45 protein-coding genes (1 of these 45 only partly in view) are annotated in these 57671 nt (G+C 34.9%); 17 read left to right on the top strand and 28 right to left on the bottom strand.

Annotated elements, in window-relative coordinates; all coding sequences use genetic code 11:
• Nucleotides 1-569: 569 nt before the first annotated feature.
• Both ACTB0X_RS16945 and ACTB0X_RS16940 read right to left on the bottom strand, forming a co-directional pair.
• Nucleotides 570-2201 carry an amidohydrolase gene (locus tag ACTB0X_RS16945; protein ID WP_463026226.1) on the bottom strand — a complete coding sequence of 544 codons (1632 nt, stop codon included), beginning with the start codon at nt 2199-2201 and terminating at the stop codon, nt 570-572.
• Complete coding sequence (locus ACTB0X_RS16940) at nt 2198-3496, bottom strand: hypothetical protein (RefSeq protein WP_463026225.1); 1299 nt, start codon at nt 3494-3496, stop codon at nt 2198-2200. Before ACTB0X_RS16940 ends, ACTB0X_RS16945 begins: the two co-directional genes overlap by 4 nt.
• Nucleotides 3497-3610: 114 nt before the next feature.
• Between ACTB0X_RS16940 and purL the strand changes: the two genes are divergently transcribed.
• Nucleotides 3611-5848 (top strand): phosphoribosylformylglycinamidine synthase subunit PurL, encoded by a 2238-nt coding sequence (gene purL, locus ACTB0X_RS16935; protein WP_463026224.1) that lies wholly within the window; start codon nt 3611-3613, stop codon nt 5846-5848.
• 115 nt (nt 5849-5963) lie between these two features.
• Nucleotides 5964-8522, top strand: a complete 2559-nt coding sequence (locus tag ACTB0X_RS16930; protein ID WP_463026223.1) for an FG-GAP-like repeat-containing protein — start codon at nt 5964-5966, stop codon at nt 8520-8522.
• A gap of 82 nt (nt 8523-8604) precedes the next feature.
• Here the strand turns inward: ACTB0X_RS16930 and ACTB0X_RS16925 are convergent, their stop codons facing one another.
• On the bottom strand, nt 8605-9237 hold the full coding sequence (locus ACTB0X_RS16925) for a hypothetical protein (RefSeq protein WP_463026222.1): 633 nt from the start codon (nt 9235-9237) through the stop codon (nt 8605-8607).
• A 173-nt stretch (nt 9238-9410) separates the two neighbouring features.
• Between ACTB0X_RS16925 and radC the strand changes: the two genes are divergently transcribed.
• From radC to ACTB0X_RS16905, 4 genes are all read left to right on the top strand, one after another.
• On the top strand, nt 9411-10109 hold the full coding sequence (radC, locus tag ACTB0X_RS16920; protein ID WP_463026296.1) for a RadC family protein: 699 nt from the start codon (nt 9411-9413) through the stop codon (nt 10107-10109).
• Entirely contained in the window at nt 10110-11429 is a 1320-nt protein-coding gene (locus ACTB0X_RS16915) for a polysaccharide deacetylase family protein (RefSeq protein ID WP_463026220.1), read from the top strand.
• A gap of 64 nt (nt 11430-11493) precedes the next feature.
• Nucleotides 11494-12147, top strand: coding sequence for a uracil phosphoribosyltransferase (upp, locus tag ACTB0X_RS16910; protein ID WP_463026218.1), 654 nt, complete (start codon nt 11494-11496; stop codon nt 12145-12147).
• Nucleotides 12148-12150: 3 nt separating this feature from the next.
• Entirely contained in the window at nt 12151-12846 is a 696-nt protein-coding gene (locus ACTB0X_RS16905) for a YjjG family noncanonical pyrimidine nucleotidase (protein WP_463026217.1), read from the top strand.
• A gap of 148 nt (nt 12847-12994) precedes the next feature.
• Here ACTB0X_RS16905 and ACTB0X_RS16900 read toward each other — a convergent pair whose 3' ends face one another.
• Genes ACTB0X_RS16900 through rsfS form a run of 5 tightly spaced genes read right to left on the bottom strand, consistent with a single transcriptional unit; the run spans nt 12995 to nt 17207 of the window.
• Nucleotides 12995-13654, bottom strand: coding sequence for a phosphatidylserine decarboxylase family protein (locus tag ACTB0X_RS16900; RefSeq protein WP_463026216.1), 660 nt, complete (start codon nt 13652-13654; stop codon nt 12995-12997).
• A 32-nt stretch (nt 13655-13686) separates the two neighbouring features.
• Nucleotides 13687-14517, bottom strand: a complete 831-nt coding sequence (locus ACTB0X_RS16895; RefSeq protein ID WP_463026215.1) for a phosphatidate cytidylyltransferase — start codon at nt 14515-14517, stop codon at nt 13687-13689.
• Nucleotides 14510-14725 (bottom strand): putative signal transducing protein, encoded by a 216-nt coding sequence (locus ACTB0X_RS16890; RefSeq protein ID WP_463026214.1) that lies wholly within the window; start codon nt 14723-14725, stop codon nt 14510-14512. The genes ACTB0X_RS16895 and ACTB0X_RS16890 overlap by 8 nt, the downstream gene beginning before the upstream one ends.
• A gap of 1 nt (nt 14726) precedes the next feature.
• A complete protein-coding gene (gene ftsH / locus ACTB0X_RS16885) occupies nt 14727-16793 on the bottom strand; it encodes an ATP-dependent zinc metalloprotease FtsH (RefSeq protein WP_463026213.1) in 2067 nt (688 codons plus the stop codon).
• Nucleotides 16794-16829: 36 nt separating this feature from the next.
• Nucleotides 16830-17207 carry a ribosome silencing factor gene (gene rsfS / locus ACTB0X_RS16880; protein ID WP_463026212.1) on the bottom strand — a complete coding sequence of 126 codons (378 nt, stop codon included), beginning with the start codon at nt 17205-17207 and terminating at the stop codon, nt 16830-16832.
• Nucleotides 17208-17290: 83 nt separating this feature from the next.
• Between rsfS and ACTB0X_RS16875 the strand changes: the two genes are divergently transcribed.
• Nucleotides 17291-18046, top strand: coding sequence for a biotin--[acetyl-CoA-carboxylase] ligase (locus ACTB0X_RS16875; RefSeq protein WP_463026211.1), 756 nt, complete (start codon nt 17291-17293; stop codon nt 18044-18046).
• Here the strand turns inward: ACTB0X_RS16875 and ACTB0X_RS16870 are convergent.
• Both ACTB0X_RS16870 and pyrE read right to left on the bottom strand, forming a co-directional pair.
• Entirely contained in the window at nt 18036-18437 is a 402-nt protein-coding gene (locus ACTB0X_RS16870) for a hypothetical protein (RefSeq protein ID WP_463026210.1), read from the bottom strand. The two genes, ACTB0X_RS16875 and ACTB0X_RS16870, sit on opposite strands and share 11 nt — an antisense overlap.
• 6 nt (nt 18438-18443) lie before the next feature.
• The gene (gene pyrE / locus ACTB0X_RS16865) at nt 18444-19085 is read right to left on the bottom strand and encodes an orotate phosphoribosyltransferase (RefSeq protein ID WP_463026209.1); all 642 of its coding nucleotides are present in this window, start codon (nt 19083-19085) and stop codon (nt 18444-18446) included.
• An 8-nt stretch (nt 19086-19093) separates the two neighbouring features.
• Here pyrE and ACTB0X_RS16860 point away from each other — a divergent pair, with 8 nt between their 5' ends.
• Nucleotides 19094-19705 (top strand): NUDIX hydrolase, encoded by a 612-nt coding sequence (locus ACTB0X_RS16860; RefSeq protein ID WP_463026208.1) that lies wholly within the window; start codon nt 19094-19096, stop codon nt 19703-19705.
• On the opposite strand, the gene ACTB0X_RS16855 is transcribed toward ACTB0X_RS16860, so the two are convergent.
• From ACTB0X_RS16855 to ACTB0X_RS16835, 5 genes are read right to left on the bottom strand one after another with little or no spacing between them, the layout of a single operon-like run.
• A complete protein-coding gene (locus ACTB0X_RS16855) occupies nt 19695-21062 on the bottom strand; it encodes a redoxin domain-containing protein (RefSeq protein WP_463026207.1) in 1368 nt (455 codons plus the stop codon). The genes ACTB0X_RS16860 and ACTB0X_RS16855 overlap by 11 nt on opposite strands.
• A 9-nt stretch (nt 21063-21071) precedes the next feature.
• Nucleotides 21072-21524 (bottom strand): pantetheine-phosphate adenylyltransferase, encoded by a 453-nt coding sequence (coaD, locus tag ACTB0X_RS16850; protein ID WP_463026206.1) that lies wholly within the window; start codon nt 21522-21524, stop codon nt 21072-21074.
• 2 nt (nt 21525-21526) lie between these two features.
• Nucleotides 21527-22069, bottom strand: a complete 543-nt coding sequence (gene rsmD / locus ACTB0X_RS16845; protein WP_463026205.1) for a 16S rRNA (guanine(966)-N(2))-methyltransferase RsmD — start codon at nt 22067-22069, stop codon at nt 21527-21529.
• Entirely contained in the window at nt 22060-22914 is an 855-nt protein-coding gene (locus tag ACTB0X_RS16840; RefSeq protein ID WP_463026204.1) for a DUF3822 family protein, read from the bottom strand. The genes rsmD and ACTB0X_RS16840 overlap by 10 nt, the downstream gene beginning before the upstream one ends.
• Before the next feature lie 8 nt (nt 22915-22922).
• The gene (locus tag ACTB0X_RS16835) at nt 22923-23504 is read right to left on the bottom strand and encodes a hypothetical protein (protein WP_463026203.1); all 582 of its coding nucleotides are present in this window, start codon (nt 23502-23504) and stop codon (nt 22923-22925) included.
• A 167-nt stretch (nt 23505-23671) separates the two neighbouring features.
• Between ACTB0X_RS16835 and ACTB0X_RS16830 the strand changes: the two genes are divergently transcribed.
• On the top strand, nt 23672-25093 hold the full coding sequence (locus tag ACTB0X_RS16830) for an ATP-dependent DNA helicase (protein ID WP_463026202.1): 1422 nt from the start codon (nt 23672-23674) through the stop codon (nt 25091-25093).
• On the opposite strand, the gene ACTB0X_RS16825 is transcribed toward ACTB0X_RS16830, so the two are convergent.
• Both ACTB0X_RS16825 and ACTB0X_RS16820 read right to left on the bottom strand, forming a co-directional pair.
• On the bottom strand, nt 25086-27857 hold the full coding sequence (locus ACTB0X_RS16825) for a hypothetical protein (protein ID WP_463026201.1): 2772 nt from the start codon (nt 27855-27857) through the stop codon (nt 25086-25088). The two genes, ACTB0X_RS16830 and ACTB0X_RS16825, sit on opposite strands and share 8 nt — an antisense overlap.
• Nucleotides 27858-27983: 126 nt before the next feature.
• Complete coding sequence (locus tag ACTB0X_RS16820) at nt 27984-29162, bottom strand: bifunctional alpha/beta hydrolase/OsmC family protein (protein WP_463026200.1); 1179 nt, start codon at nt 29160-29162, stop codon at nt 27984-27986.
• 133 nt (nt 29163-29295) lie between these two features.
• Here ACTB0X_RS16820 and tpx point away from each other — a divergent pair, with 133 nt between their 5' ends.
• Nucleotides 29296-29805: a thiol peroxidase gene (gene tpx, locus ACTB0X_RS16815; RefSeq protein WP_463026199.1), complete on the top strand. Its 510-nt coding sequence runs from the start codon at nt 29296-29298 to the stop codon at nt 29803-29805.
• A 63-nt stretch (nt 29806-29868) separates the two neighbouring features.
• On the opposite strand, the gene ACTB0X_RS16810 is transcribed toward tpx, so the two are convergent.
• From ACTB0X_RS16810 to ACTB0X_RS16780, 7 genes are all read right to left on the bottom strand, one after another.
• Nucleotides 29869-30516 (bottom strand): hypothetical protein, encoded by a 648-nt coding sequence (locus tag ACTB0X_RS16810; RefSeq protein WP_463026198.1) that lies wholly within the window; start codon nt 30514-30516, stop codon nt 29869-29871.
• Nucleotides 30517-30653: 137 nt separating this feature from the next.
• Nucleotides 30654-33179, bottom strand: coding sequence for a T9SS type A sorting domain-containing protein (locus ACTB0X_RS16805; protein ID WP_463026197.1), 2526 nt, complete (start codon nt 33177-33179; stop codon nt 30654-30656).
• A gap of 226 nt (nt 33180-33405) precedes the next feature.
• A complete protein-coding gene (locus ACTB0X_RS16800; RefSeq protein WP_463026196.1) occupies nt 33406-33564 on the bottom strand; it encodes a lmo0937 family membrane protein in 159 nt (52 codons plus the stop codon).
• A gap of 254 nt (nt 33565-33818) precedes the next feature.
• Nucleotides 33819-36041, bottom strand: a complete 2223-nt coding sequence (locus tag ACTB0X_RS16795) for an NADP-dependent isocitrate dehydrogenase (RefSeq protein WP_463026195.1) — start codon at nt 36039-36041, stop codon at nt 33819-33821.
• Between the two features lie 123 nt (nt 36042-36164).
• Entirely contained in the window at nt 36165-38480 is a 2316-nt protein-coding gene (locus ACTB0X_RS16790) for a CAP domain-containing protein (RefSeq protein WP_463026194.1), read from the bottom strand.
• A 64-nt stretch (nt 38481-38544) separates the two neighbouring features.
• The gene (locus ACTB0X_RS16785; protein WP_463026193.1) at nt 38545-39729 is read right to left on the bottom strand and encodes an OmpA family protein; all 1185 of its coding nucleotides are present in this window, start codon (nt 39727-39729) and stop codon (nt 38545-38547) included.
• Nucleotides 39730-39866: 137 nt separating this feature from the next.
• Entirely contained in the window at nt 39867-42134 is a 2268-nt protein-coding gene (locus ACTB0X_RS16780) for an aconitate hydratase (RefSeq protein ID WP_463026192.1), read from the bottom strand.
• A gap of 144 nt (nt 42135-42278) precedes the next feature.
• On the opposite strand from ACTB0X_RS16780, the gene ACTB0X_RS16775 reads away from it, so the two are divergent.
• Nucleotides 42279-43520 (top strand): ABC transporter permease, encoded by a 1242-nt coding sequence (locus ACTB0X_RS16775; RefSeq protein WP_463026191.1) that lies wholly within the window; start codon nt 42279-42281, stop codon nt 43518-43520.
• Between the two features lie 233 nt (nt 43521-43753).
• Here ACTB0X_RS16775 and rplI read toward each other — a convergent pair whose 3' ends face one another.
• The 3 genes from rplI to rpsF are packed head-to-tail and all read right to left on the bottom strand — an operon-like array spanning nt 43754 to nt 44866.
• Nucleotides 43754-44203 (bottom strand): 50S ribosomal protein L9, encoded by a 450-nt coding sequence (rplI, locus tag ACTB0X_RS16770; RefSeq protein WP_463026190.1) that lies wholly within the window; start codon nt 44201-44203, stop codon nt 43754-43756.
• Between the two features lie 12 nt (nt 44204-44215).
• Nucleotides 44216-44482 carry a 30S ribosomal protein S18 gene (rpsR, locus tag ACTB0X_RS16765; protein WP_463026189.1) on the bottom strand — a complete coding sequence of 89 codons (267 nt, stop codon included), beginning with the start codon at nt 44480-44482 and terminating at the stop codon, nt 44216-44218.
• 30 nt (nt 44483-44512) lie between these two features.
• The gene (rpsF, locus tag ACTB0X_RS16760; protein WP_463026188.1) at nt 44513-44866 is read right to left on the bottom strand and encodes a 30S ribosomal protein S6; all 354 of its coding nucleotides are present in this window, start codon (nt 44864-44866) and stop codon (nt 44513-44515) included.
• A gap of 222 nt (nt 44867-45088) precedes the next feature.
• On the opposite strand from rpsF, the gene ACTB0X_RS16755 reads away from it, so the two are divergent.
• The gene (locus ACTB0X_RS16755; RefSeq protein ID WP_463026187.1) at nt 45089-45619 is read left to right on the top strand and encodes a toxin-antitoxin system YwqK family antitoxin; all 531 of its coding nucleotides are present in this window, start codon (nt 45089-45091) and stop codon (nt 45617-45619) included.
• A 57-nt stretch (nt 45620-45676) separates the two neighbouring features.
• On the opposite strand, the gene ACTB0X_RS16750 is transcribed toward ACTB0X_RS16755, so the two are convergent.
• Entirely contained in the window at nt 45677-48031 is a 2355-nt protein-coding gene (locus ACTB0X_RS16750) for a hypothetical protein (protein WP_463026186.1), read from the bottom strand.
• Between the two features lie 132 nt (nt 48032-48163).
• On the opposite strand from ACTB0X_RS16750, the gene ACTB0X_RS16745 reads away from it, so the two are divergent.
• The 5 genes in view from ACTB0X_RS16745 to ACTB0X_RS16725 are tightly spaced (at most 5 nt apart) and all read left to right on the top strand, a layout consistent with a single transcriptional unit that may run on beyond the window.
• Nucleotides 48164-49252 (top strand): hypothetical protein, encoded by a 1089-nt coding sequence (locus tag ACTB0X_RS16745; protein WP_463026185.1) that lies wholly within the window; start codon nt 48164-48166, stop codon nt 49250-49252.
• A 5-nt stretch (nt 49253-49257) separates the two neighbouring features.
• Nucleotides 49258-49827 (top strand): hypothetical protein, encoded by a 570-nt coding sequence (locus ACTB0X_RS16740; protein WP_463026184.1) that lies wholly within the window; start codon nt 49258-49260, stop codon nt 49825-49827.
• Between the two features lie 2 nt (nt 49828-49829).
• Nucleotides 49830-56582, top strand: a complete 6753-nt coding sequence (locus ACTB0X_RS16735) for a hypothetical protein (protein WP_463026183.1) — start codon at nt 49830-49832, stop codon at nt 56580-56582.
• A 1-nt stretch (nt 56583) separates the two neighbouring features.
• Complete coding sequence (locus ACTB0X_RS16730) at nt 56584-57264, top strand: hypothetical protein (protein ID WP_463026182.1); 681 nt, start codon at nt 56584-56586, stop codon at nt 57262-57264.
• A 3-nt stretch (nt 57265-57267) separates the two neighbouring features.
• A protein-coding gene (locus ACTB0X_RS16725; protein ID WP_463026181.1) for an RHS repeat domain-containing protein crosses the window boundary here: on the top strand, nt 57268-57671 show its 5' end (the start). It continues 9208 nt past the right edge of the window; only the first 404 of its 9612 coding nucleotides appear in the window; its start codon is at nt 57268-57270; the stop codon falls past the right edge of the window.

Raw genomic sequence — 57671 nt, 5'->3', positions numbered from 1 at the left:
AAATCTAAAAGTTGGAATGTAAAATGATTAGAAGAGGAATGTGGTTTAGGTTTAAGGAGTTCGAATCAAATGAATGTCGCTATTAAAAACGAAGGGTTCAGGAATCCAACTATCAATAATGTGAATAAAAATAGAAGTATCATGTTGTACAATTTATTTTGGTTGGGTTTAAATAGAGTAAATAGAAATAGATAGAGTTGTGAAAGAAACAAATAAATGTACCATTGATGCTGTTTTATTTCAATAGGAGGAAGGTTTATACGCATTAAGGCGAAGTAGAAAAATAGGCTCATTAGGGAAATAAAAATAGCAAAACCTATATTTGATTCTCTATTCAACCTTAAATTAATGAGTAGGTTGATTGTTATAAGTGGGAATAGAACCAGAGAAAGTAGCAATTCTCCAGCACCCGAGAGAAGTTCATTATTACTATTTGGGATTAGCGCTAAGCTAGCAAATAGATAGCTCAAAATTGAGATGAACAAAATAGAAGCTTTAGCCTCTTTGTTTAAATTTGGACTAAATTTGAATTTCAAGTGATATTAATTTTAGATAACAAAATACACTTATTACTCTCCCCAAACCACTTCACCACCAACCACCGTATACACTACTTTAATTGATAATATTTCACTTTCTTTGACGGTCATTAAGTCTTTGTCGAGCAGAATAAAATCGGCGTACTTTCCAACTTCCAAGCTTCCTTTCTCGTTTTCCTCAAAGCTCGCAATCGCCGGCCAAATCGTCATTCCTTTTAGAGTTTCTAAGCGACTTAAACCTTCATCAAGCAAAAAGCCTTGTTCAGGTTTTCCTTCTGCATTTTTTCGCGTCACAGCGGTATAAAAGGTCAATAAAGGATCTATTTTTTCAATTGGAAAATCTGTTCCCAACGGCAATAATCCATTTTGCGAAAGCAAGGTTTTAAAAGCATAGGCACCTTTCAATCGTTCTCCTCCCAATCGATCTTCTGCCCAGCCCATATCCGAAATGGCGTGTGTTGGCTGCACCGAAGGAATAATGGTGAATTTTCGGAACAACTCCATGTCGTCAGGATGAACGATTTGGGCATGCTCGATTCTCCATCGTCGATCGTTTACTTCTTTTAAGGCATTGCCATAAATGTTTAACATCAATCGGTTGGCAGCATCTCCAATGCAATGGGTATTCATCTGTAATCCTGATTGATATATTTGGTGTGCCATGTCTTGTAAGTAGGCCGAATCGTTCATGAATAAACCAGAATTGGTAGAATCATCTGTATACGGCTCGATGAGTTTGGCTCCACGAGAACCCAAAGCGCCATCAGCAAAGAACTTAATCGCGCCAATGTGCAAACGATCTGTTTTGTAGGCAGAATCCAATAAATATTCAGCTAAGTTTTCTTTGGAAGGTGTCGCCATTCCGTAAATGCGCATTTTTAGTTTTCCTTCTTTCTGCAAGTTGTCGATGAGGTGAATCATCTTGTTTTCTAACATGGCATCGGCCACCGTTGTCAATCCTTTTTCGAAACACTTTTCTTGAGCGGTCAATAATGACTTTTGATCTTCCTCATCGGAGTAGCGAGGTAGTTTTTGCTCCACATAGGTAATTGCCATATCCACTAAAAGACCTGTTAATTTACCATTTTCTTTTTTGAAAATTCCACCTTCTGTAATGGTAGTTTCATTGACTTCCGCCATGTCCAAAGCTGCTTGATTGGCAACCGCCGCATGAGAGTCTATACGCTTTAATAGAATCGGTGCGTTCGGGAAAAGACTGTCTAATTTATGTTTGCTTGGGAAAGCTTGTCCTGCCCATAAATTTTGGTCCCATCCGTTTCCCCCGATAAATTTTAGTTCTTTTCCTTTGGCGAAGTCTACAACTCTTTGAACGGCTTCGTCCCAACTTTTAGCACCTGATAGATCGACTTCCTGAAACGAACGCCCGTACCAAAAAAAGTGGCAATGAGCATCGTTGAATCCAGGGTAAACTGGTCGAGTGCCCGCATCAATAGTCTTTTCACCAAAGTATTTATTCATAATCTGGTTCTCTGGTCCGATGGCGATGATTTTTCCATCTTTAATGGCCATTGCTTCCGCCATAGTATTGGACTCATCCATGGTGTATATGGTGGCGTTATGAATAATTAAGTCGACTGTTTCTGATTTATAGCAAGATGTCATAAAAAGCGAAGAGATTAAAATGAGTATCAGATTTTTCATCGGATAGATAAGTTGAATTTTTGATTGATTTTATTGAAATCAATACATGAAATAATAAGTGCAAATAGAAAAGGCAAAAATGGGACTTTATAACGAACCACAGCTCCTAAAATAGGGGTTGTCCATCCGATCAATGTTCCCAATATCAAAGTAAAAAACAATGAAAAAAACAAGAAGTTAAGTTGATTGGCAGTTGGTTTCTTAAAAAAGAAAATCATTGTAACGATCAATATAAGTAACATAAGATTTTCAGCTGCAGCAAGTAGATAGAAAATAGAATTCACTTCAGTGATAAACGGACGAAACAACACATTGACCAATACTTCTGGAATGGCAAAAAGAGCTTCCAGAGGCGTTTGAATGGATGAAACGGAGATAGCACTTCCAGATTCACTCATCATGGCCACATTGTAAAAAGCTGTTTGTTTTTGCTGCAACAAATCGAATAAATCGAAAAGGTGAAAATGCTTCAATAATACAACTCCCAAAAAGCCAATTGAAATGACGCCTAAATAAGCAATGAGGGGTTTTACTTTAAGAAATCGAATTACTACAGCCGCTGCCACAACCGGAATCAATGACAACAATACATAAGGTTTGATGATGGCCAATAATGCAGTTCCAATTAGCAGATAACCGCTATTTCTCAGATTTGTTTGGGCCAAGCAATTGAAGAAGGTGAGCGTGAAAATTCCTAAGGAAAATAGTAGGAATCCTTCTTTTAAAATACCTGAACCCCACAATAGAGTGGAAGGAATCAGAAAAACGGCGAAGAACAATGCAAATGCAGGTAGAGTCAATTGTCTGTTAATGGTTTTGTATAATGCCACTAATCCGGTAAACGATAGAAAATTAATGAACAATGTATGCAGATGAATAAAGCCGTGTGAAAAATAACTCGCTAAAAAGTTGAATCGAATCATGGTTCGATTGTCATTCAATACGCCAAAATTGTATTCTCGATCCCAATGCATGGTATCTTTCAACAAAGCTGAAATTTGTACATCTTGAATACCGAAAAAGAACTTAAAGGCTAAAATAGGATGATCGCGCAGTTGGAGAAAAAGTAAATAGCCGTCGTCGTAATATTTATAGATATCGGCATTCGCTCGCTCGGAATAGACAAAAGTATAAAGTGCCCATAACCCGATGCCAACGAATACTTTTAGAAAAAAAGCAGCTACAACTATTCGTGACGAAATACCTTTGAGTTGAAAAAAATCATGCATTTTAATCAAAACCCCCAAGCCGATGGAGAAAGCGATAAATACAATAATTTGAATTACTAAAGTCATGATTCAAAAGTAATTTAAAAATAGTAAGTCATTGGTGAAAAATATGCATAAAATGGGTTGGTAGATGGGAATCAAAATTTTACTTTTGCAGCTTACTAACCAGCCCTTCACAAAATGGAAGACAATACATTGAACGAAGCAACCGTAGAAACGGCAATAGAATTAGGTTTAAGACCTGAGGAATTTGATAAAATCAAGGAAATCTTGGGACGTACGCCCAACTTTACAGAAGTAAGTATTTACTCTGTGATGTGGTCGGAGCACTGTTCTTACAAAAACTCCATTACTTGGTTGAAGAAATTGCCAAAAGAAGGCCCACATATGTTGGCTGAAGCTGGTGAAGAAAACGCTGGATTAGTGGACATCGGTGACGGATTGGCTTGTGCATTCAAAATTGAATCACACAATCACCCGTCGGCATTGGAGCCATTCCAAGGAGCGGCAACTGGTGTAGGTGGTATCAACCGTGATATATTTACAATGGGTGCTCGTCCGATAGCACAATTAAACTCCTTGCGTTTTGGTTCTATTGATTCAGACAGAACGAAATGGTTATTAAAAGGAGTAGTAAAAGGAATCGGCAGCTACGGAAATGCATTTGGTATCCCTGTAGTTGGAGGAGAGGTTTTCTTTGACGAATGCTACAACACCAATCCATTAGTAAACGCGATGTCTGCAGGAATTATGAAAGCAGACAAAATGATTTCTGCTACTTCATACGGAGTTGGAAATCCAGTTTATATTGTTGGTTCTGCAACAGGTAAAGATGGAATTCACGGAGCAGCATTTGCTTCGAAAGACATCACAGAAGAATCTGCAAATGATTTGCCAGCTGTTCAAGTTGGAGATCCTTTTCAAGAGAAATTATTGCTAGAAGCTTCTTTAGAGTTGGCTGAAACCGATGCAATCATTGGAATGCAAGATATGGGTGCTGCCGGAATTACTTGTTCTACTTCAGAAATGAGTGGCAAAGAAGGATTCGGGATGACCATCGATTTAGATAAAGTGCCTACTCGTCAGGAAGGCATGAAGCCATTTGAGATTTTGTTATCAGAGTCTCAGGAGCGTATGTTGGTCGTGGTGAAGAAAGGACGAGAAGCTGAGGTAGAAGCTATTTTTGACAAATGGGATTTGAATTGCGAGCAAATCGGTGAAGTTACTGAAGGCGGACAATTGGAATATTATATGGGGGGTAAATTAGTAGCTCATGTTCCTGCTGAATCATTGGTTTTAGGTGGTGGAGCTCCAGTTTACGAAAGAGAGTTTAAAGAGCCGGCATACTTTGCAGAAAATCAGAAGTTCATAATTGACTCTGTTGAAGAACCGAAGGATTTAAAAGAAGTGGCTTACTTTTTAATTAATCACCCGAACATCGCTTCTAAGAAGTGGGTGATTGAGCAGTATGACACAATGGTAGGTACCATTAACATGAGTACTAACAAACCAACTGATGCGGGTATTGTAAACATTAAAGGCTTGAACAAAGCTTTGGCATTTACAGTAGATTGTAACGCACGTTACGTAAATGCAAATCCTGAAGAAGGTTGTGCCATTGCGGTTGCAGAAGCAGCTAGAAACATTGTCTGTTCTGGTGGTGAGCCATCTGCAATTACCAACTGTTTGAACTTTGGAAATCCATACAACCCAGAAGTATACTGGCAGTTTGTAGGAGCTATCAAAGGGATGAAAAAGTCGTGTGAGAAATTTAAAACTCCTGTAACTGGTGGAAATGTTAGTTTCTACAACCAGAGTATGCAGAATGGAGTAGATGTTCCAGTTTTTCCAACTCCTACTATCGGTATGATGGGGATTGTAACTGATAAGAAGTTTATCACCACTTTGGCTTTCCAAAACGAAGGAGATTTAATTTATATGATTGGTGGCGCTCAAAACGACATCAATTCATCGGAGTATTTATATTCTTACCATAAAGTGAAACAATCACCTTCTCCTTACTTTAATTTGGATGAAGAGCATGCATTGCAAAATCAAGTGAAGACATTGATTCAAGCAGGAATGTTGAACTCGGCGCATGATGTTGCTGATGGAGGATTATTCATCACTTTGTTAGAAGCAGGTATGCCAAACGGATTTGGTTTCTCAGTAGAAACGGATACCGACTATAGAAAAGATGCATACTTGTTCGGAGAAGCTCAAAGTAGAATAGTGGTATCCATCAATCCTGACAACCAAGATGAGTTTGTAGAGCATATGGTCGCTTCTGGATTAGAATATACTTTCCTAGGAACTGTAGAAGGAAAAGAAATGTTAATCGATGGTGAATCATTTGGAACAGTAGCTGATGCGAAACACCAATTTGAAACCGCTTTAGAGAACAGATTGAATAGCTAATTCAGTCCAATTAATAGAATTTTAAGAAAGCATTTTTCCGAAAGGAGGGATGCTTTTATTTGTTATTGTTTTGTTTTTAGTATCTTAGGCGAACTAAATCTAAATAGCAATTCCTATGAAAAAGTATCTATTGTATTTTTTACCCGTTTTTTTATCCTCGAATCAACTTTCGTCGCAGCAATTAAGTTTTGAAAGATTATACTCGGACTCATTTAAGTCTGAGTTTTATTTGACGCTGGATGCACAATATGTAAAAGGAGATTTAGATAGCGATGGCGATATTGATTTAATACTAAATGGCTCAGTAGGAGGAAATCCTAGAACAACTGTATATTTTAATGATGGATTAGGTAATTTTAATATAGCAGGTAATCTTAATGGTGTTTCTCAAGGTTCACTTGAGTTAGGAGACGTTGATGGAGATGGAGATTTAGACTGTATTTTATCGGGGCGCACTGCATTTAATTACTATGAAACTGACTTAATGCTGAATGATGGGAACGGAAATTTTTCAAATAGTCAAGTTTCTCTACCTCCCATGAGGTTTTCAGCTACCATTTTGGGAGATGTGGATGGAGATAACGATTTGGATCTTTTTATTACTGGAGAAGGGTGGAATGGGAAAATCCATTCGGAATTATACCTCAATGATGGATTAGGAGCTTTTTCAATAGATAGCAATAATGCTTTTATTCAGCTAAAGAGAAGCGATGCCGTATTTTTTGATATTGATAATGACTCTGATTTAGATCTAATATATGCTGGTGAGAACTCATCAGGGCAAAAGAACACAAATGTTTATTTGAATAATGGACTTGGAGATTTTACTATTGATTTTACAAATACATTAATTGGGACTTCATTTTGCAAACTAGAACTTGCAGATATCGATAATGATGGTGATAAGGATTTGTGGATGCTAGGTTATGTAGGGCAAAGCTCGGCTTCTCAGATAATACTATATATTAATAATGGTAATGGACTCCTGAAATTAGACCGTGTAAATAATTTCCCAAATATTGATCTTGCAAATATTACTTTATTTGATTTAAATAATGATAATCAATTAGATATTGTTTTCACTGGAAGCTTAAATAATGTATCAATGACACAGATATATACTAATAATGGAAATGGTCAATTTGCTCTGGATACGATAAATAATTTGAGAAATGTTCATCGAGGGCGTGTAGTTCCTCTAGATCTAAATAATGATTCATTTGAAGATTTAGTGCTTTTTGGCAATCAAACAGGATTTGGTTCTTCTATTTCATCCATTTATTTAAATGATCAAAATGGACGTTTCAATATTAGAGCACCATATAATAATATAATTCCATTATTATATGGTGTTACGATTCATGCTGATATAGATGGTGATCAGGATGAAGATTTATTTATGACTGGAGAAGATATCGATGGTAATCCGCGCTCATTTCTTTATAAAAATGATGGAAGTGGTAATTTTCAGTTGAGCCCTAGTTCAATTATCGGCATTTATGATGGAGAGTCTGTTTTTGTTGACATTGATCAAGATTCTGATATTGACTTAATGGTGTCTGGGAAAGACAATAATGATATTCTTAAAACTATAATATATCTAAACGATGGCCTTGGGAATTACATCGAAGATACTATTAACAAACTTCAAGGAGTTTACCAAAGTTCAATAGCGGTCTCTGATTTTAATAATGATGGTCAGCTAGATTTAATAGTTGCAGGAAGTCTTTCTTCACGAGTGAGTGCTACTAATTTGTATTTTGGTGCTAATGGAATATTTGTTTTGGATTCAACTTCTCAAATCAAAAATCTAGGATTTGGCTCAATTTCGGTAGCAGACATTGATAACGATAATGATCTAGACCTGTTTATTTCAGGTGAAGGGATAGATCCATCTTCAATGTGGAATTGGGGATCCTTTTCTTTTATTTATGAAAATGATGGATCAGGAGGCTTTACAAAATCAACGAAAAGGCCATTGTTTGAACAAGTTTCTAAAGGCAATTCAGAATTTGTAGATATAGATAATGATGGGGATTCTGATCTGATTTACTCTGGATCCGGAACAAATGTTGCAACTGGGACAAATGTTTATTTGAATGATGGCTTAGGTGATTTTCGCCGTTCAATTGATTTTAACACTTTATATAGCAATTACAGTCAAATTCTAACTGATTTAGACAATGACAATGATTTAGATATAATTACCTATGGGAATTCTATTTCTACTATTCATTTAAATGATAGTTTGGGTAATTTTTCTATTTTCCAAAATCAATACTTAACATCTATTCAAGGTGGGTCAAGTACTTATTTTGATATAGATGGTGATAATGATATAGACTTATTGTTTAGTGGAGTAAGCCTTTTCGGCTCACATAGTATTTTCGTTTATCGCAATAATCTATTCTCAAAGGTGGGAATTGAAGAACGTAAAGTAGCCAAAGAATATAAACTAGTCCCCAACCCAACCAATGGAGTAGTTACTATCTCTGATGATTCTCAAGAAATAAAGAGAGTGGAAGTCTATTCTATAAACGGACAGTTAATCTTCTCAAATGAGTTAGCTCAAAGTCTCTCGCATCAAATCAATCTCCCAGATCAAAACGGGATTTATATTTTACTAATTCATACTAAAAATGGGCAGTCTGCTCAGCGAGTCGTGAAGTATTAATTTGAAAATATAATATTTTAAAAAGCATTCTTCCGAAAGGATGGATACTTTTTTTGTTACAACTGGATCAGAGTTTTCACCTTTAATAATAAGTGTCCGTACTATAGGAGAAATTTAACTCATCTATGCTTGTTTGCTGAATAGTGATTAAGCCGTAAATACTTGTTTTTGGTGGTATCGGCTTGTTGAATATATCGTTTTCAGCCAGGTATCTCACTTGCTTCTGATTTGAAGAGTAGGCATAAATTCCATTTCCTGCTCCAATTAACAATGGGAAAGGGGAGAATGTGATGGTAGAGCTTGTTCCCGCTGGAGAGCTTTCTTGATAATAGCCTACTCCTGCAAGTCCATAAAATATAAAAAATGTCTCTGCATACTGTCTAATTTCTTTAGTATATAATTCATAAGGAACCATCCGAACAACACTTCCTGAATTGGTTGTGATGATAAAATTTTCCTTTCTAAGTCGAATAGTTGTATCTCCAAGATTTTCTATTTTTACAGCAATTAATCTCAGGTTTTTTCTTCTTTCCTTTCTCGCATAGGGTTTGTTTTGGGCAAAATCTTGTACCCCGTTCCTGTAATAAACATTAATGTCATTACTCATAGACTTCTTATTTTCATAATTGAAAGCTGAAGGGGGAATGTCGCGATACCTCCGGGCACAACTTGCAAAAATTAGAACGATTGAGCTAAGGAGGAATAGTTTTTTCATCGAGAAATATTTTAGTTTACAATAGTATTTTTAGAGAGGAGCAAAGATGTAAATAAAATTCTTTTGTAGGAATAGTTACTATTTTTTTTTCGAAGATTAATTGAGTGATTAAACTCGTAGCATTTCAAATTATTTTTTTACTTAATCAACTAATTGATTTATCTTTAAACTCTATGGAAGACATCGGAAAGCATTTGGGTATTAAAGCTTGGGCGGAAGAAGATCGTCCAAGGGAGAAATTGCTCTTAAAAGGGAAGACGGCACTAAGTGATGCAGAGTTGATCGCTATTTTGATCGGTTCTGGAAGTCGCGATGAAACTGCCGTGGAGTTGTCCAAACGAATTTTATCTTCAGCTTCCAATAATCTCAATCAATTGGGTAAAATGAGTATTGTTGATCTTCAAAAATTTAAAGGGATTGGTGAAGCCAAAGCAATTTCAATTGCTGCAGCATTGGAGTTAGGGAGAAGGCGAAAAGAAACAGACGCTGTAAAACGAGTTAAAATTACGGCTAGTTCTGTCGTGTTTGAGAATATGAGAGAGGTAATGGAAGATTTACCCCACGAAGAATTTTGGGTGTTGTTGTTGAATCGAGGAAATCAAATATTGGAACGCGTTAATATCAGCAAAGGAGGAGTAAGTCAAACCATCGTCGACACTAAGATTGTATTTAAAATGGCGATTGATAAATTAGCATCTTCTATTATTTTATGCCACAATCACCCTTCGGGTAATCTAAAACCAAGTGATGCCGACATTCAGCTTACCAAGAAATTGAAAGAAGCTGGAAGAATCCTCGATCTTCCTATTTTAGACCATTTGATTTTCGCCGACAATACTTACTTTAGCTTCGCAGATGAAGGATTGCTATAAATGATATTAATATACACCCATAAAATCGCCAATAGAGTGCAGTATGCGCTCGAATTGGTGTTGGATACCATACTAGGATTGAAGGTGAAACTGACTTCTGACAAGGAAGAGTTCTCAAACTTTAAGGGTCCAAAAATGTCCTATTGTTATCGGTCGATAGGTGATGAATTGCATTTTACAGCGGTTGATTTCTTGTTTCAGAATGGAATTGAAGAACAAGAGTTGAAAGTAATTGATGTAGATGGATATCCAGCTTTTTTTAAAACAAACACAAACTCTGCATTGCCTTTTGATGTATTTGCTTTGTCATTCTACTTGGTTTCTAGATATGAAGAGTATCTGCCGCACATTCGAGACGTTTTCGATCGGTTTGACCCAAAAGGAAGCATTGCTTACAAAAATAGATTTATCAAACGCCCTTTGGTGAATTTGTGGGCTCTGCGATTAAAAGCAATTTTAATCGATCGATTTCCGGATTTAGTTTTTAAGTCAAGAAATTATAAATTTATCCCAACATTGGATGTCGATAATGCATTTGCATACCGCCAAAAGGGAGTCGTTCGAACCATAGGTGCCTCATTGAAGTATTTACTCAAATTTCAGTTTTCAAAACTTCTTCGTCAATTGAAAGTCGTTTTTGGTATCGCCCACGATCCTTATGATACATTTGATCATTTGACTGAAGTTCACTCAAAATATAAGCTGCATCCCATTTATTTCTTCTTGGTGGCAGATTATGGATTTAATGATAAAAATGTGCCGATTGAAAGTCGAAGTTTTCAATCGGTGATTAAATCTGCTGCAGATGAGGCGGATATTGGAATTCATCCTGGTTATGTGTCTAACGAGAATGTCGCAAAATTGGAGAAAGAGATCAAGCGATTGGCTTCTGTCATTAAAAGAGATGTGACTAAAAGTCGGCAGCACTTTTTGAAATTAACATTACCTGAAACCTATCGGAATTTAATCCACTTTGACATGAAAGAGGATTATACCATGGGCTATGCCGCTACAATTGGTTTTAGAGCAAGTACTTGTACTCCTTTTTATTTTTATGATTTAGACCTAGAAGTAAAAACGGACCTAAAGGTGTTTCCTTTTTGCATCATGGACTCAAGTCTTAAATTCTATTACAATTATAACTTGGAAGAAGCGCAAGAAGCAATAGATGAAATGGTAGAAGCGGTGCGAGAAGTAGACGGCACATTTATTAGTTTGTGGCACAACGAGAGTTTGAGTGATGAGGACATCTGGGTAGGTTGGCGGGCTATTTATACTTACTTACTTGAAAAGGCGACAGTCCAAGAGGGAAAACAATAAAAAATGAATGATAAATAGGATGCTCCACCAATAAATTAGGCATCTTTGTAAAAAATATAGAATCATGGCCAAGGTTAAAATACTAGATAGAGAACTTTCGATTGTTAGTCAGTTTATGGCAGAAATCAGAGATGTTAATATTCAGAAGGACAGCATGCGTTTTAGAAGAAATTTAGAACGTGTGGGAGAAATTTTTGCCTATGAAATCAGTAAAACAATGGCTTTTGATAAGAAAGAGGTGCAAACTTCTTTAGGATTGTCTAACGAATTTGTATTTAAACACCAGCCAGTTATTGCGACTATTTTGCGTGCCGGATTACCATTGCACCAAGGCTTGCTGAACTACTTTGATGCGGCCCAAAATGGGTTCATCTCAGCTTATAGAAAACACCACAAGGATGGAAGTTTTGACATTGAATTGGAATACTTAGCTTGTCCTTCTATTGAAAAGAAAACGTTGATTCTTTCTGATCCAATGATTGCTACAGGATCTTCTATTGTTTTGGCTTATAAAGCATTATTGTCAAAAGGTAAGCCTGCTCATGTCCACATAGTTTCTGTCATTGGAAGTTCTGAAGGCTTGGAATATGCGAAAAGAAACCTACCAAATTCGGTAACGATTTGGATGGCAGCAATGGATGAAGAATTAACAGCGCAGTCTTATATTGTTCCGGGTTTAGGAGATGCTGGTGATTTAGCATTTGGCGAAAAGGAGTAATTCATGTCTAAATATGAACACGTATTTTTCGATTTAGATCGCACACTTTGGGATTTTGAACGAAACTCCCAAGAAGCCATTCAAGATTTATATCATGAATTTGAATTAGCGCAAAAGAGTGTGCCTAGTTTTGATGATTTTTTTAGCGTTTACCGAATAAAGAATCACGACTTATGGGCGCTTTATCGCGTAGGAAAAGTAACAAAGGACGAACTTAGACAACTGCGATTCCACCATGCATTGCAACATTTTCGCATCGACGATGAGAAAATGGCGTTAGAATTCAATGATCGATATGTAGAAACTTGCAGCATAAAGCCTCACTTATTACCAAATGCTTTACCGGTCTTGGAATACTTAAATGAGAAGTATCATTTACACATCATCACAAATGGATTTAAGGAGGCACAATTTGTTAAGTTAAAAAACTCTGGGATTGATCAGTTTTTTAAAGAGGTAGTGATTTCTGAATTATTTGGAAAAGCAAAACCTCACAAAGATATTTTTACGCATGCATTCGATAGAAGTGGGGCCGAAGCTCATCAAAGTATTATGATTGGCGACGACTTTGAAGCCGATATAGTAGGTGCTCAACAAGCTGGAATGGACAGTGTTTACTTGGCTGACTTTCCTAAGAAATCAGCAGTAAAGCCAACGCACCATATAAAAGGTTTAATCGAGTTGAAAGGGATTTTGTAAAATTCTATATGCTATTTAATAGATTTCTCCAACCATAATTTAGAAAAAGAATTCTGCAAATCTTCATCTATCCATCGACTCCGCTCTGGATAACAAAGGATTAAAAATTGTGGTGATTTATTTTAGCTAGATTAAATTGAGTTGAGATTTACTGAAACTCACCGATTACATCAATTCCACCAGTTACTTTTTGTTCTAAAGCTACATTGATTTTTGTGCCTATTGGTAGAAATAAATCAACTCTTGAACCGAATTTAATAAAGCCACATTCGGAACCTTGCTCTACTTTATCACCTTCTTTACCGTAGAATACAATTCTTCTAGCCAGGGCACCAGCAATTTGTCGAAACAATACGCTTCTACCTTTTGAATCTTCTACTAAAGCGGTCGTTCTTTCGTTCTCTGTAGATGATTTTGGATGCCATGCTACCAAGAATTTACCAGGATGATATTTAAAATTCTTCAGTGTTCCCGCAATTGGATATCTGTTGTTGTGCACGTTTATTGGAGACATAAATATAGAAACCTGAATTCTCTTTTCATTGATAAATTCCGATTCTTGAACTTCTTCTATTACCACTACTTTCCCATCACAAGGAGAAATTATATGATTGTCATTAGGAGTTACAGTTCTTCTTGGGCTTCTAAAAAATTGGACAATCACAATGATTAAGAATGCTGATATCGCATATCCTAAGTAAATTACCCAAGGGAATTCACTAAAAAAATAATGGGTGATTGCAGTAATGATGGCTGATACGATCAGCACTAAAATAATACTTGGATATCCTTCTTTGTGAAATGTCATGGGTTATAAAATAGAATTAGGTGTGCAAGGTACTAAATTGCAAATATAAATCGCAAATAGGTATAAACGATGGGTGCAGCGATAAAAATACCATCAAAACGATCAAGTAGTCCTCCGTGGCCTGGAAGTAGTTTTCCGGAGTCTTTGATGTTCAGGCTTCTCTTAAATAATGACTCTACTAAATCACCCAAAGAGCCAAATACTACAACTAATATGGCAACAACGATCCAGTTGAATAAACTTAAATCAGGGAATATCTGAGCATTCAAATACCCGACTCCGATTCCTAAAGTCGCTCCACCTATAGAACCTTCCCACGTTTTCTTAGGGGAGATGCGTTCGAATAATTTAGTGCGACCCAATTTTCTTCCAACTAAATAAGCTCCTGTATCATTGGCCCAAAGTAAAAAGAAAAAGCCCAATACGATTTGATAATTATAATCTCCACCAAACTGATTGTTGTCGATAAATGAAAGCTCGTATAACAAGGTCATCGGAAAAGCAATGTAGACTATTCCGAGTAAGGTATAGGATATGTTGCTAATTGGATTGGGTTTGTTTCTGAAAAGTTCAATGATAAAAATGGCGAATACAATTGGAACCAATAAGAAAAGAGTGGTGTTGGCCCATTGAGATTGATTAATAAACACCGATATGGTAAAATAAATCAAAGAGCTGATGATACCTACATTTTTCTGTGGGAAATGCTCACCTTCTTTAAAAAAGTTGTAAAATTCTCTTGTTCCTAAAAGAATAATAAAGAAGAATAGAATGGCGGAGGCAAATTCACTCAAAACGATTGCTCCTAATAGCACCGCAACGAATATTATACCTGTAAGAGCACGTTGAGTAAAATTATTCAAAACTGGTTTTTTCGATTAGGTGTTTCGCCCGGATTACATCATTATTGCGAACATATAACTCCACATCTGCATTGGTTAAATGCAGATGCATGGAGTCTGTTTTGTTCATTAAAATAGATTTGATTGAGTTATCGTCGAGCAGTCCCTTGTACATTTCAACTATAAATAGTTGTGACGAACCTGCTATTTTAATCCAATCATTTTCCATTTTAGCTATTCTTCTCTTCAGATATTTCTTCTTCGGTAGGTTCAGTTAACTTTTTCTGGTCGCTGTTTTCAGCGCTCAAAGCGATTGCTTTTGCTTTCTCATTGTCAGATATAGTTTGCTCCAATAGCTGCTTTTCCTCACGTTCAGCATCAAAATCAGCTGGTCGTTTTCCAAAAATACGTTCTACATCTTCTTTGAAAATAACTTCTTTTTCCAACAATAGCTCGGCCAATTGAGTTAATTCTGCTTTATGTTTTACCAAAATCTCTTTGGTTCGAATATAAGCAGCTTCTATTAATTTGCTTACTTCCTCATCAATGGTTTGCCCTGTTTTTTCACTGTAAGGCTTGCCGAAGCTATATTCGCTCTGTCCAGTAGAATCATAGTATGAAATATTTCCAATTTTACTGTTCAACCCATAGATTGAAACCATTGCATAGGCTTGTTTGGTAATTTTTTCCAAATCACTTAAAGCACCGGTAGAAATTTTTCCGAAGATGATTTCTTCAGCAGCTCTACCACCCAAAGCAGCACACATTTCATCTATCAATTGTTCTGTATTGGTGATTTGTCTTTCTTCAGGCAAATACCAAGCAGCTCCCAATGAACGGCCTCTAGGCACAATTGTTACTTTCACTAGAGGGTTGGCATATTTTACCAACCAACTCACCGAAGCATGACCTGCTTCGTGAAAAGCAATTACCTTTTTCTCATCTCTAGTGATGATTTTATTTTTCTTCTCCAATCCACCTATTACTCGGTCGATGGCATCTAAAAAGTCTTGTTGATCAATTGATTTCTTATCTTTTCTTGCCGCAATTAATGCTGCTTCATTACAAATGTTTGCAATGTCAGCACCAGAGAAACCTGGTGTTTGTTTAGATAAAAATTCAATGTCTACTGTATTGTCAATCTTCAAAGGTTTTACGTGAACCTTGAAAATTTGCTTTCGCTCATTCAATTCAGGTAAGTCAACGCTAATCTGACGGTCAAAACGACCTGGACGAAGCAATGCTCTATCTAAGATCTCTGCACGGTTAGTTGCAGCTAAAATAATGATTCCTGAATTAGAACCAAAACCATCCATTTCAGTCAATAATTGATTTAGCGTATTTTCTCTTTCGTCGTTTGATCCTTGTGCAGCGCCTTTTCCTCTAGCTCGTCCAATGGCATCAATCTCATCTATAAAGATGATTGCTGGAGCTTTTTCTTTGGCTTGTTTAAATAAATCACGTACTCTAGATGCACCAACTCCAACAAACATTTCAACGAAGTCTGAACCTGAAAGACTAAAAAATGGAACTTGAGCTTCTCCTGCTACAGCTTTCGCCAGTAAGGTTTTACCAGTTCCTGGAGGGCCTATTAATAAAGCTCCTTTTGGGATTTTAGCTCCCAACTCAGTGTATTTTTTTGGATTCTTTAAAAATTCTACAATTTCTTGGATTTCTACTTTTGCTTCATCTAAACCGGCAACATCATTGAAAGAAATTTTTACATTCTTCTCTTTGTCAAATAAAGTCGCTTTTGATTTTCCAATGTTGAACAATTGTCCACCGGGGCCGCCACCTGCACCACCTGACATACGACGCATAATAAATACCCAAAGTCCAATCATAATAACAATAGGAAGCACCCAGCTGATGATTTCTCCTGTCCAGTTTTTACGTTGATCGTATTCTGGATTAACTTGAGCTGTTTCTGGCAATTCTTCTTGAACTCGATTTAAATCTCTACTGAATTGGTCTACCGAACCAATGGCCAGGTAATATTGTGGGCCATTACCATCTGAAAAAGTACCTTTCTTTAAATCTTTGTATTTATCATCTTTTAAAGCATCAGCAGTTAAAAAGATTTCTACTTTTAATTCGTTGTTTACAACTACTAAACGGCTAACTTCTTCTCCTTTTAGCATTTCGTTTACAAAACGATCCCAAGTTACTTTTTGAGCACCTGAACTGTAGTTGAATAAATTTAATGCGATTAGTAAAACACCTACGGTAACATAGATCCAATAAAAATTGAATTGCTTCTTTGGTGGTTTTCCTTTTTGTTTTTTCTTTTCTGTCATGTTCAATTGGGGGTAGTGATTCTTTAGAAAAAAATCTTAATTTAAACTAGGTATTCTCTGAATGTCTGCATCTGCCCACAAACCTTCAATATTGAAAAAGTCTCTGGTTTCTTTCTGGAAGATATGAACCACTACGTTTACATAGTCCATTAAAATCCATTCTGCATTATTCGTACCTTCTATATGCCAAGGCTTTTCGCCCATAGCTTCTCTTACTTCTTTTTCTATGGAATCTTTGATTGCTGATACTTGCGTGTTGGATGTTCCATCACATATTACAAAGTAATCAGTAACAGCAGCGTCTATATTTTTTAGATTAAGACAAGTAATGTTGTCTCCTTTTTTTTCTTGTATGGCTTTGATGATATTTTCTGTCAACAATTCTGATTCTCCTACAATTCTTTTTTTCGTCATTATGAGCTATAAAATTAATTCACAAAAGTAACAAATTTAAGTATAGAAACACTTAATATTGCCTACTTCAAATCCTTTGTATTATGATAGATAGGCAATTCTTTGGAGGCCAACTCATAGAAATTGACGAAGTTGATTCAACCAACTTGTATGCACAACGCATGTTAAAAAAACAAAAAGTTGTGGAAGGTACCGTCATTAATGCAAAACTTCAGACCGAAGGAAGGGGGCAGATGGGCACAAGATGGTATTCTGGTGATGGTGAGAATTTGACTTTTAGTCTAATTTTATATCCTAGATTTTTGACTTTGGAGAAGCAGTTTTACTTGAGTAAAGTAATTGCGATTGGTATTGTTGAAGCAATTGAAAAACTATCGATTTTTAACGTGAAAATTAAGTGGCCCAACGACATCTATCTAGGTAAAGAAAAGGTGTCCGGAATCTTAATAGAAAACTCTATCCGCGGCCAAGAAATTGAGCACTCTATTGTTGGTATTGGTGTCAATATCAATGAAGAGGATTTTGGTATGTACGGGTTGAGCGCTACTTCTTTAGCAATGGAGGCTGGTGAAACTGTGGATACGGGTTATTTGTTAAAGTCAATTTTGGGATGTATGGAGAAATGGTATTTGATGCTTCGTGCAGAAAAATACTTTGAAATTGACGACGCTTACCAGCAAAAATTATTGAATTATAATGAGTGGGCGTATTATGAAAAGGACGACCAAGTAATAAAGGCTAAAATAATTGGTGTAAAAAATTACGGCAATATTGTGCTAGAAAATGAATTAGGGGATGTTTTCGAATATGGCTTAAAAGAACTTAAATTTATAATTTAAGTTCTCCTGCTTTAGTAGTCAACATATTGAAAAAGTTGCTTAGTGGTTTTTCAATCATCATTTTCATAAACGGATTGACATCACCATCAAACACCATCTGCGCTTTTGAGCTCCCTGCTGATTCTTCTTCAACTAAAATATTTAGTTTGAATTTGAATGGAGCTTTCCCGAAAGATTCAATATTAATTTCATTAATTGGCTTTCTATCAATTACTCTTAATCCAATAGATGCCATGCCTTTAATGCCAAATTCGCAACTGTCTTTATCCGATTTCCAATTTTCGATTTTCCCTTCTGGCATCAATTGCTCTAGATTGTTTAAGTCTGAAAGAAAATCAAACAATGCTTTTTGGCTATTTTGAGAAGTAACTTTTGCTGTTTCTATTTTCATAATGTCTTATTGTTTCCAGATGGAAGGATTTTCTCTCCAATCTTTTAATGAAGAAATTTCGTGTTTTTTAATGTAAGAAGTTTCTACAGCAACTTCTAATAGCGCCTCATAGTTTGTCAATGTAGCTAATGAGCATTTGTATTCTTTGAAGTTATTTATCGCTACCTCGAAACCGTAAGTAAAAATAGCGACCATTCCTAAAACCTCTGCTCCAGATGCTCTCAAAGCTTCCACTGCGTTTAAGCTGCTCATTCCGGTCGAGATCAAATCTTCAATCACCACTACCTTTTGGCCTTTTTCGATTACTCCTTCAATTTGATTTTGTAATCCATGACCTTTGGATGAAGAACGAACATAAATCATTGGCAATTCCATTTCTTGGGCAATTAATGCTGCAAGTGCAATTCCTCCTGTTGCCACTCCGGCAATTACGTCAGGTGAACCATATTCCTCTCTAATCTTTTCGACAAAAATTTGACGAATATATGTCCGAATAGGAGGGTAAGAAAGTGTTTTTCTATTGTCGCAATAAATTGGCGACTTCCAGCCTGAAGCCCAAGTGAAGGGCTCTGCATTGTTCAATTTTATTGCTTTTATTTGTAGCAGAAATTCTGCAACTTTTAAAGCAGTGTCATTCGTAGCATTCATATTGGCAAATGTATCAAGTTTTTATTAATCAGTCCTCCATTACTTTTCAACAGTTTGAAAAGAATCAAAAAAAAGATGCTAATCTTATCTATATTAGGTTTAGTTCTTTAGAAGAATTAGAGCCATCAGTACTATTATTGAAAAGTATTGAGCATGCGATTCATTTGGTCTATTTAGTTGATGATATAGAGTTGGTTTGGAAATCGTTTCAGGACCAATTTGAAATAGTGGCTGCCGCTGGTGGCGTTGTTTATAATCCAAAAAATGAATTGCTTTTCATTTTAAGACTCGGGAAATGGGATTTGCCGAAAGGAAAAATTGAACGGGGTGAAAAAGTGGATGAGGCAGCAGTGAGAGAAGTAGAAGAGGAGTGTGGATTGACCAATATCATTCTGGAAGAACAGTTGATGACAACCTATCACATATATTGGTTGAAAGGTCGACAAATTTTAAAACCAACATTTTGGTTTAAAATGAGGGTTTCTCACGATCAAAACCTAACACCTCAAACGGAAGAAGGGATAGAAAAAGTAGAATGGATCTCTGCTGCAGAGATGGAAATGGTGTCGCAAAATACGTATGCCTCAATAGAAGCATTATTAAAAAGCCTTAACGCGTAATTTTAAATAAGTAGTCGCCAATTGTTTCAGGGTTTTCTGCCTGATTATTTTCAATCTTTCCCTCAGGATTTATAATGATATAGGTAGGGATGGTGTATACTTGATAATTTTCTTTTACAGTATATTGATTACCATAATGAAGAGATGTCCAGTTGTACTTGAATCGATTGTGCGTCGATTTAAAATCCTCAAAATTATCATCTAAATTGATGCTGATAAATTCAATTTTATCACCGAAAGTTTTATGTAAACTTTTAATGATTTGCATTTCCTTTACTGAAATCAATGACCAGCTGGCCCAGAAATTCAAGTAAATGTATTTGCCTTTGAATTGTTTCAGTTCGATTAATTCTTTGTTTGAGTTGTATAAACTAAATGCTGGAGCCACGTTATTCGTGCCATAATAACTAAGCTTTTTTAAGATGTTGCTCGCTATTTGTTGATTCTCTCTTGTTTTACCAGTTTTTGAGATTTGATTCAATATAGAAAAAGCACTTTTCTGATTGAAAACCTTATCAAAGTAGATGTCATAAATTCCGTATAATAAATACAATTCTGCAAAAGCCTCATTATTAACTTTTAATTGTTGCTGAATGTATTTGTTCGCCGATTTTAAATCATTTTCCAATGTCAATAGTTTCAACAATTCTGAACCTTTATTCCCCAATATTAATTTCTTAAAATGGTTGTCGTAAAACTGCGTAAAGAAGAGCATGTACTCTTTGTGTCCGTATTGGATCGGGACATTCTGAAAGTAAGTTTCCGTCAATTTCTGTTTGTTGTAAAACGATGCATCTTGCAAACTTGCGCAAACATATGTAGCATATGTTTTTATAAATTCATTTTGATTGTATGTTTCATTGGTGTTTATCTTTTTTACAAAGGCGTCTATCTGCTTGTTGGCTTGTCTATTGGCCATTAATACTGCATTTTTCTCAAAAAAAGAAGAGTATTCATTGTTGAATTTTTTAATCAGTTGATTGATGTCGTCTGGTTGTGGGAAACTAAAACTTAAACTCAATTCTTTGTCATAGATTTTTCCTCGATTCCACTCTTCATCATAGTTCAAGCTAATGTTGTATACTTTTCCTTTTGCGATATAAAAGGATGTGGATTTATCTTCAATGGTTAAATTGATTTGAATCACTTCATCCGTTTCCAATTCAAATTTAAATTGATTGTTCTTAATCACTGTAGTGCCTAATTTTTCTTCAGCGCTTGTAATGTAGTCTGTAATGGTAGTCAGTCGGATGGTTTTGCCATCAAAACCTTTTACTGAGCCTTGAATAACGGTTTCACTAGAATAGCCGAAAACTACCGAGAATAAGAGAAAAAATGAAGCAAAAAATTTAAGCATAGAAATCAATTATAATTCAAACGGTAAAAACTGATTGGCGTTTCCTCCATTTCGAATTATATCACGCACAATTGATGAATTTATTGCTGAATAAGAAGGAGCAGTGAATAAAAACAAGGTTTCAATTTCTGGCGAAAGGTCCTTATTCATCTGTGCAATTGATTTTTCAAACTCAAAATCAACTGTATTTCGTAACCCACGAATGATGGTTTTAGCACCCACCTTTTTACAAAAATCGATTGTTAATCCTTCATAAGTAGCAATTTCAATATTTGGATTCGATGAAAATGCCTTTTCAATAAATGACTGACGTTCTTTTAAGTCAAACATTCCACTCGATTTATTGCTATTAAATCCAATCGCTACAATGATTTTATCAAATAACGGAGCAATTCGTTCAATTAAATCAACGTGACCTAGAGTGATGGGATCGAATGAACCTGGAAAAACAGCTATTTTCATAATTAGTCGGTGTTATGCTCAAAAAAACTAAAGTTCACATTCCCAAATTTACGATTCAAAATTAGATTGGGATGATCATCAAATTTAAGTTCTTTGGGATGTTCAAAAATTAGCAGTCCATCTTGGTTTAACAGTTTGCCTTTTAATATTTCTGTGGGCAAGTTTTCAGAACCAGCTAATCCGTATGGAGGATCAGCAAAAATAACATCATACTGTCCAAAATTCTTCTTTACAAAATCAAAAACATCTCCTCGAATGGGGCGAATTTGTTTGATTTTTAAATCATCGGCTGTTTTACGAATAAAATTGATGCAACCTCTATCGGCATCAACAGCGGTAATCAATTCTGCTTCACGAGAAGCAAATTCAAAAGAAATGTTTCCTGTTCCTGCAAAAAGGTCTAGTACCGCTATTCCTTCAAAGTCAATTCGATTGTTTAGCATGTTGAACAACCCTTCTTTGGCAAAGTCGGTAGTCGGTCGAACTGGTAAATTCTTGGGTGCGATTAACTTTTTTCCACGATATATTCCGCTGATTATTCGCACAGGTATTGTTGAATTAATGGATAAAAACGATGAGTGTCGGCCAACTGAATTGGTTTTGCATAGTCAACAGAAGTAGGCAAATCAATAAAATCTATATTCAAGATGTATTTATATAACAATTTATAAATGGCTGAATCATTTACAATACTTCCAGATAAGTTAACCTTTACTGCATTGGGATCTAATCCTAATTGCTCCATGATATACAGTAAATAGTAGATCACATCTTCTGAAGTCTGGTAATTAAAGCTGTTGTGAAATAATAGGTTATGATTATTGGTAACTACACAATTAAATTGGCCACCCTGAAAATGTAAAAGGAGTTCAATCCCATTGGTTTTTCTTTGAATAGTGGCTTCAATAAGCGTAGTGCCGATATGCAGGATTTTAGCATTTGGGAAATACTCAATGATTAATTCTCTCCAACTTTTGGGTAAAGCAAAGCAATTGCGAATTGGCGTATGTATTAGTGCATTGGAATATAGCTCATCTTCGTGTACTAAATCCGCATGAAGTGAAAGGTAAGTTCTAATTTCTTGCTCATCAAAAAGAGGAGAAGGCATTAAGGTGCTTTTCTGACTATAAAATGCGCAGCTTACTGATTTGAAATTTCCTTTTAACCATGGTTCCGATTGCAATATGGTCTTGATCATGCTTGGTTCCATTGATTGATTGGAATAGGCCTGATATTCTCCAATACCAATATACCTTTTCTCATCAATGTGGAAAAGTGCAAAACAAAAACCATCTATACTTAGTTGAAGTGATAGATGGTAATTTGTTTTATTGTCGTCAATCTTTGACTGATCGAACTGATGAAATACAGGCTGATTTGATCCTGCCATAGGTTATTTTATTCCCAGTTTCCGCTTGTGGTTGGTTCTTCCATAGAACCTACTTTAAGGTCGTTTTCTAAATCGATGTTTTCGTTCTTCGTGCTTAGTCCTTTCAAAAATTGGCCATATTTAGCCGATACTTCGAAAACATTAACATTCACTTTGTTTTTTTCTATCTGACCCGCATCAATTTTGAAAATTTCTCCACTTGAGAAAGGGATATATTTTAATGAGTCAATATTCATTCCAACCAAAATTCTTTCAATCGCTGGGATCTTAGTAGTATCTCTAACCACGATTCCCATTTCTACTGCTTGTTGTTCAGTTAAAGTATCAGGTACATTCCCAACCGCTTTAATCATAGTAAGGGAGTCGTATTTAATGAATCCAAATAATTCATCAAACGTTTTAGCGTAGCGTTTTTTCTCTGTTTTAAATTCAGTTTGAGCAGTTCTAAGATGAATTAAATTTTCTACAACTACACCTTTTCTGTATTCTAACTTTTTCTCAAATTCAATTCGGCTATTTACACTATTGTAAACAAAGTATGCAAGCACAACGGCTGCTATAAGAAGTACTGCTTGAATTGCGATTTTCATTTTTCTATGATGTTTTAACTGTTAAATTTTAAATTTTGGACGAAAATATCCCAAAATGCTTTTTTCAAAGCCTTACAAAACTACTATTTTTTATGGTGTTGCAAAATTAAAAAATCATTAATAGTTGTCTTACCTTTATCGCTTATTCGTCCTGAAATATATCTCACATGCCCAACGCTTTTTCTTCCCTTTTTATTTCACAGATGGGACATACTCCTACCAATGACCAACTCGTGTTAATTGATCGGATGAGTCGATTTATTGATGAAAAGGAAAATAACTGGGCATTTATAATTCGTGGATACGCCGGAACAGGAAAAACGACCACAGTGGGTGCCATGGTAAAAGCATTGCCGAAGATTGGATTGCAATCCGTTTTACTCGCCCCTACAGGAAGGGCTGCAAAAGTGCTTTCTAACTTTGCGAATAAACGTGCGTCTACTATTCATAGAGCCATCTATCAATCGAAAACATCTGCTGATGGCATTTCAAAATTTGTTCTGGCGGCGAATAAGGCGCAAAATACAATCTTCATTGTAGATGAAGCCTCCATGATTTCAGATGGAGGGGGATTGTCTAATTCAGGATTTGGAACCAGTCGTAGCTTACTCGACGACTTGATGGAATTTGTTTTTAGTGGCCATCAATGTAAATTGATTTTTATTGGAGATACTGCACAGTTGCCTCCAGTTGGGATGGATATAAGTCCGGCTTTGGAGCCTAAGTTTTTAAAATCCGCTTATCCCATAGAGTTAAAAGGCGCCGAATTAAAAGAAGTGGTTCGGCAAAAAACAGACTCAGGTATCTTATATAATGCGACTAAATTGCGGTTGGCTTTATTGACTGACGATTTTAATATCAAATTTGAATTGGAAGGTTATTCCGATGTTTTTCAGCTGCAAGGAGATGAGTTGGAAGATGTCCTAAACGAATGCTATGGAAGTGATGGTGAAGATAATTCGATAGTTATCTGTCGATCGAATAAGCGCGCCAATTTATTTAATGGCCAAATCAGACAACGCATCCGATGGATGGAAGATGAAATAGCAACTGGCGAATACATCATGATTGTCAAAAACAATTACTTCTGGTTAGATGAAAAATCCAAAGCGGGTTTTATTGCCAATGGAGACATTGCTGAAGTGATGCGGTTAGGGAATACAGAGGAAATGTATGGGTTTCGATTTGTGGATGCCACTATTCGACTAGTAGATTATCCCGATGAACCTTTAGTGGAAACTAAACTACTTTTGAATTCTTTGGAATCTGAGAGTCCAGCTTTAGAGCCAGCTGATTTTAAATTACTATATGAGCGAGTATTAGAGGATTATGCAGACGAGCCAAACCGCAAAAAAAAATACGAACTCTTAAAAAAGAATCCGTATTATAATGGGTTGCAAATCAAGTTTGCTTATGCGATAACTTGCCATAAATCTCAAGGCGGGCAATGGAAAAATGTGATTATTGACCAAGGTTACCTCACCGAAGAGATGATAGATGTAGCATATGTAAGGTGGTTATATACTGCCATTACTCGTGCTACACACAAGCTTTATTTATTAAACTTTAATGAACGGTTTTTTAATTAAGCCCTAAAGCACTTTCATAATTCCCTTTTACTAGGTCTTGCATTAATAAACGCTTTCCTTTATAGAATGGTGTAATCCAAGCATCAGTAGTTCCTTCTGTAATTACTTTTTGTCTCAAACCTTCGGCATCATAGAATGTCTTAAATTCACCTTGAGTGAAACGAGTAATTTCGTCTTGGTAGTTTCTGATTTGTGGGTTACCGAATTTCAATAGTTTGTCATACTTGAAATTGTTTGGTTTTCTGTATGCCCCAATTTGAACTTCAAAATGTAAATCCGGGTGACAAATAGGTCCTACTAAGCTCAATAAACGCTTATAGTTTTCTTCTTTGTCAATGTCTTTTAGAATAAATGCAGTAAAAGCCTCCATAGTGTATTTGTCGCATGGGTCAGTCATTATTTTCATTTTCTCTTCAGCTTTCTTTTCATCAGCAGTCATTTGCTCATCAGGTATTACAATTGCTGTGCTGGATTTGATTGGTTGTTCTTTTTTAATTTCCTCTTTGGTTTCAACTTCTTCAGCTACTTCATCATCAGGCATTGTAATCTCTGTGCTAGATTTGATTGGTTGTGCTTTCTTAATTTCTACATTTGTTGCTGTTGTTGATAGGTCGGGTGCAACAAAAGTTTCAACTTCTTCAACTTCATTTCCTAAACCTTCTAATGTATACTCCTCTGTAAATTCATCAACAGTTTTACGTTTTCCGAATACAAAAACAGTAATGAAAGCATCCTTGGCTGTAGGCTCCTTTTCTACCATCATGTCTCTAAAGTTTTCAGCATGCTCTAATGTTTCAAAACGTCCAAAAGTGTATCTGTAGTAACCATCGTCATAAAGCTTTCTTGAAATTTTACCATATTTCTCTAAGTCTGCTAGCTTAAAGTCGTTGGTGTCTTTTACAGCTCCTACTTCAACTTTAAACGAAAGACCTGCAATTTCTTTATTTCCGGCTGGAACTACACCTCCGGTAGTGGTGTTTTCATCATTAATGTTATCTTCAGCTACTTCTTTGTTGTATCTTTCTAGTTTCTGTATTCTTTGGTTCAAGTCAATTTTTTCGTATTCAATGCTGTCGTTCGCAAATTCCTTAATTCGAGTGATCTGCTCCATTAATTTTTCTTGTAACGTAGGATTGATTTTGGATTCATTTTCAACCTTAGTCACTTCTGTATAGTCTTCACTGTATAGATCAATATTATGATTTACCTGTACAAATGTTTCTACAGACTGCACGTCGATGTATTCGTAGGTTGTTTTAGCTCCTTCGATTTCAATCGCAATTTTATATTTATTTCCTGGAATCAAAGAAATCATGAATTTTCCTGATTGATCGTCAGAAATTGTTTGATTTGCAAATTCTCCTGTTGCCGCATCAGTTGCAGTTATTTCAGCTGCAGTTGCTTTTCCGTTTAATTTTGTTACCCCAACGATTAATGCCAATATTGGTCGCTTTCCAAAATGACCAGGGCTAACAACATAAATGTCATTTCCTCCGTAAGAGTCGCTTTTTCCTGCTGAAGAGTAATACCCTCTTGTTCCATCAGCTGTTAGGACGTAGTATTTGTCATCCTCTATCGTATTCACAGGATAACCAATGTTCTCTGGTGAATCCCACACCCCATCATCATTATACGTATAAAATATGTCATATCCACCAATGCTGTTGTGACCTTTAGAGCTAAAATATAAGGTTTTGTTATCTGGGTGAATAAATGGAGCATCCTCATCATATCGAGTGTTAATAGATGGTCCTAGGTTGATAACATTGCCCCAGTCTCCATTGTCTAATAATTCTGCTTTGTAAATATCTCTACCACCATATCCACCTTCTCTTTCACTTGTAAAATAGAGCGTCCTCTCATCACTTGTCAAACTAGCACTTCCTTCCCATGCTTCTGAATTTATTTCAGAGTTTAATGGTCTAGGTGTAGTAAATGAGCCATCCTCTAATTCACTCAAGTAAATATCTCCCTCGTTTTTATTACTACTTCTGTAAGTAAACAACTTTCTACCATTGGCAGAAAGAGCAATACTTGCATCATGTTTTCGGGTGTTGATATTGTTTCCGATACTCATAGGCTCCGACCATTCATCGCCTCTTTTATAAGAAATCATAATGTCCTCATAATACTCCCCATTTGGATCGGAATTTCCCGCTCTGTCCATTCTTCCTCCAACACTTCTCTCTCCTCTATAAGTGAATATTAAAAGTCGTTCATCAGGAGTAATGATCGGAACATATTCTTCAAACTTAGTATTGATGGGTGGTCCAATGTTTTCAATTACTAGTTCTAAACTGTCAGGAACTATGGTTTTTGCATTTTTACAGTTTTCAATAAATAATCGTGCTTTTACTTTATCTTCAGGTAATACCTGACTTGATTGTATGTATTTATTGAAGTTTTTTACTGCTTTATCAAATTGGTGGTTAACGGCATAAGCTCTTCCAATAAAGAAATATACATCAACATACTCAGGGTTGTTTTTTTGAACATCCAACAAATAGTCTAATGATTGTTCTTTTTTATCATTGATAAAAGTATAACAGATTCCTACCATTAATTTATAATACAAATCTTCAGGATTGGTCTTATTTAGTCTTTCAAAAATGGTAGCTGCAGTTTGATAATACTCATCATTATAGTAAGCTTCTCCTTTTTGCATTAACAATTTCTCTTCTTTTTTGCCTATAACCTCTTGAGAAATAACACTTGAAGTAATAAATAAAAATAGTAGTAAGATGGTTGTAATTCTCTTGCTCATAGTATTGTGGATATAATTCTACCTGTGGATAAAAATAGAAAATATAGTTATCAACATTTGTTGAAAACCACATACTTATTAACAGTTCGTTCTTAACAAACCCTTGGCATTGCAGATGTTTTATGATTACAATAAACTAGTATCGACTTTTGAAATGCTATGCAATGTTTTATGGAGCGGACATTTATTTGCAATCTCTAATAATCTAGACCGTTGCTCTTGATTCAAATCACCTTTTAAGTCTAAAATTCGTTCAAAATGGTCGGTTTTCTTGCCTGTGTTTTCATCATCTTTCTTGCTGTGATTTACATGAACAGTTGCTACTTGTAGATCCCACTTTTTTTGTTTGGCATAAAGTTGTAATGTTAACGTGGTGCAACTTGCCAATGCTGCTGATAATAAGCCATAAGGATTGGGACCTAAATCATTGCCTCCTATATTTAATGGTTCATCTGCAATTAACGGGTGTCCATCTGCAATCACTTCAGTAGTTAAATTATTTGCATTGGTTTGTGCCGCTGCTTGATGTTGGGTGTCCAGAACCTTATCTTCTGAAATGACTAAATAGCGATTTACCCAACTCCCAATTATTTCACCTACATAAGTTGAGTCTTCCTTGTTTGATAGCAAGTGATCCGCCCCATCTAGTGAAATAAAACTCTTTGGATGTCTTGCCGTTTTGTAAATTTTTTCTGCATTTTCAATGCCTACAATTTTATCTTGGGGAGAATGAAGTACCAACAATGCTTGGTCTAATTCTTCAATGAATTGTTTACTATCATTCTCATTGAGAGATTTTAGTAATTCTGCATTTACCGTAAAAGGTCGACCACCAATAGAGACCTTTGCTTTTCCATTGGTTTTAATTTCTTCAACACTTTCTTTAAAAAGCTGAGTTGCGTGACTTGGTTGAAAGGGGGAACCAATAGTAACGATCCCTTTTGCCGACTTAATTTTTTTTGCAGAATGAAGAATTGCTGTTCCTCCTAGTGAGTGGCCAATTAATAATTTTGGAGCCTCTATCTTCTCGGCTAGAAAATTTGCTGCTAACTCTAAGTCGTCAATATTTGTCTCAAAATTTGTGGACTCACTTTCACCTAATCCGGTAAAGTCAAATCGCAATACTGCAAATCCAGCCGAGGTTAGGCCTTTACTAATATTTTTGACTGCAGTAAGATTTTTTGAACATGTAAAGCAATGCGCAAATAGTGCAGTAGCTTTTGGTCGCTTATGAATTGGCCAATCAATAATTGCAGCAATCTTTTGGTTGTTCTTATTTTCAAATGTTACTTTTTCAGATCTCATATTCAAATGTAATCATTACTGATTTTTCTCACTTTCAGCAAAGCGACATTTCTTACTAATTAGCAAAAGATAATTGATTAATTTCGTGAACTAGAAATAAAATAACTTGTTACAGCAATAAAAAATAGAAGATATGGATACTACAAATTTCAAAGGAAATAAAGTGAATTTGGCAGGTAGCTTGCCAAAAGTTGGAGACAATGCTCCGGATTTTACTTACGTTAAATCAGATCTTTCTGAAGGGAAATTATCCGATTTGAAGAATAAAGTAAAGGTTTTAATTGCTGTTCCTAGTTTAGATACTGGTGTTTGTCAAATGGAAACGAGACAATTTAACAGTCAGTTAAAAGAACGCGCAGGAATTGAAGGATTAATCATCTCAAAAGATTTGCCTTTTGCTATGAAACGTTTTTGTGAATCTGAGGGAATCGAAAATGTAACGAATGCATCTGATTTCAGATACCATGAGTTTTCAAAAGCTTACGGATTGGATATGATGGAAGGACCATTGAAAGGCTTACATGCAAGAGCGGTATTTGTGGTTGACCAAAACAATAAAATTACATTTAGTGAATTGGTAGATGATATTACTCATGAACCAAATTACGACAATGCAATGAAAGCGATAGATGCTTTAAAATAGGCATCAATTCATCAATAGTTTAAAGTCCTTTTGAGTGATGAAAGTCAGTTAAAAGGACTTTTTTTATTTTAGGTTTTCTAATTCCTTGTTGATTAGAACACTAATTTGATCGGCCTTATCGACCACCATAAAGTGAGACCCACTTTTTATTTCTGTATAATCTTTCACCCACTTTTTTGGAAAGACCAAATCCATCGACCCATGGATGTGGAAGTAGTTGGCCTCAATTTTCTCATTATCCCAATGAGAAACTGCGCGTACGCCCCAATTCATAAATTCATCTGGAGTTTTTGCAAGCATGGAATTGAATAGTTCTAATTCTTCTTTGGTAATCCGATTATAAATTGGCTTTAGCATACCCCCATAATTCTTAAACCAGCTAGCCGCTTTAGAAATGTCAAATGGTAAATGATCAACTAACGAAAAGTAGGGAGGGAGTTCCTTTTTTGTTTTAATAGTAGAGATTAAGAATAGTTTTTTAGCAGGAATTAATTTGCTGATTTCTACACTTAATATTCCACCTAGGGATACGCCCATTAAAATTGGATTTTCATCTTCTATTTGATCCAATAATCGAGTGGCATAAGATGAAGGAGTATCACTTGGAATAGCTTCTATCCATTTTACTGGGATCAATTCAGCATTCAAATTTAATCGGCTAAATAATCTATGGTCGGCACCCAATCCCGGGATGCAATATATTTTCTGCATTTCACTCGTTTTGAAGTTCAAAGTTATTGATATCCTATTTCAAAGAGAGAATAAAAAATGGTAAATAAATTAAAAAAACACCTCAATCCTTCTAAGAAGAATTGAGGTGAAACTAAAACCAATTATTATTAAAAAAACTACTTCGCTATAATTACTTTTTTGGTTTCCCAAGAATTATCTTGTCGTTGGATTCTTAAAAAGTAGAACCCGTCTTTAATTGAATTGGAGAATTGAATAGTTGGTACCAATCCTTTTGAGGTTAAATCGGTTTCCATTATTATTGATCCACTTACATCAACTACTTGAAGGCTTTTCATTACTTCGTCAGATGAAATGGTGAGTATACCATTTGAAGGAACAGGGTAAATAGTAATGTCAGAGTCAGCTAGCCCTTCTTCTTTAACACCAATTCGAATAATTGGACAATTGAAATTACTAGCTGTAATACCAGGCTGAACTTGCATATTGACATAAACCGTTTTGGCATGATTCAAGGAATTGATCATTGCAGGAACAGCATTTAAATAACTTTGACCAGTAGAAGTAGAATCAAATCCATATCCAATCGCTAAAGAGATTGTTTTCCGTTCATTAGGTTGTAGAGAAAAGTAGGGGATGGCAGCCAACCCTCTTCGGTCTCCTCGAGAATTTCCAATGTTTTTTTCTGACCAACCAGTGTTGGCAACAGGATCTCCTGTCAACATATAATTTGTTGGAATTGTAGTTGCTCCTGGCCCTCTAAAGCCATTACCACCATAAGTAATGTGTTGTCCATTTTTCCATCTTGCATTGAGGTAGTTGTGCACATCACTTGAGTTGCGCATGTCCCCGTTGTCTGCACTGCCAGTAGTATTAAAAACAAAATTGTCCATGGAGTCGCTTAAAAACTTAACTCCTAATGCAGGAGGGTTTAACCCAAACCCAATTTGACCACCGGCATTTTCATCATGTGAATCACCATTATACCCATACATGATGTTGTTTATGCTGTCACAACCCATATAATCATCAGATGCGTACCCTAAATCAATATCCATCCAGAAGCCAACTTTGATGGAGTCGTAAGCCACATTAGCTCTGTTCACAATAGTTCGCTCTAGAAATACAGTTTGATTAATTAAAGGATCGTTTGGGTCATTAAATCCATACAACATATTGTGATACTCTAAATCACTTAAAGCGGAAGTGTCATTGGGACGGTTGATCCAATAGATGGCCTCATCCCCCTTTATTACAGGGTAATCTCCATTGATTGGATCGTAACATCCATTGGAGTTGACATCCACAAATGGAGCCAAATCAAAAGGCTCATTCAAGGAAGAGTCCCCAATTGCAGGCCAATTTAAAATTCCATCTGGCATTTGGTATCCGGAATTATTAGACTGTGAAATGTGAGTCAAAATTTCAGTTTTAGAAACTTTAGCCATAAAACTTCTGGTCACTTCAGTATTATTACTCTTTGGACCTATATAGAAATCTTCTTCAAAAGGTATAATGGGGTGTGCATCAAAAGTTGAGGAAGTGGCTTTTTTTGCCGAAACCATAAAGTTGGCTCCATAAATTCCATGTGTTACATTGCCTTTTGGAAATTCGAATGATGCAACTCCAAAAAGTGGATTGTTAAAAACAGGACCTCTACTAGAGATTTTTGTATTAATGTTATTTACATCGAAGTCATATACTGCCTGTGCGATTTCAACATCTATAGTTGCGATGTAAAACCCATTGTCAGTCCCAAATGCTATGGCACTGTTAGCTGTCTCTACTGAAGTGATGTTTTCGATTGTGTGATTAAAGTAATGTCTTTTTAAATCGGTTAAATTCCCTGAATAAATACTTGCATAGTAATTTCCTTCCATTTGATATCCTACCCAATATTTCCCTGTTTGATCAGTTTGAAATTGATCTGCATTTTTTGGTTCTCTTTGAGAGTGATTAATCTGGAATGGTAATTTAGTAATCACATTTTGCTGAACAAAATAAAAGGGATTCGGATAAAGACTGCTAATTATTAGTTGGCCATTATTTAATAACTTAAACTTAGATTGAAAAATAAGTGCTGTTGAATCGGTATCGAAAATCTTATAACTGTTCCAAGTAATTCCATCAAAAATTTCTAAATTATTTGTTGAGTCCTTTCCAAATACGACCCTTTTAGTAATAATATATATCTGATCAGCAGAATCTACCCCTAACGAATAAGCTACTTTGTTGGGATACTGAGTAAACTGTGCCCCATCAAAACTTGCTACTCCTGTCGTGGTTCCAATCCACAAAGTGCCATTTGATGTTACTTGAATCTCTTTCACCTCATTCGACGGTAATCCGTTTTTAGAAGTGTAGTTAGTAAAAGTTAATCCGTCAAAAACAGAGATGCCGCTATCAGTATGCAGGAACAATAAATTATTTCCCAATTCCATGTCCAATATTTTGTCGGTATTTAATCCACTATTAGCAGTGGTGTAATTGGTGAAAGCTCCTTGATTGAAATGAGAAAGTCCAGCATTGGTTCCCAAATAAATACTTTGGCTGTTTTCAATCACCAGTCGGGTAATTGAGTCTTGAATTAATCCGTCATCAGAATTGTAATACTTCCAGTAGTCTTGGCCAATTCCAAGAGTGGAGAGAAAAGATAAACCTAGGGTTAGTATAAATATTTTCATAGCAGTTGGTTTTTAGTGAATACTTGTTTCTAAATCAAAGACAAGGAGTCGACCCAAAACGTCTACTAGATTTATAAATAAAAAACCATCTCAATTCTTTGAATGAATGGAGATGGCTCTATCTAAATTAACATATGAAACTATTGCTAATAGTTGCTTGGGAAAGCAAAAAAAGGCCAATGCAGTAAACATTGACCTTTCGAATAATTGTAATAGGTGATCTTTTTTATAATCTTTTTCCTGTAGCTAATCTGAAAAGAATTCCGATTATAGCTAACACTAATAATATGTGTATTAAGCTGCCAACTGCAGCTCCAAAACCGATGAATCCAATTAACCATCCAATGATTAAAAGAACTATTAATAAATTGATAATACCATTCATAGTTTTAAGTTTTATTGGTTTATAACTATAAAACAACAGTTGTTCCTCTCGATAAAATTTACATTAAAAATTATACAATTATCTCATATTCTTTTTATTGTATGGAATTTTGAGTTTATTTCGAGTTTTTTTAGAACTGATTAATGTGAAATAATTCCACATAAGTGGAAACCTTTGGAGGCATTGGCTTATTTTTTGAACTAAAAAAAGCCAAGTCATATCGACTTGGCTTTTCAATTATTCTATAAAAAATGTTATACTCCTTTCTCTAAAATAGCATTTAGTGTTGCACTAGGTTGCATAGCTTTAGAAACTAATGTTTTGTTTGGGTGATAATAACCTCCCATATCAATTTTAACACCTTGAGCACTATTTAGCTCTTCAACGATTTTCGATTCATTGCTTTCCAATGCTTTCGCGATCTCAGTGAATTTTGCTTTTAAGTCAGTATCTTCATTCTGATTTGCTAACGCTTTCGCCCAGTAAAGTGCTAAATAAAAGTGACTTCCTCTGTTGTCCAATTCACCAACTTTTCTAGATGGAGATTTACTATTGTTTAAGAATTCGCCTGTGGCTGCATCTAAACAATTCGCTAAAACCAATGCTTGTTTGTTGTTGTTCTTTTCACTCAAATGCTCTAAAGAAACCGCCAATGCAAGAAACTCCCCTAAAGAATCCCATCTCAAATGATTTTCCTCCACAAACTGTTCTACATGCTTAGGGGCAGAACCTCCAGCACCTGTTTCAAATAAACCACCGCCATTCATTAAAGGAACGATAGACAACATTTTTGCACTTGTACCTAATTCTAAAATAGGGAAGAGGTCAGTTAAATAATCACGCAATACGTTTCCGGAAACAGAGTTGGTGTTTTCTCCCTTTTTTACTCGATCTAAGGTATACTTTGTTGCAGCAGCAGGCGACATAATTTGAATGTCTAAACCATTAGTTTCGTGATTTTTTAAGTATTTATTTACCTTCAAAATTACCTGAGCATCGTGTGCTCTATTTTCATCCAACCAAAAGATCGTAGGCCATCCTGTAGCTCTAGCTCTTGACACTGCTAGCTCTACCCAATTTTCAATTGGAGCATCTTTCGCTTGACACATTCTCCAAATATCTCCGGCTTCAACAGTGTGTTCCATCAAAATGGAGCCATCAGTTGAAATCACCTTAACAATACCGTCAGATTTAATTTCAAACGTCTTGTCATGCGAGCCATATTCTTCAGCCTTTTGAGCCATCAAACCAATGTTAGGAACTGTTCCCATAGTTGTTGGGTCAAAAGCACCATTCTCTTTACAGAATTTTATAGTTTCATCATAAATTCCTGCATAACTACTATCTGGAATTATTGCTTTCGTGTCTTGTTGCTTACCTGCGGCATTCCACATCTGTCCTGAAGTACGAATCATTGCTGGCATAGAAGCATCAATAATGACATCACTAGGTACATGCAGGTTGGTAATTCCATTGTCAGAATTTACCATCGCCATCTCAGGACCATTAGCAATTTCAGCATCAATTGCCGCTTCAATTGCAGTTTTTCTATCTGCAGGAAGTTGATCAATTTTTGATAAAATACTTCCTAGTCCATCGTTTGCGTTTGCTCCAACCGATTTAAAGTCCTCACCAAACTTTTCAAATACTGGCTTGAAAAAACTCTCTACCGCATGTCCAAAAATGATTGGGTCTGAAACCTTCATCATCGTCGCCTTCATGTGCAAGGAGTATAAAACTCCCTTTGCTTTGGCGTCTGCTTTTTGTTCTTCTAAGAATTTAATCAATGCGTTTTTACTTAAAAAAGTAGCATCAATAATTTCACCTTCTAAAACTGGAATGCTTGACTTTAAAACTTCTTCAGTTCCATTTTTGCCAACTAGAATAACTTTAACGTCATCCTTTTTTGTCAAAGTCACTGATTTCTCATTACTAAAGAAATCGTTTTTACCCATAGTCGCTACATGCGATTTTGAATCTTTTGACCATGAACCCATAGAATGAGGGTGTTTTTTGGCATATTCTTTCACGGCCTTTGGAGCACGACGGTCAGAGTTGCCTTCTCTTAGTACAGGGTTTACAGCACTACCTTTTACTTTGTCGTATCTCGATTGAATGTCTTTTTCCTCATCTGTTACAACTGATTTAGGATAGTTAGGAATTGCAAAGCCTTGAGATTGTAATTCATTTATGGCTTCTAATAATTGAGGTACTGAAGCACTTATGTTTGGTAATTTGATAATGTTTGCCTCAGGCATTTTAGCTAATTCACCTAACTCTAACAACGCATTTCCTACTTTTTGATCTTCAGAAAGAAATTCTGGAAAAACCGATAAAATACGAGCAGCCAATGATATGTCTCTAGTTTCCACCTCGACTCCTGCTGCTTTAGAAAATGTTTTTACAATTGGTAAAAATGAATAGGTTGCTAATGCCGGAGCTTCATCCGTTTCAGTATAAATGATTTTTTGTGCCATAAGGGTTTTAAATTATAATATTGGAGTGATTATTCATCACCGAATCTTTCCTTTTAAAGGATGCAAATTTAAGCTTTTACTATAGACTTCAAAAATGAATTAATCATCTATAATTCTAAAAGTTTATTGACATCTAGTACACCAGTTATTTTTGGTCAATTCATCCCTCAGGTAAAGAAAGTGGGCGGCGTTAGTTTTGAATAAATCACAAAAAAGTTTTGGATCAGATTGTTGGATTTTGTTTAACAATTCGCTCCGATACGTATCCGTGATTTCAGAAGCAGGATAAGCAGAAAGGGAAATTAAATTGGCAGCTATCTCGCTGTCAAAGGCCATAGAGAGTTGTTTCTTTAAAATGGTGGCAGCCCAATTAATTTGTAATTGAAACATATAATATTGAGCATAAGCCAGCATTTCATCTTTTGTGTTTTCTACAGCCATTATACTGTTATAGGCGCTTTGCAGACTTTTCTTTCGTTCTCTGATGTCTCCTTTGTCAAAATAATAGTCTGCAGATAATAAATAGAAATTGGTATTCAACCGCATTAATTTTTCTTCAGAAACAGTAGAATCAAGACTCGCCGATTTAAAATATTCTTCCCATTTCTCAGGAGTGATCGGCGCTTTTTTACTCAGTTCCCATTGGTATAAAACAGATAAACACAAGTTATAGCTTATGATTGGATTGGATTTGTCTACTAAATACAGACCTAGTAAAGTACGCCTCAAATTTTCTCTTGCAGCCAATACTTTTTTATTTTCCAATTGGTGCTTAGCTATTGCCGTATTTGAAATTAAGGCCAAATTTTCTTTAATCTGTTCAATTTTTGTAACAGAAATTGCATCTTTTGCAGCATCGTCATTGTTTTTTGCTCGTTCAATTAAATCCAATTGAATAATCAATGCATTCTTTATTTGATTGGAGGCTACCGATTGCTTGTATTCATTGATTAAACTATTGGTCGGCTTAGTGGCTGTTTTTTCTTTCAAACCAAATGTAACAGTTGTAACTTGAGAAGAGGCAAAAAACGCTTTTTCGTCTTCATTTTCTGTTGCATTTAGTAGCTCAACCTTTTCAGGTTTAGAAACACTCTTAACGTCCAAACCAATACTTCTATTTGAAATGTATTTTTCAATTTCATTCCAAGTATTTCTGATAGTAATTTTTGGCTTTTTAATTAATTCTGAGGATTTTGTTAGGTAATTGGATTTAATTTTTACGCTATCTAATGGAGTTAAATCGTTATAAGTGATAGAAATTGAAAGGTCGGATAAATTTACATTGGCGCTTTTGAGTGAATCTAATAGAGCAGTTACTTTTTCAGTTTGAGCAGTTTTGAATTCACGTTTATGATAGAATATTGCTTCGTCCGTATTGCTCTCAAAAACTTCCCATTGTGGCTCTAGCCAATGTAAATTTTTTGCCATGGTTTTCGTTTGAGGAATGTAGTTGCAGACACTACCTTCTTTAAAAACCAAAAGATTTAAATTGACATCTTTTTCAGAAAAATAAGTTGGCATTTCCCCCAACTCAATATTATCCAAGTATTTTCCTTCAGGTGTTTTAAAATTAACCGACGAAGCTTTTATTGGTCGAAGTAATAATCCATAATGAATATTGCTCGGATAGATTTTATTTCCTCCATTGCAATCAAACTGGTCTTTACTTACAATATCAATTGCAAATCCATCTCTACCATCTGCTAAAATTTCTGCTAACAATTCCCGATCACTGTTTTCAAGGTAGATTATTCCATCTTTAACGAACACTTTATCAGATAGTAATTCGGGCAAGTAGCTATTTTTTCGATTAAATAGATCACAAAGTGTTTTATTGAATTCTACTAAACCATAATCATCCTCTCTATCCTTTTTTTCTTTCAATTCAAATGGGGCAGATGCTAAAACACTTACAATTGAAATTTCTCGACGTTCTGCATTAAAACTCGCGGCAACACCAGCATTGAAGTAGGTCTTGTCATCTAAAATCTCCTTGGTATCCTCTTTTTTCTGCCATTGATTTAGCGCAGCTCTTGCGGCATCTTCGTAGGTGTTTATCACAAAAGTTTCTTGAGAACCCATAGATTTTATTGGAGCACCAATGGTTGCAATGTAAATGAGTTCTCCCATTTCGTAGTGCAATCCTTTATAAAATCGAACTCTTTTTTGCACATTTTCTTTTACCACTTCGTCTTGAGAATGTGCTTCTTTATTGTTTTTCTGATTGTACTCTGCTTGATCGAATGAAGCAGCATCTAGTATCTCATCTTGTAAAACTGCAGGAATTTTGTTTGATTTTCTATAGTCATTAATGGCTTTCATGACTTGAGCTTCCATTTCTAATTGGTCAAAGTTTTCCAAGTCGATTTTTACATCACTTTGACCAAAACCTGAAACAGTAAAACAGAGAAAAAGTACAAAAACAATATGTGCTTTCATTTTAATAAAAATAAAAAATGGCTGTAATCATTTGACTACAGCCATCAATATTAAATCATTTTATTTAATCTACAAATTCAAAAGTTACCTTTCTGTTCTCAGGTTTTGTTTGTTCTTCAATACTGAAATCTAAAACAACTCTACCGGTCAAACCTTTAGAGTCGGTATACTTTTTAATCGCAAATGCTCTTCCCTTAGCTAATTTTTCAGCATTGGATTCTGATTTATTTGCGTGACCTATTGCTTTTAGCTTCTTTTTTGGATTCTTCTTTAAATAATCTACAATCTGATCCAACGTTACTTCGCCTTCCATCTCGATGTCTTTAGACCCATCTTCAAAGTTGATGATTTGGTCAATCGGACTGTATTCTTTTTTTGCTGATGCTGTCGCAGTCTTCGCTCCAGGCTTAGCGGTAGTTCCATCAGAATTTACAAATACTTTACTTTCTGCTTTGCTAATTTCTTTGTCTTTCTCAGTAGTAGAGAATGATTTGAATTCAGTTTCCAATTTACCACCTGCTATTTTTTCACAAACACAAGTTTCAGCATCTTGTCCTTCCATATCTATTACAGATACATTGTCTAAATAATAGTATCCGTCCATAATTTGAGCACCTGAAAATTCTCTCGACTGTCTTACACGTTCTGTTAAAGTATTCTCTTCGCTCATGAAATTCCCTATTGTAATGTATTTCTCTCCACCAGTCGCTTCATATAATCCACAAATTGGCACCCAATCAAATTGCTTTTCAATAGGGCTGTTTTTTAATTTCATGATTTGTGGCTTGAAATTTAAGTCACCTTCATTAGTCGAGCTGATTGCTTCAGTAGAAACATGCATACCTATATTGTTAGTCGCATATTTAGATCGATCAGAAAAGCTGACAAAAAACTTCATGCAATATTTTTTTCCAGCTACTAATTCCTTTGTTAATTCTGTTTGCAGGTAACCTTTAGGTGCTCGACCTCTGTATCCATAAATATTCAAACCAACATAGTTCTTACCGTCTTGTGCTTTTTCTTCTCCATACGCATTTGTTGGAACACCAAATTCTTTGTTTTTAGCATCCTCACTATATAAATCTACTTTTTTTAACGTAGCAGAAGTCCATGGATATGCGAGGTCTATTTCACCAGCTTCTTTAATTTTTTTTTCTACTTCTTCAAAACTTGGATTTGGGACTAGGTTTTCTTGGGCAAAGCTATTGATTGCCAAAAGGGAAAAAATAGTGTAAATAATTTTTTTCATAATGTTTTTTTTGAGGTCTTATTCAATTATTATACCGAATCTATAAAGATAGTGGAATCTGTGAGAATTAGTCAGCAAAACAAAAAAAATCCCCATCTTTTAGAAAGATGAGGATTCAATTTTATTAATGTTACGGTTTAAGCATTAGCTTTTTTAATCATGTTCAATGCTGAACCTTCTCTAAACCATCCAATTTGTTGTGCATTATAAGTATGGTTTAATTTGATTTGCTCTTTTGAGCCATCAGCATGAACTAACTCTAATGTCAATTGCTTGTCTGGTGCAAAATCTTTCAAGTCGATAAAGTTAAATGTATCAGCTTCTTGGATTTTATCGTAATCAGACTCAGTTGCGAAAGTTAATCCCAACATTCCTTGTTTTTTCAAGTTTGTTTCGTGTATTCTAGCAAATGATTTTACAATAACTGCACAAACACCTAAATGTCTTGGCTCCATTGCTGCATGCTCTCTAGAAGAACCTTCACCATAATTATGGTCTCCAACTACAACTGAAGGAACGCCTGCTGCTTTGTATGCTCTAGCGGTTGCAGGAACTGCACCTTTTTCGCCAGTCAATTGATTCACTACTTCGTTAGAAGCTCCACCAAAAGCATTTTCAGCACCAATTAAGCAGTTGTCAGAAATGTTATCTAAATGACCTCTATATCTCAACCATGGGCCTGCCATAGAGATGTGGTCAGTCGTACATTTTCCAAATGCTTTGATTAATAATTTTGCGCCTGTAATGTTGTTTCCATCCCAAGGTGAAAAAGGCTCTAGTAATTGTAATCTGTTTGAATCTGGAGCAACTTTAATTTCAATGCCGCTTCCATCTTCAGCTGGAGCTTGAAATCCGTTGTCTTCAACAGCAAATCCTTTCGTTGGCAATTCAATTCCTGTTGGCTCAGCTAATTTTACTTTCTCACCTTTTTGATTCGTTAATGAATCCGTTATGGGATTAAAGTCTAATTGACCACTAATGGCAATTGCAGCAACCATTTCTGGAGAAGTTACAAAAGCATGTGTATTTGGGTTTCCGTCAGCTCTTTTAGAAAAGTTTCTGTTGAACGAGTGCACGATTGAGTTTTTCTCTTTCTTTTCAGCACCTGCTCTGTCCCACTGTCCAATACAAGGGCCACAAGCATTTGTAAATATAGTTACTGAAGGAAATTTCTTAAAAGTATCCATCAACCCATCTCTTTCTGCAGTAAATCTTACTTGTTCAGAACCTGGGTTGATTCCCAATTTAGAAACTGGTTTAACACCTTTATTAAAAGCATCTTCAACAATTGATGCCGCACGCGTTAAATCTTCATAAGAAGAGTTAGTACATGAACCAATTAAAGCCCATTCAATATCAGTTGGCCAGTCATTTGCAGCCGCTTTTTCTTTCATTTCTGCTACTGGAGTAGCTAAATCAGGAGTAAAAGGACCATTCACGTGTGGAGTCAATTCATCTAGATTTATTTCAATCACTTGATCAAAATACTTCTTTGGATCAGCATATACTTCATCATCACCAGTCAAATGACCAGCTACTTCATCAGCTAAAGCAACAACATCTGCTCTTCCTGTCGCCTTTAAGTATCTTCTCATAGAATCGTCGTAACCAAAAGTAGAAGTAGTTGCGCCTATTTCAGCGCCCATGTTACAAATGGTTCCTTTTCCAGTACAAGATAAATTCTTAGCTCCTTCTCCAAAATATTCTACTACAGCACCTGTTCCACCCTTTACGGTAAGAATTCCTGCTACTTTCAAAATAATGTCTTTTGCAGAAGTCCATCCGTTCAATCGTCCAGTTAATTTAACCCCGATTAATTTTGGAAATTTAAGCTCCCAAGGCATTCCAGCCATTACATCTACTGCATCAGCACCACCAACACCAACTGCAATCATACCCAATCCACCAGCATTTACTGTGTGAGAATCGGTTCCAATCATCATTCCACCTGGGAATGCATAATTTTCTAGAACTACTTGGTGAATAATACCTGATCCTGGTTTCCAGAATCCAATCCCGTATTTATTACAAACCGAGCTTAAAAAGTTAAACACTTCGTTGTTCTTGTTCAACGATTCTTGTAGATCTTTATCTGCTCCAATTTTTGCTTGAATCAAGTGATCCGCATGTGCTGTAGAGGGTACTGCTACCTTTTTCTTACCTGCTTGCATAAACTGCAACAAAGCCATTTGAGCAGTAGCATCTTGCATCGCTACTCTATCTGGTTTGAAATCTACATAAGATTTACTTCTAATGAACTCTTCTGTAGCGGACCCTTGCTCTAAATGTGAGTATAAGATCTTTTCTGTTAACGTTAATGGTCGATTCAATATTTTTCGAGCAGCTTCTACACGCTCTCCCATTACTGAATAAACCGCTTTAATCATTTCAATATCAAATGCCATTTGTTTCTTTCGTTAATGCGTTATTAATGATGTTTCGAGGGATACGAATTTAACGATTTTCAACCATTTTTAAAACCGTTCCTCACAAAATATATTTACTCCTTCCTGAGAATGGGTAATATTGTCTGAAAATAATATTAGTCGATGCAAGACGTTGTCGTTGAAAATATAAAAGAATCCTTTAAATCTGTTCGTACTCAACTTTTGAGAACCATCTTGACTGTGCTCATTATAGCCATAGGGATCTGCGCATTAGTTGGGATTCTAACTTCCATTGATGCCATCAAAACATCCATTAGTAGCAATTTTAGTAGCATGGGTTCCAATACCTTTTCCATTAAAAATGAAGGGAGTAATATTCGAATGGGAAAGGGTGGAAAAAGAGCGAAGGTTTATCCCATTATTGATTTCCAGAATGCCAAAGACTTTAAACAGCAATTTTCATATCCTTCTGTGGTGTCCATTAGTTCTAGAGCTACAGTCACTGCTACTTTGAAATTTGAATCAGAGAAAACGAATCCAAATATTTTTGTTTTCGGATGTGATGAAGATTACATTATTACTTCAGGTTATGAAATAGCTGAAGGACGTAATTTCTCAGTCAATGAAGTGAATTCTGGTGCGCATGTCGTAATTATAGGATACGAAATCAGAACATCGTTGTTTGGAACGACTCAGGAAGCCATTGACAAAATTATTTCAATTGGATCAGGAAAATATCGGGTAGTGGGAGTCTTGAAAGAAAAGGGGAGTAGCATGGGATTTAGCGCCGATAAAAATGCATTGATTCCTTTGCAGAATGCACGACAATATTTTTCATCGGCCAATACTTCTTATTTGATTAATGTAATGGTCAATGATCCTGAAGAGTTGGACGGAGCAATTGGAGAAGCAACTGGTGCATTTAGAGTCGTAAGAGGAGATCAGATAAAGGAAGAGCCTTCATTTGATGTTAGTCGATCGGATAGTGTGGCCAATTTGCTGATTGAAAATTTATCCATGGTGAGCTTCTCGGCCTATATTATTGGGTTTATCACTCTATTAGGCGCAGCCATTGGCTTAATGAATATCATGTTGGTGACTGTTACCGAACGAACCAAAGAAATTGGTGTTCGAAAAGCTTTGGGAGCTAGTAGCCGTATCATTATGATGCAGTTTTTGGTCGAAGCAGTTATTGTTTGTCAGTTAGGCGGTGCAGTTGGAATTGTGTTGGGAATCATAATTGGAAACGTAGTTTCAGGTTTCGTAGGTGGTGGTTTTATTATTCCATGGGATTGGATGACTTTAGGCGTGGTGCTGTGTTTTATCGTTGGAGTCGTTTCAGGAATTTATCCAGCTCAGAAAGCAGCGAGTTTAGACCCGATTGAATCGTTACGATACGAGTAAGCTTGCAATTTAACAATGTATCAATTTTTCAATAAGTCAATAGATTAATAAGTCAATTTGACAAGCAGTTAATTTTTAATTGAATAAGCAAATTCCCTTGTGAACCTGCCCGCCGCAGGCATGGCTTTGCGAAAACCCTTAGCGACCTTTGCGGTTAAATGGGAAAAGTTATCTCACAAAAAAACCTCTTCCGAATAAACGAAAGAGGTTTTTGATTTTGTTGCAGTGTTAGCTTACTCAGCAATCACTTCGAAGTCGATAGTTACAGTTACATCTCTGTGTAATCTGATTTCAGCTTGGTAAGTACCGATTTCTTTGATCTGAGCACCTAAAATCTTAATGCTTCTCTTGTCAATTTCATGACCTTGAGCATTAAGTGCTTCAGCCAATTGGATCGTGTTTACTGAACCAAATATTTTTGATCCAGCCTCGCCAACTTTAGCACCAACTTTTACAGCCGCTTTTTCTAATTTCTTAGCAGTAGCTTGAGCTGCATCTTTTATTTTTGCTTCTTTGTGACTTCTTTGTCTCAAAGTTTCTTCCAACATTTTCTTCGCAGATGCCGTAGCAACTGAAGCGTGACCTTGAGGAATTAAGAAGTTTCTAGCGTATCCTGGTTTAACAGTCACTAAATCATCTTTAAAACCTAAGTTCTCTACGTCTGTTTTTAATATAATTTCCATCTCTTATCCTCCTTATTTGTATAAATCAGTTACGTATGGCATCAAACCTAAGTGACGACATCTTTTGATCGCCTGAGCCACTTTTCTTTGATACTTTAATGAAGTTCCTGTAATTCTTCTTGGAAGAACTTTTCCTTGCTCGTTTACAAACTGAGTTAAGAAGTCAGGGTTTTTATAATCGATGAATTTAATTCTGTTTTTCTTGAAACGACAGTATTTGTCTTTCTTTACCTCAATTGATGGAGGATTTAAATATCTAATTTCAGATTTATCAGCCATAATGCTTTTTTTTAGTCTGTTACTACTGTATTACTTTTTTGTACCTAGCGTTTTGTTCTTTTCAATTCTTCTCGCAGCATACTCAACACCATATTTGTCAAGTTTGATGGTCAAGAATCTCATGATTCGCTCATCTCGTCTAAATGCAGTCTCAATTTTTTCAATTAATTCTCCATTTGATGACTCAAATTGGTACATCTGATAAAAACCTGTTGATTTTTTTTGAATTGGGTAAGCTAATTTTTTTAAGCCCCAATTCTCGTCGTTAACGATAGTTCCACCATTTTCAGTAATGATAGCTTTGAATTTTTCGGCTGTTTCCTTTGTCTGCTCAAGAGACAAAACGGGAGTCATAATGAAAACCGCCTCATAATGATTGCTCATTGGTATAAATTTTAGTTAATAATATTCCCCAAAAAAGGGAGCACAAAAGTAAGTAAAGATTTATTGATTTCAAATACTATTGCTCCAATAGAGATTTACAACAAGTAAAATTATTGAATTCTTGGGAGAATGTTGAAGAATAAAAGGTTAAATGAGGTATATTTAGAGGATTGAATGGTGGAGAAGTATAGATTATTAATATGCGACAGAGATATTTAGATTATGAAAGTTGAATTAAAGAAAATTGTAAGTTTGATTTTTGTATTGTTTTGTTTTAATCATGTTTATACACAAAGTGTTAAGCAATTCTATTGGGATAACGATAATTTAAAGCAGAGGTCTTATTATAAGTTTACAGTGCTTGATGGCCCATTTTATCAATGGTATCCAAAAGGAAAGCTAAAAAGCGTAGAAGAAAACTGTAGAGGCCTACCTTGTGGTTATCGTATGGAGTGGGATAGTACAGGAAATTTGTCTTCAATTGAAGTAATTGACACAATGATTGGCGCTACTGATAATTTTGATGGGTTTATTACTTCTACAACAATTCCCTTTTATGATGTCATTAAATTTCATAAAAATGGTAAGGTTCATTGCATTTTAGATAATAATTACCCTGAATATTCTGAAACGTTCTATAATTCTGAAGGATTAATTTATAGGAAAGATTTTTATTTTAGATTGTTTGACACTAGAAAAGATAGTTTGATAAGAACTATTGAATATGATACAATATTTAATCGGATCAGATAGCTTATTTTAGAATAAATGAATATTGGCTATATGATCCTATGAAGTCTATTTGAGAAATTAGTACGTTATTTTAAACCCAAGATTTATTGATATATAGTTGTCAAAGGAATTTATACCAATGTTTGATGCAATAATTTTATTTATTTGGTAAGTAGTAATTAATCGAAGCCCATATTTGTTTATTGTATCGAATAATGCCATAAATCCTAATGATGAACTAAATTTATCATTGAACGAATTTGATAGGTCTATATTTAAACTTGAAAAGGATGGGAGATTATCTAGACTATTGATTGAAACGGAATGGTTGTTTTTTTTGAATCTAATACAGGATAATAATTGATAATTTGTTTGTCTATTGTCTATCACTTCAGAATCTGAAAGGTTGCTTTTGGTAACAATATTTGTTCTAGATAAGAGAACTTTATAAAATGTTGATTTAATTCTTTTACTATATGTTAGTCTCGTAATTTCGATTGTGCTGTTTATCGAAACTTTAAATAAGTTAGTATCTAATTGGCTAAATAGTTCAAAATTGATTGGTTTTATGCTATAATAAATATTAGGTATTTTTTGAAATCTACTAGTTGCTTCTAATGAATAACTGATTCTTTTATTCTCTAAAGATTGCGAAGATTTATTCCTTTCAATATCATTATATGATGCAGATAAACTAATCTTGTTTTTGAATAAATTTACATTTGTTTTTATGTATTTAGAGAATAAATCATTCTGAAGTAGGAAAACCCCATCTGAGCTATATTCTTTTCCAATCGCTTCTAATCCGACATTAAGGCTAATGTTTTTAAAAAGTAAATACTGTAATTCGCCAATTGAGGCTGAGTGATTTTGATAATTATTTAAATCCTGTTTGATTAGTATATTCGTTTCAATCTTGTATTCAAGTTTTTTTGATAAATGACCTTCAAAAATCTGAGAAATGATATAGTCATTTGTAGTTTCGACTTGTTTTTTTTGATCTAAACTAACATAAGTTGAGAAATTTAGTTTGCTAAAATGCGTATTTATATAGCCAATACTGCTAAACATAGAAGGAGATGTTGGGTTAAAATAATACTTATTTTTTCTTCCACTTAAGATATGAATTGATTGCTTTGAGTTAATTGATAATTTTAAATTTATTCCTTTTATTTCAACGTTACTTAAAGTATGGGGTGTGATAACTTCATAAAAATTACCTATTTCAAAATGGTCAATTTTTTCAAAAAAATTCAAACTATTTATCGGATTATATTTACTATCTAGTTTTTCTTTTTGCTCTAGCGTTCTGATTGAGTTATTCAATAAATCTATTTCGGACTGAATCTCATTTATTGATTTCTTTACTTCAAAAGTATCTATCATGGTTAGCCCTGTATCAACGGTTGGGATATTTAAATCATGTTTAATTACTGAATCATTATAACCTAGAGTATTATTTCTGCTTTCATTTAAATGTTTTTTCTGATCTTCTAGGTTAGAAATTTGATTATTAAGGTCTTGTTTTTTAGACTGTATGGTTTTGTTTTTTAGATTTTTAAGTGATTTTTGAAATTCTGTTTTGTCCAATGAAATATTAAAGTAAGATCTAAAATTCTTATCAATGGATTTAGCATTGTTGAATTGGAAATCAATATTTAATGGGATATTGAAAAGTATAAGTTTATTTGAAGATGTTATTTGAGTGTTTGGGATTGTATTATTTAATTGATTTGGTTGGTTTTTTGCTCCATTCATGTGCATGAGTGAAGTGCTTCCATGGAAGGAAAGGCGTTTTCTCTTAATCGTGTCAGTTTCAATATTTTTTTTATTTTGTAAAAGACTGAAAGTATTCTTATTATAATAAATAGTACTTATTGTTTTATTATTTGAACTAATTTCTATTATACTATCTTTTCCTTTAGTAATGTTGGTGTCTAACAATATTATGCTGTCTTGATTTATGATACCTCGAAAGTATAGAAGCTTGTTAATTTCTATACTGTAAGTATCCAAGGGAGTAGGATTAAGAATCTTTAATTTGTTGTATTGTACGTTAATTGTGGGTTTTAATTTCTCCTCAAGAGAGATGATATTTGAACTGTTAAAGTATAATGAATCATACATAGAGTTAAAAGCGATATTTAATTCTTGACATTCAAGAAGCTTTACTTCTATTTTAAAGTTATTAATACCTTTATTGATACCAACTTGAAATGTAGTATCACTAATAGTATTTCCTGTTGTGCAATTTTGGATAGTTTGAAAACTCCCCAAAAATGGAGTAGAATCGTTTATTATTGTCACCATAGCAATAAGGTGATCTTTATTTTTAGAAACCTTTACTATTTGATTACTATTATTTGATTGAGAAAGAATAGTTAGTGAACGGATTAAAAGAGCAATAAAAATAATTTTTTTTTTGACAGTCAAGATTATAGTATTTTAAAGGGGTGTAGGCAAATTTGGCATTTTTTGGAGCAAATATTTTTTTATAATTTTTGTTAAATTATTAATTTAATTCATACATTCGGATGGAAATTAACTATTTAAATTATACCCCAAATGCAAATTCGACGATATTTGTTGCTCTCCATACTCTTTTCTATAATTTTTATTTCTGGAAAGACTCAATCTTTAGAGGTTGTTATTAATCCAATTCTTCCATTTCAAAAAACAGCAGTAAATCTATTAATTATTAATAGTAGTTCCGAAGGTTATTTTAACCTAAGCTCAACTATTCAATCTTTGAATGGGAGTGTTCAAATGGAGGAAGCAGGACTAGTATACTTAAGAAAAGGTGCTAACTATATAACGAAAAAGGATATAGAACAATATCGAGTCAATTTTAAATCTAATGAATTTTATAACCTGTTTAATATTTCACAAAGTTTACCACCTATGAACTATAGACAGTGTGTTCAGCTCATTTCAAGAACTGAAATGCCTAATGAATATAAAGGTTGCCAAGAACATTTGGCAAATGATTTTTTAGTTGTTCAGCCTATTTATCCCTACAGTGATACGAAAGTGTCAGAAATACGTCCTAATTTCAGTTGGCTTCTTCCCGGTTATGAACAGTACCCATTTTTATTTAAGTTAAAATTAGTCGAAGTGGTTGATAACCCGACGAAATCATTGAGAAGGAATTTACCAATTTTCGAAGTAAATACTAATGAATATAATCTGAATTATCCTCTTGGGGCTGTTAATCTGGAAAATGGTAAGGAATATGCTTGGGAAGTAGATGTCTTATTAGATAATGAGCCTGTAACTGTTTCTCAGCCTATATCATTTGTAGCAAACTCAATTGAAAAGCCTAGCGATATTCCTAAAGATATTTCATTCATTTTAATTAATGAAATTGAATCTAACGTTGAGTTATTCGCTGTAGGTGATTTTAGGTTTAAATTTTATGAAGTTTTTTCAGATAATAAATTAGTTGGAAAATTAATAGATACAGAAACCGGGGGGATAATGAGTATTGACTATCAAGCTATCACTACAGTTGGTGAAAATAAGTTTATAATTGAGCTTGATAAGATGGTTTACCTTAAGCACAATCATGAATACTCTTTAATCTTAAGATCAGTTCTAGAAAAGAAGGATTATTTTTTAAGCATTCGATATATTAATCCTGATTATTTAAAATAAATACTATGAAATTAATACAAAAAATTATTTTCATGGGATTTCTATTGCTTGTTGCGGGTAGTTGTCAAAATAGGATGACTGAAAATCAATATTCTAATTGGTTCTCTATTAATTCTGATTCTTTTTTGAAAGAGAAAATTTCTGGGAATTATCTTTTTAAAGTAAAATATGTTACTCCTGAGGTGAGAGTATTATTATCGGAAGGTAATATCAAATTGGATTCCTTATATATTGTATTTCAGGAACAGCATTTCTTTACATTAACTCTTTTAAATGAAAACGGGGTTTCAGTTTTTAGCAAATTGACAATAGAGAAGAAGGAAGAATTAGAGGATGCTATTACCGATGTATTTAAAAACTATACTTCTTTGACAATAAATGGTGAAAAAATTGATTGTGAGTTGTTTCACTATGAAGGGGAGGTCGGAGGAAAAGCCGGGGTCGTGGCACATTTTATATACCCATCAAATTCAGATAAATCATTAAGTTTTCAAATAGACTCTAATAAAATTTTTTCTGAGACAATAATCTTTGAATATAATACTGCAAATTACCCAAAATTGAAAATATATTAATTATGAATTACTCTTTACGAATCAAGGCATGGATTTTATTAGTTGTTTTTTTAAGTGAATTATTTTCACCTATCAAATTAATGGCCTTAACTTCTGGACCTTCACAACCTGAGCAGTCTTCTTTTACTCCGGCAAGTACAACAGAAATGGTTGATCCTTTTACTGGAGACTTTAATTATAATATTCCACTGTTGGATGTAGGTGGATATCCTGTTAATATAGCCTATAGCAGTGGAGTCGGTATGGAGCAAGAGGCTAGCTGGGTAGGTTTAGGCTGGAGTTTAAATGTCGGTTCTGTCAATCGAACTGTTCGAGGAGTTCCAGATGACTTCAATGGGGATGAAATTATTACCACTTCTTCCATTAAAGACATGAAGAATTATAGCTTTGGAGCATCTGCAGGGGTTGAGGTCGCAGGATTTGGAGGTGATCTTGGATATGGATTTCAATATAATAATTATAAAGGGTTCGGTTTGAATTTTTCCCCGTCTTTGAGTGCTCCCGTTCTGTTAGGTTTATTTAAGGCTTCTGTTGGTTTTAGTCTGAGTACTTTAGATGGTACATCATTTAATGGTACAATTTCTTCGAGAATGTCAAGCGTTATAGGTGCTTCTGCTTCTAAAGGTTACAACTCTAGGAGTGGTCAAGCTTCAATGAATTTATCTGCTTCTATTTCTGTTCCAGTTAAAGGTGATAATACTAAAAAGGGGAAATCTACAGGAGGAGCTCTTAAGGCCTCAGGAGGAATTTCCTATCTACCAATTGGTATGCAAACCTATACGCCTTCACCCTCTTTAAAATTTAAATCTTCTTCTATTTCATTTTCAGGTAGTGTAGGTGGTGAATTACAGGGTATATATGCTAATGGAAAGGTTCATGGAATGCTCTCAAAACAATACTTAGCAGAACCAACTGAAACCACTAAAACTTTTGGAGTAATATATCATGAAAACGCTTCTGCTGACGCACTTTTAGATTTTAATAGGGATAAGAATATTGCACTAAATGAAACAACTAATAATTTGTCTGCTACAGCTTTGACATATGATGTATATTCTGTCACAGGCCATGGAGCAGCAGGAAGTTTTAGACCATTTAGAAATGAGGTGACAAGAGTCAGTGATCCCTACTATGAGGTGAATAATGACTCAGAAAATTCTTTTGGAGTAGAAGTAGGCCTTGGTTCGCTTGTTAGAGGTGGGTTTGATTTTAATAAGGTTAAATCTAAATCAGTTTATGGTGCATGGAACACTCATGTAACATCAGCTTTCAAGCAAGCTAAACCAATTGGTGGTTCAATATATGAGAATATCTATTTTAAATCAGCAGGAGAAAGAACAGTTAGTGACTTGGCATTATTTAATTCGCTAAAAGGATATAATCCAGTTGCATTCATTGTTGGGGATAATGTTCTGGTTAATAAAGTGTTTTCGGGTAAAGGCTATTCTTCTACTCCAGAAGTTTTAAGGCCTAAGTACAAAGAAACTCGATCTCCACGCTCGAATTTATTTTACACACTAACGGTAAAGGATTGTAAAGTTTTAAACTCCATTAAGCCAAAGTCATATGAAGGTTACTTTTTTCAGGATGCATCAAATTCTAAACAGTTGCAAATTAAGGAAATTGATAGGTTAGCAAAGCAGAAAGATCATCACATTGCAGAGGTAAGGCAAATAAATACAATGGGAGAATCCTTTATATATGGAACTCCTGCATACAACTTTGTGAAGAAGGAGGTTTCCTTTGCAATGGATCATAATGCATCAAACCTGGTAGGTTCATCAAATGATAATTTAAAACAATACAATGTTAGTACTGATGCCAGCACAGGAAATAACAAAGGAAAGGACAACTTCTTCAATAAGGTGGAAACACCTCCTTACGTGCATACTTATTTATTGACTTCTAAGTGGTCACTGGACTATCAAGATATAACTGGAGATGGGCTTTCTGCGGACGACAATGGGAATGGTTATCAGTTTAATTATACGAAAACATCAAATAATTATAAATGGAGATCACCGTATGAGGGGGCTAGTTACGCTAAAGGATTTGAACATGACAAACAAGATCAAAAAGGAAGTTACACCTATGGAGAAAAGGAATTATGGTATGTACATAGTATTGAAAGCAAGAATCAAGTGGCTGAATTTTATATTTCACAGCGAACTGATGCAATTGGCGTAAAGGATGAGGAAGGTGGAAATCCCAAAAGTTCAATTACTGGAGATGATCGGACATATCGATTGGACTCAATTTCATTGTACAATAAATATGATCGATTAAAAAATAAAGAAGAAGCAATACCTGTTAAGCGAGTGCATTTTGAATATGACTATTCCTTATGCCAAGGTATCCCAAATAGCTCAACGAAAGCTGGAAAATTAACATTACTTTCTATAAAAGTTCTTAATGGTAAGAGTGATAGAGGTGGACTAAGTCCTTATCAATTTAAATACGATAATAACTATAATTATTCAAATGAAAATATGGATCGATGGGGCAATTATAAGAATCAAGCTAATAATGTCTTAGATGCAAGTAAAAATCCAATTCCTTTAAAGAATTCAGAATTTCCATATGTGCTTCAAGATGGAATGTCAATTCATAAAGATGATTGGGCTTCAGCATGGTCATTAAGTGAAATTACCTTGCCTTCGGGAGGAATAATCAACATTGAATATGAAGCAGATGATTACGCATATGTTCAAGATCGTGAAGCCATGCAAATGTATCAAATTGTTGGTGCAGGCTCTTCCACTAATTTAAGCTATTCTAATGATTTGTATAATAATAGATTTCTGTATTTTTCAATTCCTTCAGCATATCAAGGTATAGAAGAATCAAAACTGAAGGAATTGCTTTTTGGTGAGAATCAGCAGCTGGATAATATGTATTTTAAATTTAAAGTAAATATTGATGGAGGAAAATATGAAGAGGTTGCAGGATATGTAAGAGCAAAAAATATTGGTAAATGCTCAGGAAATACTCAATTTGGATACATTGAATTAGAGCAGTCCTCACCGAATATAATTTCCCGCACCTCTTGGGGGTTTTTTAGGGAGAATCTTTTTGATGTATTATACAAACAGCCAAATGTAAGTGATGGCCCCATAGAGTCTGTAATTAAAGGCTTAGTAGCAAACGTTGGAGATATCCGCGGTATGTTATTTGGCGTTGAAAACTTACTCCAGACAAGAGGTGTTGCTAATAATTTCAAACTAAAAGAATCTTTTGTACGATTGAATTCGATTTCTAAAAAGAAAATCGGTGGAGGGTCGAGAGTAAAAGAAGTAAGAATAGATGACCAATGGGCTGTTCTTTCTGGAGAAGGAGAGAATTCCAATTATGGTCAGAATTACTTTTATACCACTACACATGATAAATATGGAGAAATAAGCAGTGGAGTTGCTACATATGAACCAATGGTTGGAGCCGACGAAAATCCTTTTAGAGAGCCAGATCCATATATCGCAGTAGCGACTAAAGGACATGTGCCAGCAATTGCTGCCTATAATGAATTTCCTATTGGAGAGTCCCTTTTCCCAGGTGCAAGTGTTGGATATTCTAAAGTTACTGTGAAGGATATAAATCAAGTTAATTCTGTGTCTGCAAGTACCATTACAAAGAAAGAGTTTTATACAGCTAAGGATTTTCCTGTTAGGGTATTATCTACTGCGCCTCAAATTTTACCTAAGCCAGCCCCAACTTCTAAAGGGAGTTTTCCATTTACAGATGTTACCCAAGAAAGTAGATTTACAGCATCTCAAGGTTTTTCCATTATTCTTAACGATATGCATGGTAAATTAAAAGGTGAAGAGACGTATAGCGAGACTGTAGAAACAATTGGGGGTAATAGTATCACAAAAATAAATATGATTGGGGGAACAATTAATCATTATAAAACAAAAAGTGAAAATGGAAAAATAATTCTTGATAATAATGTAGAAGCTTGGTTGCCAAATGGTCGAATAGAGAACACACTTTTAGGGGTAGAATCTGACATGGTAGTCGATTCAAGAATGAGCAATGAAACGACTGAAGCAACCAATACTTCAGCCAATGTTGATGTTATTTTATTACCAATTCTTATCCCGCTTACGTTTCCAATCCCAAGCCCTAATCACAATACCATTACTCAAATTGAAAAGGTAAATACCATAACTACCACAAAAGTGATACAGGAATATGGTATTTTAGAAAAAGTAACTTCTTATACTGATCAATACAAAATTACGGTAGAAAATACTTTGTATGATGGTGAGACAGGAGAAGTGTTGCTTACAAAATCAATTGATGAATACAACCAGGATGAGCACATATTTAATATGCCTGCATATAAGATGGATGGTCTTGCCCGAATGGGAGGTGCTTATGAAAATATCGGACTAACTGACTTAATTTATGGCGGTTCATCAAATTCTTCTTATAAAAGTAATAGGGCATTTAAACACGGTGATCAGGTGATTATTTCAGACGATCAAGGCTATTCTCAGGTAGCTTGGGTGAAGTATCCACTTGATTGTATCGATGGGTTTAAAAAGAACCCTTGTCCTGATACTATTTTAACCGCTGACCTCAATTGTGGTGATTGTAATCTTTGTGCGCACACCGTCGGGTGCGGAGACGAATTCTCCTCAAATGTAATGTTTTCTGAATTACTTATACCGACATTTGTTGGGGGCACACTTGTATACAATACACAGCGATTTTTCGATAGAATGGATTCTATAAGGGATACTGCACTGTCATTTCAAATTTTTCATTTAAAAGACAAATATGCAGATCAAATAAATCTGGAAATAGCTGCGGGGTTATGGGATCCTTATGATGCTAATAATGTTTCTCATATATTTAATTTTAATAGTAATATATGCCAAGCGATGTATAGTGGGGATCCTTACACTTCAACAATTCGAAATTCACCATTTACGGGGTTTTATAAAATAACGGATGATATTCATGAACTATTTGATTTTACGGATACTATAAAAAGCACAAATCCTGGGAGTTTCCAATTTTTGGCTGCCATTGAAAAAAACAATACGCTTCTAGATTGTGGCGATTTTGAATGGGATTATGACTTTAGTAAAATAAAATACTTTAAAGCAGGACAGCCACTAATCTATAGTTTCTATTCGACTTATAAAGGAGACACATTAAGCTTTTATTCTCCAAAAGTATTAATGCAAGACGTATCATTTTCTGATGCAGAACCATATATCCAATCAGTTGGTTGCATTACAGGAGAATTCTCATTAATCAAAAGAGATGGTGGTCTTTTGTCAGGAATGAAAGGGAAAAACTTGAAGGTCATCCGTTCAGGCAATAAAAACCTGCAAGCACTATCAGCAAGAAATACCAAGTCGATAAAGAGTCCTGTAATGCAATACCTCGATCCAAATACTAATCACAATAATTTTGATGGAATAGAACAATTCGGTAAGAATTTTGATTACATATCAGTGACTGGTCAAGAATATGGAGAGGCTCCATCGGATGAGAATGTTATTTCAGTTTACCCAAAGTCAGGAAATCCATTCATTGATGGAGAATATGGAGTATTTAGAGTAATAGAAGAAAAGACAATTGTTGCACCTAGGAATAGCGACTTATTTAAAACCTCTAGTGCGGGTATTTATACTACTACAACCCCAATTGATGTAATCCAATTTAATTTAGATCCATGTAATCCTTTATTGGAGTATCCTACTATGAATACTCAGCCAACTTATGGATGGTTTCCTAAGTCAACCAATGATTTGTTCTCTAGTCATGGCCAAGTAATTCAATCTCATAATGCCCTTGATCAATATTCTTCCGCACAAGTAAATAGTAATGGCACTGCAGAAGCAATTGTTTCAAACAGTAAGTATGATTTAATGGGTTTTGAAAACTTTGAAAACTATTATCAGTTAGGAGGAAATGGCAATCCAGTCGGTCAAATTCCCGACAATCAGTTTAGATTGTTAGGGATGGTCACTAGTAATATCTATACCTCACCTTACAGGGTTATTCGAGAAATAACTCCTACTTCTACTCTGATAAAGGGAGAAGCACATACTGGAGATTACTCGTTATTTTTGAAGCATATAACTGCACCTGGTGCTTTTTCGTTAAACGTCATTGAAAAGGAACAACTTCCATTATCAAAATTCACTTTCTCCAATTCATCTAATAATGGTAACATTCAAATAGCGAATCAAGTGAATGAAAATGCTTTAAATTATGCAGCATTTGAGCAAGAAACGGGAATAGATTTAAATAATTATTCATCTTCACCATCATCAATGGTCATTGACTTTTCTACTATTAAAGGAGTGAAGTTAGAAGTGGGATCTTTGTATGTTTTTTCTATATGGGTAAGAGACTTAGTTCGATCTGGAATGCCGTATAGCGGAGAAGCTAAAGTTGTGTATGAAAATACCATAATTGGACCTCGGATAGTTGAGCCGATTGATGGTTGGCAAAAGATCGAATTTGAGTTTACTTACGACCCTAATGAGCCTATAACTCTTGAAGGAGGGTATTTTGGAGGCCTATTCGATGATATACGGATTTTTCCCAAAAATGCAAATATGAAATCATATGTGTATGACCGTCTCAATAATAGACTCACGGCCGAATTAGATGAAAATAATTATGCTACTTTTTATGAGTATGATGATGAAGGGAATCTGTTTCAAGTGAAAAAAGAAACCCTTTCAGGAATCATTACAGTATCTGAAACTCGTCAATCATTAAACAAAAGGTAGAATGAAAAGAGGAATTCTGTTGTTGCTATTCTGTTGTCTTTTTAGTGATTTTTCTGCGCAAACATTATCCGCTGAAGCTTCCATAGAAAAATCACTAAAGGATGTATTTGACAATATTGCTAAAGCTAATTCGGTTGAGCTTATTTATAAGGTTGGATTTGCAACGGATAATGATGGCCAATATACCTATTCTAAAGTCACTTTTATCAGAAATCTGTCTTGTTCAAAAGCTATTACAGAAGTTTTTGATACTTATATTTCTGATTCTATTTACTTTAAAGTAATGAAGCAGGAGAAGGAAATTCTTTTCCTAAAATCAAATCCAAATAATTTAGAGCAATTTGAGACCTTGGGAGGAGATATTCAATTTAATCCTTTAGGTAAAGCAGGATTTAAAGTAGATGTTGCAAATACCAATTTAGCAAACAATTTAATCGTTTTGAATGGGTCCAAAGAAATAGGAATAAGTAAGGCATATATAAAGATTGATGGCGATAGAAATCTTCCTGTTTCGTTAGAATATTTCTATATGAATGGTAGCCGCTTCAAAATTATTTTTGAGAAGGTGTTGATTAATCAACACAAAGGTTGGGATTGTGATATCCAAAACTTTTTTACCCCTGAGAAGAATGAAATTAAAGTGAATCCTAAATATGCTGATTACAAGCTTATAAAATTATAACTTATGAAAAGATTACCCATACTCTCAATACTTATAGTTTTAATTGCTTCAGTTAGCAGTTATTCATCATTTGCACAGAATGCTGACTTGTTAATTGGGAAAACGAATAGACTTAAAGATTATACGCTTAAGGAGCTAAGAGACGGAGCTGATGTAAATCAGCAGTTTAAAATTGAAATTCTAGACATTATCGGTCAGAGTGGTGGGGTGTACCGATACAAAGACTTATACTATAATGTAAGTGCTAGATTCTATTACAATACTATTGATGTGACATTGCCTGCATTATTAGAGGAAGTAAAAATCCAGCCTGAATTGATTGTTTCAGGAAGGCAGGATAAAAATTCTTCAGTTTCACAGGATAATCGCTTTTTAGATTTAACAATTAATCCACTTACTGATATTAG

This window comes from Acidiluteibacter sp. (assembly GCF_055129545.1).
The sequence above is the reverse complement of the archived record's forward strand: the minus strand, read 5'-3'. Positions and strand labels throughout refer to the sequence as shown.

Bases quoted from the DNA above. Each gene is read 5' to 3' on its own strand.
- ACTB0X_RS16790 (WP_463026194.1), bottom strand. From the start codon at position 38,480: ATGAAAGCACATATTGTTTTTGTACTTTTTCTCTGTTTTACTGTTTCA.
- ACTB0X_RS16800 (WP_463026196.1), bottom strand. From the start codon at position 33,564: ATGAATGGTATTATCAATTTATTAATAGTTCTTTTAATCATTGGATGG.
- ACTB0X_RS16890 (WP_463026214.1), bottom strand. From the start codon at position 14,725: ATGGAAAATGATTGGATTAAAATAGCAGGTTCGTCACAACTATTTATA.
- ACTB0X_RS16820 (WP_463026200.1), bottom strand. From the start codon at position 29,162: ATGAGATCTGAAAAAGTAACATTTGAAAATAAGAACAACCAAAAGATT.
- ACTB0X_RS16805 (WP_463026197.1), bottom strand. From the start codon at position 33,179: ATGAAAATATTTATACTAACCCTAGGTTTATCTTTTCTCTCCACTCTT.
- ACTB0X_RS16810 (WP_463026198.1), bottom strand. From the start codon at position 30,516: ATGCAGAAAATATATTGCATCCCGGGATTGGGTGCCGACCATAGATTA.
- ACTB0X_RS16945 (WP_463026226.1), bottom strand. From the start codon at position 2,201: ATGAAAAATCTGATACTCATTTTAATCTCTTCGCTTTTTATGACATCT.
- ACTB0X_RS16900 (WP_463026216.1), bottom strand. From the start codon at position 13,654: ATGACATTTCACAAAGAAGGATATCCAAGTATTATTTTAGTGCTGATC.
- ACTB0X_RS16875 (WP_463026211.1), top strand. From the start codon at position 17,291: ATGATAGATAGGCAATTCTTTGGAGGCCAACTCATAGAAATTGACGAA.
- rpsF (WP_463026188.1), bottom strand. From the start codon at position 44,866: ATGAGCAATCATTATGAGGCGGTTTTCATTATGACTCCCGTTTTGTCT.
- radC (WP_463026296.1), top strand. From the start codon at position 9,411: ATGGAAGACATCGGAAAGCATTTGGGTATTAAAGCTTGGGCGGAAGAA.
- upp (WP_463026218.1), top strand. From the start codon at position 11,494: ATGGCCAAGGTTAAAATACTAGATAGAGAACTTTCGATTGTTAGTCAG.
- ACTB0X_RS16940 (WP_463026225.1), bottom strand. From the start codon at position 3,496: ATGACTTTAGTAATTCAAATTATTGTATTTATCGCTTTCTCCATCGGC.
- ACTB0X_RS16780 (WP_463026192.1), bottom strand. From the start codon at position 42,134: ATGGCATTTGATATTGAAATGATTAAAGCGGTTTATTCAGTAATGGGA.
- ACTB0X_RS16755 (WP_463026187.1), top strand. From the start codon at position 45,089: ATGAAAGTTGAATTAAAGAAAATTGTAAGTTTGATTTTTGTATTGTTT.
- ftsH (WP_463026213.1), bottom strand. From the start codon at position 16,793: ATGACAGAAAAGAAAAAACAAAAAGGAAAACCACCAAAGAAGCAATTC.
- ACTB0X_RS16745 (WP_463026185.1), top strand. From the start codon at position 48,164: ATGCAAATTCGACGATATTTGTTGCTCTCCATACTCTTTTCTATAATT.
- ACTB0X_RS16870 (WP_463026210.1), bottom strand. From the start codon at position 18,437: ATGAAAATAGAAACAGCAAAAGTTACTTCTCAAAATAGCCAAAAAGCA.
- ACTB0X_RS16840 (WP_463026204.1), bottom strand. From the start codon at position 22,914: ATGGCAGGATCAAATCAGCCTGTATTTCATCAGTTCGATCAGTCAAAG.
- ACTB0X_RS16740 (WP_463026184.1), top strand. From the start codon at position 49,258: ATGAAATTAATACAAAAAATTATTTTCATGGGATTTCTATTGCTTGTT.
- ACTB0X_RS16835 (WP_463026203.1), bottom strand. From the start codon at position 23,504: ATGAAAATCGCAATTCAAGCAGTACTTCTTATAGCAGCCGTTGTGCTT.
- rsfS (WP_463026212.1), bottom strand. From the start codon at position 17,207: ATGACGAAAAAAAGAATTGTAGGAGAATCAGAATTGTTGACAGAAAAT.
- coaD (WP_463026206.1), bottom strand. From the start codon at position 21,524: ATGAAAATAGCTGTTTTTCCAGGTTCATTCGATCCCATCACTCTAGGT.
- tpx (WP_463026199.1), top strand. From the start codon at position 29,296: ATGGATACTACAAATTTCAAAGGAAATAAAGTGAATTTGGCAGGTAGC.
- ACTB0X_RS16855 (WP_463026207.1), bottom strand. From the start codon at position 21,062: ATGCTTAAATTTTTTGCTTCATTTTTTCTCTTATTCTCGGTAGTTTTC.
- rpsR (WP_463026189.1), bottom strand. From the start codon at position 44,482: ATGGCTGATAAATCTGAAATTAGATATTTAAATCCTCCATCAATTGAG.
- ACTB0X_RS16795 (WP_463026195.1), bottom strand. From the start codon at position 36,041: ATGGCACAAAAAATCATTTATACTGAAACGGATGAAGCTCCGGCATTA.
- ACTB0X_RS16915 (WP_463026220.1), top strand. From the start codon at position 10,110: ATGATATTAATATACACCCATAAAATCGCCAATAGAGTGCAGTATGCG.
- ACTB0X_RS16860 (WP_463026208.1), top strand. From the start codon at position 19,094: ATGTATCAAGTTTTTATTAATCAGTCCTCCATTACTTTTCAACAGTTT.
- ACTB0X_RS16825 (WP_463026201.1), bottom strand. From the start codon at position 27,857: ATGAGCAAGAGAATTACAACCATCTTACTACTATTTTTATTTATTACT.
- ACTB0X_RS16930 (WP_463026223.1), top strand. From the start codon at position 5,964: ATGAAAAAGTATCTATTGTATTTTTTACCCGTTTTTTTATCCTCGAAT.
- rplI (WP_463026190.1), bottom strand. From the start codon at position 44,203: ATGGAAATTATATTAAAAACAGACGTAGAGAACTTAGGTTTTAAAGAT.
- ACTB0X_RS16905 (WP_463026217.1), top strand. From the start codon at position 12,151: ATGTCTAAATATGAACACGTATTTTTCGATTTAGATCGCACACTTTGG.
- ACTB0X_RS16775 (WP_463026191.1), top strand. From the start codon at position 42,279: ATGCAAGACGTTGTCGTTGAAAATATAAAAGAATCCTTTAAATCTGTT.
- ACTB0X_RS16735 (WP_463026183.1), top strand. From the start codon at position 49,830: ATGAATTACTCTTTACGAATCAAGGCATGGATTTTATTAGTTGTTTTT.
- purL (WP_463026224.1), top strand. From the start codon at position 3,611: ATGGAAGACAATACATTGAACGAAGCAACCGTAGAAACGGCAATAGAA.
- ACTB0X_RS16785 (WP_463026193.1), bottom strand. From the start codon at position 39,729: ATGAAAAAAATTATTTACACTATTTTTTCCCTTTTGGCAATCAATAGC.
- ACTB0X_RS16925 (WP_463026222.1), bottom strand. From the start codon at position 9,237: ATGAAAAAACTATTCCTCCTTAGCTCAATCGTTCTAATTTTTGCAAGT.
- pyrE (WP_463026209.1), bottom strand. From the start codon at position 19,085: ATGAATGCTACGAATGACACTGCTTTAAAAGTTGCAGAATTTCTGCTA.
- ACTB0X_RS16830 (WP_463026202.1), top strand. From the start codon at position 23,672: ATGCCCAACGCTTTTTCTTCCCTTTTTATTTCACAGATGGGACATACT.
- ACTB0X_RS16730 (WP_463026182.1), top strand. From the start codon at position 56,584: ATGAAAAGAGGAATTCTGTTGTTGCTATTCTGTTGTCTTTTTAGTGAT.